This window comes from Acinetobacter colistiniresistens (assembly GCF_024582815.1).
Lineage (GTDB): Bacteria > Pseudomonadota > Gammaproteobacteria > Pseudomonadales > Moraxellaceae > Acinetobacter.
Genome location: NZ_CP102099.1, coordinates 2,651,184 through 2,708,854 on the forward strand (window position 1 = coordinate 2,651,184; position 57,671 = coordinate 2,708,854).

At 39.4% G+C, this 57,671-nt stretch carries 47 protein-coding genes, 3 pseudogenes and 1 other annotated feature (2 of these 51 cut by a window edge); of the genes and pseudogenes, 23 read left to right on the forward strand and 27 right to left on the reverse strand.

Annotation, left to right across the window (positions count from 1 at the left end; genetic code table 11):
* Positions 1 to 21 carry the 5' end (the start) of a GGDEF domain-containing protein gene (locus NQU59_RS12740; RefSeq protein WP_257063685.1) on the reverse strand. Its footprint begins 1,209 nt before the window's first position, so only the first 21 of its 1,230 coding nucleotides appear in the window; the start codon lies at positions 19 to 21; its stop codon lies beyond the left edge, outside the window.
* Between the two features lie 292 nt (positions 22 to 313).
* Here NQU59_RS12740 and NQU59_RS12745 point away from each other — a divergent pair, with 292 nt between their 5' ends.
* From NQU59_RS12745 to NQU59_RS12765, 5 genes are all read left to right on the forward strand, one after another.
* Positions 314 to 1,090, forward strand: a complete 777-nt coding sequence (locus NQU59_RS12745; RefSeq protein WP_043973436.1) for a TenA family transcriptional regulator — start codon at positions 314 to 316, stop codon at positions 1,088 to 1,090.
* Between the two features lie 203 nt (positions 1,091 to 1,293).
* Positions 1,294 to 2,685 carry an efflux RND transporter periplasmic adaptor subunit gene (locus tag NQU59_RS12750; RefSeq protein ID WP_257063686.1) on the forward strand — a complete coding sequence of 464 codons (1,392 nt, stop codon included), beginning with the start codon at positions 1,294 to 1,296 and terminating at the stop codon, positions 2,683 to 2,685.
* Positions 2,686 to 2,694: 9 nt separating this feature from the next.
* A complete protein-coding gene (locus NQU59_RS12755) occupies positions 2,695 to 5,856 on the forward strand; it encodes an MdtB/MuxB family multidrug efflux RND transporter permease subunit (RefSeq protein ID WP_257063688.1) in 3,162 nt (1,053 codons plus the stop codon).
* Positions 5,853 to 9,026 carry an efflux RND transporter permease subunit gene (locus NQU59_RS12760; protein ID WP_257063689.1) on the forward strand — a complete coding sequence of 1,058 codons (3,174 nt, stop codon included), beginning with the start codon at positions 5,853 to 5,855 and terminating at the stop codon, positions 9,024 to 9,026. The genes NQU59_RS12755 and NQU59_RS12760 overlap by 4 nt, the downstream gene beginning before the upstream one ends.
* Positions 9,027 to 9,042: 16 nt before the next feature.
* Complete coding sequence (locus NQU59_RS12765; protein ID WP_005241495.1) at positions 9,043 to 10,500, forward strand: efflux transporter outer membrane subunit; 1,458 nt, start codon at positions 9,043 to 9,045, stop codon at positions 10,498 to 10,500.
* Positions 10,501 to 10,517: 17 nt separating this feature from the next.
* Here the strand turns inward: NQU59_RS12765 and NQU59_RS12770 are convergent, their stop codons facing one another.
* Positions 10,518 to 11,219 carry an NAD(P)H-dependent oxidoreductase gene (locus NQU59_RS12770; protein ID WP_257063691.1) on the reverse strand — a complete coding sequence of 234 codons (702 nt, stop codon included), beginning with the start codon at positions 11,217 to 11,219 and terminating at the stop codon, positions 10,518 to 10,520.
* Between the two features lie 131 nt (positions 11,220 to 11,350).
* Between NQU59_RS12770 and NQU59_RS12775 the strand changes: the two genes are divergently transcribed.
* Complete coding sequence (locus NQU59_RS12775) at positions 11,351 to 12,376, forward strand: helix-turn-helix transcriptional regulator (RefSeq protein WP_096911136.1); 1,026 nt, start codon at positions 11,351 to 11,353, stop codon at positions 12,374 to 12,376.
* Between the two features lie 3 nt (positions 12,377 to 12,379).
* Here the strand turns inward: NQU59_RS12775 and NQU59_RS12780 are convergent, their stop codons facing one another.
* From NQU59_RS12780 to NQU59_RS12815, 8 genes are all read right to left on the reverse strand, one after another.
* Positions 12,380 to 13,324 carry a phosphatidate cytidylyltransferase gene (locus tag NQU59_RS12780; RefSeq protein ID WP_005241508.1) on the reverse strand — a complete coding sequence of 315 codons (945 nt, stop codon included), beginning with the start codon at positions 13,322 to 13,324 and terminating at the stop codon, positions 12,380 to 12,382.
* Complete coding sequence (locus NQU59_RS12785; protein WP_257063692.1) at positions 13,321 to 13,971, reverse strand: lysophospholipid acyltransferase family protein; 651 nt, start codon at positions 13,969 to 13,971, stop codon at positions 13,321 to 13,323. Before NQU59_RS12785 ends, NQU59_RS12780 begins: the two co-directional genes overlap by 4 nt.
* A gap of 7 nt (positions 13,972 to 13,978) precedes the next feature.
* Positions 13,979 to 14,401, reverse strand: coding sequence for a hypothetical protein (locus NQU59_RS12790; RefSeq protein WP_005241512.1), 423 nt, complete (start codon positions 14,399 to 14,401; stop codon positions 13,979 to 13,981).
* A complete protein-coding gene (locus NQU59_RS12795; protein ID WP_257063693.1) occupies positions 14,401 to 15,768 on the reverse strand; it encodes a phosphatase PAP2/dual specificity phosphatase family protein in 1,368 nt (455 codons plus the stop codon). The genes NQU59_RS12790 and NQU59_RS12795 overlap by 1 nt, the downstream gene beginning before the upstream one ends.
* 13 nt (positions 15,769 to 15,781) lie before the next feature.
* A complete protein-coding gene (locus NQU59_RS12800) occupies positions 15,782 to 17,530 on the reverse strand; it encodes a bifunctional alpha/beta hydrolase/class I SAM-dependent methyltransferase (protein WP_257063694.1) in 1,749 nt (582 codons plus the stop codon).
* A 10-nt stretch (positions 17,531 to 17,540) separates the two neighbouring features.
* Complete coding sequence (locus NQU59_RS12805) at positions 17,541 to 18,176, reverse strand: CDP-alcohol phosphatidyltransferase family protein (protein WP_257063695.1); 636 nt, start codon at positions 18,174 to 18,176, stop codon at positions 17,541 to 17,543.
* A gap of 365 nt (positions 18,177 to 18,541) precedes the next feature.
* Entirely contained in the window at positions 18,542 to 18,835 is a 294-nt protein-coding gene (locus tag NQU59_RS12810; RefSeq protein ID WP_257066268.1) for a hypothetical protein, read from the reverse strand.
* Positions 18,835 to 19,020, reverse strand: a complete 186-nt coding sequence (locus tag NQU59_RS12815) for a hypothetical protein (protein WP_257063696.1) — start codon at positions 19,018 to 19,020, stop codon at positions 18,835 to 18,837. Before NQU59_RS12815 ends, NQU59_RS12810 begins: the two co-directional genes overlap by 1 nt.
* 104 nt (positions 19,021 to 19,124) lie before the next feature.
* Between NQU59_RS12815 and NQU59_RS12820 the strand changes: the two genes are divergently transcribed.
* Together NQU59_RS12820 and NQU59_RS12825 are read left to right on the forward strand one after the other, a co-directional pair.
* Complete coding sequence (locus tag NQU59_RS12820) at positions 19,125 to 19,319, forward strand: hypothetical protein (RefSeq protein WP_257063697.1); 195 nt, start codon at positions 19,125 to 19,127, stop codon at positions 19,317 to 19,319.
* Positions 19,319 to 19,600 (forward strand): hypothetical protein, encoded by a 282-nt coding sequence (locus NQU59_RS12825; RefSeq protein ID WP_257063698.1) that lies wholly within the window; start codon positions 19,319 to 19,321, stop codon positions 19,598 to 19,600. The genes NQU59_RS12820 and NQU59_RS12825 overlap by 1 nt, the downstream gene beginning before the upstream one ends.
* A 317-nt stretch (positions 19,601 to 19,917) precedes the next feature.
* Here the strand turns inward: NQU59_RS12825 and NQU59_RS12830 are convergent, their stop codons facing one another.
* On the reverse strand, positions 19,918 to 20,343 hold the full coding sequence (locus NQU59_RS12830; RefSeq protein ID WP_306436572.1) for an SMI1/KNR4 family protein: 426 nt from the start codon (positions 20,341 to 20,343) through the stop codon (positions 19,918 to 19,920).
* A 387-nt stretch (positions 20,344 to 20,730) separates the two neighbouring features.
* Between NQU59_RS12830 and NQU59_RS18790 the strand changes: the two genes are divergently transcribed.
* From NQU59_RS18790 to NQU59_RS18800, 3 genes are all read left to right on the forward strand, one after another.
* Entirely contained in the window at positions 20,731 to 21,171 is a 441-nt protein-coding gene (locus tag NQU59_RS18790) for an AraC family transcriptional regulator ligand-binding domain-containing protein (protein ID WP_306436573.1), read from the forward strand.
* Positions 21,172 to 21,185: 14 nt separating this feature from the next.
* Positions 21,186 to 21,359 carry a hypothetical protein gene (locus NQU59_RS18795; protein WP_306436574.1) on the forward strand — a complete coding sequence of 58 codons (174 nt, stop codon included), beginning with the start codon at positions 21,186 to 21,188 and terminating at the stop codon, positions 21,357 to 21,359.
* A 317-nt stretch (positions 21,360 to 21,676) separates the two neighbouring features.
* Entirely contained in the window at positions 21,677 to 21,778 is a 102-nt protein-coding gene (locus NQU59_RS18800; RefSeq protein ID WP_306436588.1) for a hypothetical protein, read from the forward strand.
* A 29-nt stretch (positions 21,779 to 21,807) separates the two neighbouring features.
* Here NQU59_RS18800 and NQU59_RS12840 read toward each other — a convergent pair whose 3' ends face one another.
* A complete protein-coding gene (locus NQU59_RS12840; protein WP_257063699.1) occupies positions 21,808 to 22,743 on the reverse strand; it encodes a LysR family transcriptional regulator in 936 nt (311 codons plus the stop codon).
* A gap of 97 nt (positions 22,744 to 22,840) precedes the next feature.
* On the opposite strand from NQU59_RS12840, the gene NQU59_RS12845 reads away from it, so the two are divergent.
* The 3 genes from NQU59_RS12845 (at position 22,841) to NQU59_RS12855 (ending at position 26,802) form a co-directional block, all read left to right on the forward strand.
* Positions 22,841 to 24,043: an MFS transporter gene (locus tag NQU59_RS12845; protein WP_257063701.1), complete on the forward strand. Its 1,203-nt coding sequence runs from the start codon at positions 22,841 to 22,843 to the stop codon at positions 24,041 to 24,043.
* Positions 24,044 to 24,388: 345 nt separating this feature from the next.
* A complete protein-coding gene (locus NQU59_RS12850) occupies positions 24,389 to 25,678 on the forward strand; it encodes a serine hydrolase domain-containing protein (RefSeq protein WP_257063702.1) in 1,290 nt (429 codons plus the stop codon).
* Between the two features lie 203 nt (positions 25,679 to 25,881).
* Entirely contained in the window at positions 25,882 to 26,802 is a 921-nt protein-coding gene (locus NQU59_RS12855; protein WP_257063703.1) for a LysR family transcriptional regulator, read from the forward strand.
* Positions 26,803 to 26,848: 46 nt separating this feature from the next.
* On the opposite strand, the gene madM is transcribed toward NQU59_RS12855, so the two are convergent.
* The 10 genes and pseudogenes from madM to NQU59_RS12905 all read right to left on the reverse strand — a co-directional run.
* Complete coding sequence (madM, locus tag NQU59_RS12860) at positions 26,849 to 27,616, reverse strand: malonate transporter subunit MadM (RefSeq protein WP_257063705.1); 768 nt, start codon at positions 27,614 to 27,616, stop codon at positions 26,849 to 26,851.
* Positions 27,609 to 28,025, reverse strand: coding sequence for a malonate transporter subunit MadL (madL, locus tag NQU59_RS12865; RefSeq protein WP_005270369.1), 417 nt, complete (start codon positions 28,023 to 28,025; stop codon positions 27,609 to 27,611). Before madL ends, madM begins: the two co-directional genes overlap by 8 nt.
* Before the next feature lie 49 nt (positions 28,026 to 28,074).
* Entirely contained in the window at positions 28,075 to 29,004 is a 930-nt protein-coding gene (mdcH, locus tag NQU59_RS12870) for a malonate decarboxylase subunit epsilon (RefSeq protein ID WP_257063707.1), read from the reverse strand.
* Positions 29,001 to 29,609, reverse strand: coding sequence for a malonate decarboxylase holo-ACP synthase (locus tag NQU59_RS12875; protein ID WP_373462937.1), 609 nt, complete (start codon positions 29,607 to 29,609; stop codon positions 29,001 to 29,003). Before NQU59_RS12875 ends, mdcH begins: the two co-directional genes overlap by 4 nt.
* Before the next feature lie 2 nt (positions 29,610 to 29,611).
* On the reverse strand, positions 29,612 to 30,433 hold the full coding sequence (mdcE, locus tag NQU59_RS12880) for a biotin-independent malonate decarboxylase subunit gamma (RefSeq protein WP_257063709.1): 822 nt from the start codon (positions 30,431 to 30,433) through the stop codon (positions 29,612 to 29,614).
* Between the two features lie 2 nt (positions 30,434 to 30,435).
* Positions 30,436 to 31,287, reverse strand: coding sequence for a biotin-independent malonate decarboxylase subunit beta (locus NQU59_RS12885; RefSeq protein ID WP_257063710.1), 852 nt, complete (start codon positions 31,285 to 31,287; stop codon positions 30,436 to 30,438).
* The gene (locus tag NQU59_RS12890) at positions 31,280 to 31,582 is read right to left on the reverse strand and encodes a malonate decarboxylase subunit delta (protein WP_005270380.1); all 303 of its coding nucleotides are present in this window, start codon (positions 31,580 to 31,582) and stop codon (positions 31,280 to 31,282) included. The genes NQU59_RS12885 and NQU59_RS12890 overlap by 8 nt, the downstream gene beginning before the upstream one ends.
* Positions 31,583 to 31,593: 11 nt before the next feature.
* A complete protein-coding gene (locus NQU59_RS12895) occupies positions 31,594 to 32,469 on the reverse strand; it encodes a triphosphoribosyl-dephospho-CoA synthase (RefSeq protein ID WP_257063711.1) in 876 nt (291 codons plus the stop codon).
* Entirely contained in the window at positions 32,469 to 34,148 is a 1,680-nt protein-coding gene (gene mdcA, locus NQU59_RS12900; protein ID WP_257063712.1) for a malonate decarboxylase subunit alpha, read from the reverse strand. Before mdcA ends, NQU59_RS12895 begins: the two co-directional genes overlap by 1 nt.
* 1,046 nt (positions 34,149 to 35,194) lie before the next feature.
* Positions 35,195 to 35,510, reverse strand: a pseudogene (locus NQU59_RS12905) (phosphonoacetaldehyde hydrolase); the annotation flags it as partial.
* 88 nt (positions 35,511 to 35,598) lie between these two features.
* Here NQU59_RS12905 and NQU59_RS12910 point away from each other — a divergent pair.
* On the forward strand, positions 35,599 to 36,009 hold the full coding sequence (locus tag NQU59_RS12910; RefSeq protein WP_032865346.1) for a DUF4377 domain-containing protein: 411 nt from the start codon (positions 35,599 to 35,601) through the stop codon (positions 36,007 to 36,009).
* A 147-nt stretch (positions 36,010 to 36,156) separates the two neighbouring features.
* Here the strand turns inward: NQU59_RS12910 and NQU59_RS12915 are convergent, their stop codons facing one another.
* From NQU59_RS12915 to NQU59_RS12925, 3 genes and pseudogenes are all read right to left on the reverse strand, one after another.
* Positions 36,157 to 41,313 carry a DUF4011 domain-containing protein gene (locus NQU59_RS12915; RefSeq protein WP_257063713.1) on the reverse strand — a complete coding sequence of 1,719 codons (5,157 nt, stop codon included), beginning with the start codon at positions 41,311 to 41,313 and terminating at the stop codon, positions 36,157 to 36,159.
* Positions 41,314 to 41,485: 172 nt separating this feature from the next.
* Positions 41,486 to 42,820 carry a flavin monoamine oxidase family protein gene (locus NQU59_RS12920; RefSeq protein WP_257063714.1) on the reverse strand — a complete coding sequence of 445 codons (1,335 nt, stop codon included), beginning with the start codon at positions 42,818 to 42,820 and terminating at the stop codon, positions 41,486 to 41,488.
* 135 nt (positions 42,821 to 42,955) lie between these two features.
* Positions 42,956 to 43,150: pseudogene (locus NQU59_RS12925) on the reverse strand (transporter associated domain-containing protein); the annotation flags it as partial.
* A 46-nt stretch (positions 43,151 to 43,196) separates the two neighbouring features.
* On the opposite strand from NQU59_RS12925, the gene NQU59_RS12930 reads away from it, so the two are divergent.
* Positions 43,197 to 44,416, forward strand: a protein-coding gene (locus tag NQU59_RS12930; RefSeq protein WP_107114716.1) for an IS3 family transposase whose coding sequence is annotated in 2 segments (ribosomal slippage) — positions 43,197 to 43,473 and positions 43,473 to 44,416 — 1,221 coding nt in all. Because the reading frame shifts where the segments join, the coding sequence is not laid out codon by codon here.
* Positions 43,472 to 43,588 (forward strand) — a sequence feature (AL1L pseudoknot). (Overlaps the previous gene by 117 nt.)
* A gap of 37 nt (positions 44,417 to 44,453) precedes the next feature.
* Here the strand turns inward: NQU59_RS12930 and NQU59_RS12935 are convergent.
* Positions 44,454 to 45,794, reverse strand: a pseudogene (locus tag NQU59_RS12935) (TerC family protein); the annotation flags it as partial.
* 500 nt (positions 45,795 to 46,294) lie between these two features.
* Here NQU59_RS12935 and NQU59_RS12940 point away from each other — a divergent pair.
* A complete protein-coding gene (locus NQU59_RS12940; protein WP_257063715.1) occupies positions 46,295 to 46,726 on the forward strand; it encodes an SgcJ/EcaC family oxidoreductase in 432 nt (143 codons plus the stop codon).
* Between the two features lie 139 nt (positions 46,727 to 46,865).
* Here the strand turns inward: NQU59_RS12940 and NQU59_RS12945 are convergent, their stop codons facing one another.
* Positions 46,866 to 49,064, reverse strand: a complete 2,199-nt coding sequence (locus NQU59_RS12945; protein WP_257063716.1) for a TonB-dependent siderophore receptor — start codon at positions 49,062 to 49,064, stop codon at positions 46,866 to 46,868.
* A 314-nt stretch (positions 49,065 to 49,378) separates the two neighbouring features.
* Between NQU59_RS12945 and NQU59_RS12950 the strand changes: the two genes are divergently transcribed.
* The 6 genes from NQU59_RS12950 to NQU59_RS12975 all read left to right on the forward strand — a co-directional run.
* A complete protein-coding gene (locus NQU59_RS12950) occupies positions 49,379 to 49,969 on the forward strand; it encodes a hypothetical protein (protein ID WP_043970748.1) in 591 nt (196 codons plus the stop codon).
* Positions 49,970 to 50,250: 281 nt separating this feature from the next.
* On the forward strand, positions 50,251 to 52,482 hold the full coding sequence (locus tag NQU59_RS12955) for a TonB-dependent receptor (protein ID WP_257063717.1): 2,232 nt from the start codon (positions 50,251 to 50,253) through the stop codon (positions 52,480 to 52,482).
* Between the two features lie 463 nt (positions 52,483 to 52,945).
* The gene (locus NQU59_RS12960; protein ID WP_257063718.1) at positions 52,946 to 54,457 is read left to right on the forward strand and encodes a hypothetical protein; all 1,512 of its coding nucleotides are present in this window, start codon (positions 52,946 to 52,948) and stop codon (positions 54,455 to 54,457) included.
* 211 nt (positions 54,458 to 54,668) lie between these two features.
* Positions 54,669 to 55,529: a siderophore-interacting protein gene (locus tag NQU59_RS12965; protein ID WP_257063719.1), complete on the forward strand. Its 861-nt coding sequence runs from the start codon at positions 54,669 to 54,671 to the stop codon at positions 55,527 to 55,529.
* A 233-nt stretch (positions 55,530 to 55,762) separates the two neighbouring features.
* Positions 55,763 to 56,224: a DUF2946 family protein gene (locus NQU59_RS12970; RefSeq protein WP_005241586.1), complete on the forward strand. Its 462-nt coding sequence runs from the start codon at positions 55,763 to 55,765 to the stop codon at positions 56,222 to 56,224.
* Between the two features lie 146 nt (positions 56,225 to 56,370).
* Positions 56,371 to 57,671, forward strand: the 5' portion of a protein-coding gene (locus tag NQU59_RS12975) for a cytochrome ubiquinol oxidase subunit I (RefSeq protein WP_257063720.1). 142 nt of this gene lie beyond the right edge of the window; only the first 1,301 of its 1,443 coding nucleotides appear in the window; the start codon lies at positions 56,371 to 56,373; its stop codon lies beyond the right edge, outside the window.

Below are 57,671 nucleotides of genomic sequence, written 5' to 3' on the forward strand. Positions count from 1 at the left end.
ATTGGAAGCTTTCAACTTCATCTTATCTCTCACCACTCCCAAAATGTTGTTATAAATGTCAAAATAGGGATTATTTTTTAATACGTTACACTGATTTAAATAAAATGTGTATTAGATTATAAAAAATATTAATTTTTATATAAGGGTCATTGCCTAATATAATGATTCAAGTTTAAATTAGATTCAAGAAATAAAACTGTTACAAACTAAATCACAAACGATTGTATCTTTGCTGTATTAGGATACAATTTATAAAAAAGCAGCAATCATAGAATATGATTGGGTTAAGTCATACGAAATAGGATGCATCGCAATGACTGCTATGAATCAATATGGAACAAAATTAGAAATTACACCTCATTCGGGTTGGGCTCAACGATTTTGGGATGAATTATTACCTTCAAAGGAACGGGTAAGCAAACATCCTTTATTCTTAGACATGGCGAATGGTTCTTTAAGCCTTGAATGTTTTCGTTCGGCCTTATTGAATTTTTATCCTTTGGTCGCACATTTCCCTTCCTATATGGCAGGGTCTTTAGCGAAAGCAACCGCTTTTTCATTGGATGGTGTAACCGAGACCCGAGACTGGTTAATTCAAAATATCAAGGTTGAAGAGCGACATTTAAGCTGGTATCAGGACTGGGCGGGAGGCTTTGGCCTGACAGTTGAAATGCTAAATAATGTGAAGCCACCTGTGGCCATGAATGCAGTCAACCACTTTTTATGGGACGTTAATTTTCGGGGAAGTTTGGCCGAAGGCATTGCAGCCACGAATCTTGCGATTGAGTGGGCCACAGGAGACTGGACGATTCAGGTCTATAAAGGGATTCAAGCCTATACGCAACATCCTGAAGTAAACATCAATAAGCGGTCTTTAGCCTGGTTAAGAGCACATGCGCATTATGATGATCTGCATCCTTATGAAGCGATGGAGCTGATTAAACGTTTGTGTGATAAAGACCCTGAGCAGCAAAGAAAAGCTTTCTTAGCCGCAAAAGAAGGCTTGGAATATTATGAACTTGCCTTGGATGAATGCTATAAATTGCAGCATAAGAGTTTAGATTTCGAACCATGTTTTGCAGAAAAATGATCTAAAAAGTTGATCAAGAAAAGGTTTTTGGTCAACTAAATTTAAAAAAAATTATAACAGTAGCTTTAATTCGCCTGAGATGGCAGCGGCAGCTAATTTTTACATTAATCAAACATTTGGAGTGTAGTGTGCTTACATTTAAGCTTAAATTAACACTAAAAGAATATTTATAGTAGAACAAAATAAGAAGCACAGATACTTCTATGAATGAGACTTTAGAGCCAAACAAAATTACAAAAAATAGCCCAAAAACCAAGATGCTTATTAGCTATATCATCTTGTTTATTATTTTATTTTTTGTTGGGTGGGGGATTTGGCACCTGACTCATAAATCAGTTACATCCGCTGCAGAATCAACACACGGAAAAAGTGGAAAAAATAGAGGCGCGGGAGCAAATGGGGGTGCAATAGTTGTCGGTGTTACTAAAGTCCGCCAACAACAGGTACAACAAACAGTTCAGGCATTGGGAACGGTGACCTCGACCAATACAGTGGTGGTACATCCACTGATCAATGGCACATTGATGCAAGTCTATTTTAAAGAAGGCAGTCTTGTACAGAAAGGCCAGTTGTTAGCCTTGATTGATGATCGGGCACCCAAAGCAACGCTATTGCAAGCACAAGGGCAGTTACTCAAAGATCAGGCCTTATTGACCAATGCTAAACTGGATATGCAGCGTTACGCGCAATTGTGGCAACAAGATTCGATTGCAAAGCAGCAATACGACACACAAATTTCTTTGGTTAAACAATATGAGGGCGTTGTCAAAACTGATCAAGCAGCCGTTGCGAATGCTCAGCTCCAACTGAGTTATACACGCGTTGTTTCCCCTGTAGATGGACGAATCGGTTTAAGACAGGTAGATGTTGGCAATATGGTCAATACCTCGGATGCGAATGGTATTGCCAATATTACCCAGCTTAAAAACATCTCAGTGGTGTTTGCCGTGCCTGAACAATATCTAACCCAACTGATGCAGATTATGGATAATCCAGAACAGCATGTCGGAGTACAGGCTTGGGATCGTCAAAATACCCAAAAACTTGCTGATGGTCAGTTGGTTGCCCTTGATAATCAGGTCAATATCAATACTGGAACGATCAATATCAAAGCCAGTTTTGATAATCAGAATCAACATTTATTTCCAAACCAGTTTGTGAATGTTCGCATGAGTTTAGGCAATATTCCCAATGCAATCATTGTTCCGACAGTCGCTTTACAACTTGGTGCCAAAGGGTCTTTTGTCTATAAGGTTAATCCAGACCAAACGGTCAGTGCCGTAACGGTCCAGACTGGAGCGGTTGTAGATGACAATACGGTTATTACTGGTGGAACATTAAATGCCAATGATCTTGTCGTAACTGATGGAGTGGACAAGCTGAAGGATGGCGCAAAAATTAGTGTTGCCAATACGGTTGATCAAGGTAAAAGTATTCATTCATCAATTGGGAATGGGCAGCGGCACAATCCAGTAGCACAGGAAGCTACAGCTGAAACCAGTAACAATCCCGAAAGATCAAAACAATGGCAACACCACAGTAGTGGACAAGGAAACATGGTCATGACACCACCTTCTGCCCAAACTGCGCAGTAAGGAGTGTTCATGAATCCTTCTCGTTTATTTATTCAGCGACCTGTAGCGACTACACTGGTCATGGTCGCAATTTTTTTGTGTGGATTGGTATCGTGGAAGTTTTTACCTGTCGCTTCTTTGCCTGAAGTTGATTATCCAACCATCCAGGTGACGACGCTATATCCTGGCGCTAGCCCTGATGTAATTGCCTCAACCATTACCGCACCACTCGAACGTCAATTTGGACAGATGCCTGGTCTAAGCCAAATGTCGTCCACCAGTTCTAATGGTGCATCGGTCATTACACTACAATTTAATCTCAATTTAGCTTTGGATGTTGCTGAACAGGAAGTACAGGCAGCAATCAACGCCTCGAATAATTTATTACCTTCTGATTTACTCACACCACCAACCTATAGCAAGGTAAATCCTGCTGATAAGCCGATTATGACTATCGCAATCAGTTCCAAGGAAATGCCGATTACCAAGCTGGAAGATTTGGTCGATACCCGTTTAGCCCAGCAGCTTTCTCAAGTGAGTGGGGTTGGGTTGATTAGTGTGAGTGGAGGACAACGCCCCGCAGTCCGGTTAGAGGTAAACTCAGCCGCGTTGGCGAATATGGGCTTAACCTTGGAAGATGTTCGCACCGCAGTTACTGCTGCGAATGTGAATCAGGCAAAGGGCACGATTAGCGGCTCAGTACAGTCATCAACGATTGATGGGAATGACCAGTTACATACGGTGGATGACTATAAAAATCTGATTATTGCCTATAAAAATGGCGCACCGATTCGAATGTCTGATATTGCGTCAACCCTAGATTCAGCTGAGAATGTTCGCTTGGCGGCCTGGGTCGGACATAATAACAATGATGCGCCAACGCAGACCCCTGCAATTATTATCAATGTACAACGTCAACCGAATGCCAATGTGATTCAGGTGGCAAATCAGATTAAACAAATTTTGCCACAACTACAAAGCAGTTTTCCGCAATCGGCCAAAGTAGAAATCTTAAATGACAGTACCACCACAATTCAGGCTTCTCTTCAGGATGTCGAGTTTGAACTGATATTGGCAATGGTATTGGTCATCATTGTGGTGCTTTTATTTTTACGCAGTATTCGTGCAACTTTTATTCCCGCAGTTGCATTACCGCTCTCTTTGGTTGGCACCTTTGCTGTCATGTATTTAGTTGGATTTTCAGTCGATAATTTAAGTTTGATGGCACTTACGATTGCAACAGGTTTTGTGATTGACGATGCGATCGTGATGATCGAAAACATTTCCCGTTATATTGAACAGGGCGAGCCCCCAATGCAGGCCGCATTAAAAGGCTCGGAACAAATTGGTTTTACCATTATTTCCCTGACAATTTCGTTGATTGCAGTATTGATTCCATTGCTATTCATGGGCGACGTGGTCGGACGTTTATTCCGAGAATTTGCCGTTACCTTGGCCGTCTCTATTTTAATCTCTGCTTTTATTTCGCTGACTTTGACTCCGATGCTGTCTTCAAGGCTGCTCAAGCATATTCCAGAGACAGAGCAAGGACGTTTTTATCATGCGATGGGAGGTTTTTTTGACAAACTGATAGGAATGTACTCCACTGCATTACGATGGGTACTGGCACGTCAGGGATTATTCTTGGTGGTGACGATTGCCACTTTTGTGTTTACCGTAATGTTGTATGTTTTTATCCCCAAAGGTTTTTTCCCAGTACAAGATACAGGACAGATTATTGCCACGACAGAGGCTGACCAAACCATTTCCTTTCAAGCGATGAGTGTTAAGCAGCAGGAAGCCGCAAAAATCATCTTGCATGATCCCGCAGTGCAAAGTATTTCTTCATTTATTGGCATTGATGGAACCAATAGCGCTTTAAATACAGGTCGTATCTTGATTAATTTGAAAGATAAATCCGCACGACCAGATATTCAGACCGTGATGAGCGATTTACAACAACGTTTAAATCAGGCTCAAGGCATGACGGTCTACTTACAGCCTGCACAGGATCTGACCATTGACGCGAGGCAAAGTCGTACTCAATATCAATTTACCTTGCAATCGACCAGTACCAGTGACTTAGCGACATGGGTACCGAAATTGATGCATGCATTGGCACAGCGTCCCGAACTTAAGAATCTGGCCAGTGACTGGCAAGATAAAGGTTTGCAGGTTTATGTTGATATTAATCGAGATGCTGCTGCGCAGTATGGGGTGACTACGGCGGGTATCGACAACATTCTTTATAATGCATTTGGACAACGGTTAATTAGCACGATTTTCACCCAAACCAATCAATATCATGTGGTGCTTGGGTTATCTGGGCAAGATCAGGATGGGTTACAGGCATTACAGGATTTGTATATCCCTTCAAGTAATGGTGCACCTGTGCGTTTAAGCAATATTGCAACGATCCAGCCAAGAAGTACTTTGCTACAGGTCAATCATCTCGGGCAATTTCCAACAGCAACGGTTTCCTTTGACACTGCTACAGGTGTTTCTTTACAGCAAGCTGTTCAAGCGGTGAAAGATACCGAACAGCAGTTGCAGTTACCAAGCACCATGATGACTCAATTTCAGGGGGCAGCTTTAGCCTTCCAAGCTTCTTTGAGCAATACCGTTTGGTTAATTATTGCAGCGATTGTCGTGATGTACATCATCTTGGGCGTTCTCTATGAAAGCTTCATTCATCCACTCACCATCTTATCTACCTTACCCTCTGCAGGGATTGGTGCATTGTTAGCATTGGTACTTTCCAATAATGATCTTAACATTATTGCCATTATTGGGATTGTATTGCTTATCGGTATCGTCAAGAAAAATGCCATCATGATGATTGACTTTGCCTTGGAAGCAGAACGGCATCAAGGCTTGACCCCCATTGAATCAATTTATCAGGCCTGCTTATTGCGTTTTAGACCGATTTTGATGACTACCATGGCGGCTTTATTGGGTGCAGTCCCTTTGGTGATTGGTAGTGGCATGGGCGCAGAACTACGTCATCCGCTCGGGATTACCATGATCGGAGGCCTGATTCTCAGTCAGTTACTCACTTTATTTACCACGCCAGTGGTGTATTTAGCCTTTGATCATCTGGCACAACGAATAAAGGGGGATCATCGACCAGATAAGCATGCCAGTGAGTTACCACCTTATGAACACTTTAAGCCACAGGTGGATGACGTATGAGTATTTCAACGCCTTTCATTCGCCGTCCTGTGGCCACCACTTTACTTAGTATAGGCTTAGTGTTGCTGGGGGTACTGGCATTTAATATTTTGCCTGTGGCATCACTCCCACGAGTTGATTTTCCGACTATTTCTGTAACAGCCAAGCAAGCAGGTGCAAGTCCAGAGGTCATGGCGGCGACAGTTGCAACACCATTGGAACGTAATTTAGGACGTATTGCAGGGGTGAATGAAATTACCTCCTCAAGCTCGCTGGGGTCGACTCGGATTACATTGCAATTTGACCTGAATCGCGACATCAATGGCGCAGCACGTGATGTACAGGGAGCGATCAACGCCTCGCTTGCTTCATTGCCTTCGGGTCTACAAAACAACCCGACTTATCGCAAGGCCAATCCGGCCGATGCACCGGTCATGATTTTGGCGCTTACTTCAAAAACACTATCGCGTGGACAGATGTATGATGTTGCCGATACCATTTTAGGACAAAAACTCTTACAAATTGATGGTGTAGGAGACGTCAGTATTGGTGGTGCGGCGCAACCTGCGGTACGAATCGAGCTAAATCCAAGTCAGTTGGCGCATCATGGCATTGGATTAGACACGGTTCGCTCCGCAATTACCTCAACCAATGCCAATCGTCCAAAGGGGTTTGTCGAACAGAAAGATCAGCTTTGGGAAGTACAGGCTAATGATCAGGCTAAACAAGCCGCAGACTATATTCCATTGATTGTCAGTTATAAGAATGGTGCGGCTGTACGAATTTCCGATGTTGCAACAGTGAAAGACGCTGTACTCGATATTCGTAATGCAGGCTACTATGCGGATCAGCCTTCAGTTTTGATCATGGTATTTAAACAACCGAATGCCAATGTGATTGAGACGATTCAACGCATCAAGGATACTCTGCCAACATTACAGCAGGCCCTACCACCACAAATTGAAATCCACACCGCTGTTGACCGTAGCAAGACTATTCAAGCCTCGTTGAGGGAGATAGAACGGACTATTTTGATTGCAGTGATGCTGGTGATCATTGTGGTGTTTGTGTTTCTGAGAAATGGCCGTGCCACCCTAATTCCTGCAATTACGGTGCCGATCTCGCTGATTGGTACCTTTGCTCTGATGTATGCCTCTGGCTTCTCTCTGAATAATATTAGTTTAATGGCATTGACTATTGCGACAGGATTTGTAGTAGACGATACCATTGTGGTACTGGAAACGATTTCAAGACGAATGGAAGAAGGTCTGAGTCCGATGCAGGCCGCTATTACTGGCGCAAAAGAGGTCAGTTTTACGGTGGTATCCATGAGTATTTCTTTGATCGCGGTATTTGTGCCAATTCTATTGATGGGCGGTATTGTGGGACGGTTGTTCCATGAGTTTGCCATGACCTTGACCTACGCGATTTTAATTTCGATGGTGGTTTCACTGACCACCACACCGATGTTATGTGCATGGTGGCTGAAACAAAATCAGATTAAACAGCTTAAGTTCGATCAATCAACGGATAATCCCAGCACAGAGGTAATCACTGATAGTGAAGCGCTTTTGGTTGCATCAAATGATACGTATCTGAAACAACAAGGTCTATTTGGGCGGATAACCTTGCTTTATAAGCGAAGTCTAGCTGTAGCACTACAGTATAAAGCAATCACACTGATCATTTTTATTTTTACTATTGGGCTGAATATTTATTTATATATTGCAGTGCCCAAAGGCTTTTTTCCGCAACAGGATACTGGTGTGATGATGGGGTCTTTAGTCGCAGATCAAAATATTTCTTTTGATGCCATGAATCAGAAACTCAAAAACTACATTGCAGCGATTGCTAAAGATCCTGCTGTTGACCATGTCATGGGAACAGCAGGAGGTTCACAAATGAACCGTGCCAATTTATTTTTGGCGTTAAAACCTCTGAGTGAACGAAACGATACTCCTGATCAGATTATGGCTCGTTTACGTAAGTCATTGGGGCATGAAGCAGGAACCCGTTTTACCCTGAGACCAGTACAGGATATCAATGTGGGTGGGCGTTCAAGTGATGCCAGTTATCAATATACTTTACAGGGAGATGATCTCAATACACTACGAAGCTGGACACCTAAAATTCAGGCTGCATTGAATAAGCTTCCCGCTTTGACTGATGTTTCCAGTGATCAGGATGTGAAAGGGCTGGAAACAAAGTTGACTTTTGACCATGACAAAATGAAGTCGTTGGGGATTACTCAAGCTCAGGTGGATAGCACGTTAAATGATGCTTTTGGGCAAAGACAGGTCTCCACGATTTACAATCCGATGAATCAATATCATGTGGTGATGGAAGTTGCCCCTGAGTATGCCCGAACGGTCGAGGCGTTACGCGGCATCTATGTGCAAAATAGTGCAGGGAAATCTATTCCTTTATCTACTTTTAGTGCCTGGCAAGCTGCAAATACCTCACTGTCTGTTAACCATCAAGGATTATTTGCTGCCAGTACCATTACCTTTAACCTGAATGCAGGTTATTCGTTATCAGATGCGACTGATCAGATCAATCAGGCAATGAATGAATTACAAGTTCCCAGCTCGGTGCGTGGTGGATTCCAAGGTTCAGCCAAAGCGTTTCAATCTTCTTTAAGCTCAGAACCCTTGTTGATTTTGGCCGCCATTGTGGTGATTTATATTGTACTGGGGGTTTTATATGAAGATTTTGCCCATCCTTTAACGATTCTTTCGACATTACCCTCTGCGGGTTTAGGTGCCTTAATTGCATTGGTTTTATTTAAAATGGAATTTAGCGTGATTGCCTTGATTGGGATTTTACTACTGATCGGGATCGTTAAGAAAAATGCCATTATGATGATTGATGTGGCCTTGACCTTACAACGACAGCAGAAATTAACGCCTGAAACTGCAATTCTGGATGCTTCAGTACTACGCTTTCGTCCCATTATGATGACAACGCTTGCAGCTTTATTTGGAGCATTGCCTTTGGCCTTGGGTCGAGGGGATGGCGCTGAGTTACATGTTCCTTTGGGCGTATCAATCGTAGGCGGACTCATTATTAGCCAGATATTAACCTTATATAGTACCCCTGTGATGTATTTATATATCGATCAATTAAGTCGGTGGGGGAAACGCAGGTTTCAAAATTTATTCCCAGCTAAGCCATTAAGTTTGAAAAAATAAAAAAGAGGACAACCAGATGTATCAGTTTTTTTCATTACACAACCCAACCAAATCTTTTAAAACACTGAATTTTATTGCTTTGGGTTTAGTGGGGGTGTTATCAGGTTGTCAAATGATTAAGCCGGAACCAACAGCAAAAGTGAATGTTGGGACGCAGTTTTCTCAACCCTCACAATATGGCTTGGATGCTAAAAAATGGGAAACAGAAGGTTGGAAGATTGCGGTGCCAAGTGATAGTTTACCTAAAGGTGAATGGTGGCAAATTTTTCAGGACACGCAACTTAATCAGTTGGTAGACCAGCTCAATCGTGAAAATGCATCGATTGCACAATATGAAGCTCAATACCGTCAAGCGACGGCTTTGCTCAATCAAGCTAAAGCAGGTGCACGACCAACGATTACAGGCAATAGCGCTATAACCCGAGCTAAATCAGGTGATAGTGGTACGACAACAAACTATAACCTTGGTCTGAGTGCCAGTTGGGAACCTGACTTCTGGGGAAAAGTCCGTCAAAATATATTGGTCAATCAGGACAAAGCTCAGGCGAGTGAGGCTGAACTTAACTCGATTCGTCTCAGTATGCAGGCACAACTCACAAGTAGCTATTTGCAGTGGGTGGTACAAGGGTTTCAATTACAGTCTCAGCGAGAAAGTCTGGAAAACCTGCAGAAATCATTACAGCTAACACAAAACCAATATAAAGCAGGTATTGTTGCATCAACCACGGTTGATCAGGCACAAAGTCAATATCAAACTGCGCTCGCCAACTATACAGAGATGCAATTATCGCAAATACAATTACAGCACGCGATCGCCATGCTGATTGGACAACCTCAAGATCAGTTTCAATTGACGATGCCGAAAACATTACCCGTATTACCACAAATTCCAGTTGATCTACCTTCAAGTATTTTACAACGCCGTCCAGATGTAGCCGCAGCAGAAAGAACCATGGCAGCGGCAAACGCACAGGTTGGTGTCGCTAAACTGGCTTTCTTCCCTGATTTTAGCTTAGGTGGCAGCTTAGGATATAAAAGTAGCAAGTTAAGTGATTTATTTAATGCACCTAATTTTATCTGGTCCGTTGGACCAACACTTGCAGCAACGTTATTTGATGGAGGACTTCGTCACGCACAAACAGAGCAGGCAAAGGCCGCCTATGATGCAAGTGCTGCTTCCTATAAGCAAACAGTATTATCTGCCATCCAAAATGTTGAAGACAATATTGCTGCGCAATATTTGCTATCGAAAGAAGTTGCTCAGGAACAGCAGGGTTTAGCTGCGGCTACACGTGCCGAACGTAGTACCATGAATCAATATAAAGCAGGCATTGTTGGTTATTTAAATGTGCTGACGGCCCAAAATAGCCGTCTTTCTGCACAGAACAGTGTTTGGTCATTGATGAGTAAGCAATATCAAACGACTGTTAATTTAATCAGCTCAATGGGAGGAAGCTTTAAATCCAATGATTAATCATTGAGATCACAGCTTTATGGCAGTGGATTCATTCTATCGTCAAAATTTTCCAATAGTGCAAAGGCTAAGGGCTGTAGATCGTCTAAGCCTTGTAAGTATTGTTCGAAATCCACCAAAATCTTCTGTCGATCTTCCTGACTGATATAAGGAACATGATAGGCTATATATGGCGGGAGTACCTCAAAGCCAACGTAGGCAAGTGTACCACGTTGCAGAGGTGATAAATAATGCTCAAGAGGTCCATGTACAGCACCTTCACCAAACATATGTTCGCGGCCACCGAGTGTTAAACACAGCATGGCTTTTTTACCCAACATACCGCCATGGTTATAAAAGCGTTTGCCACCGTAAAATAGACCAGATACAAACACGCGATCAATCCAACCTTTTAAAATCGCGGGTACAGAAGTCCAGTACAAAGGAAAGCTTAGAATCACCAAATCTGCACGTTGAACTTTCTCAATTTCTGTCTGAATATCGGGTGCTAAATGATGCTGTTTAAATGCATGACGTTGTTCAAGTGCATAATTTAAATAATCAGCTTGGTTGAAAGAGGTGAAATCATCTTTTGACGCAACCGGATTAAAATTCATGGCATAGAGATCAGAAATCTCGACAGTATGACCTTGCTGTTCAAAAGTCTGCCGCGCGGTATCTTTAAGGGCTGCGTTAAATGATCGTGGTTCTGGATGCGCATGTACAATCAAAATATTCATAATAGGGTCACTTTCTCAGAGCCGTTTTTTAGATCAATCTACTATGCTTAAATTTATAAAAATGTCATAGTTCATTAAGCGCCAACATTTACCATTTCACGCCAAATGGGTTTTGACTGAATGGAGCAAATATGAATCCAGAATTACCAGGTACTTATGTCAATCTATTGGTTGATGTCATACAGAAATGGGGTGTCTCTTCGGAACAACTTTTGGCTGGAACTGGAATTTCCACACAGACGCTGAATGCACCATTTTGGTATGTCGACTTTCATATTTTTAACCATTTATTAGAAAAAGCTGCTTTATTGACAGGTGAGCCTGCAATTTGCATCTATCTTGCTGAAGAGATGAAAGTCTCTTGCTATGGGCATGTCGGGATTGCAGCAACAGCTGCAGAGAACTTGGAAGAGGCAATAAAAATTCTGGAACAATTTATTGGTTTACATTGTTCCGTTTTTCTACCCAAGTTACGAATAGAAGCCGAAATGGCTTATTTATATTTCCAACAACCTTCACCAAAATTTAAACTGCATCGATATGGACTGATGTTTTTAATTTTGGGTTTTTCACAAATTTTGGAAAACTTGGCTCAGCAGAAACTTGAAATTCATTTTCAGTTGCAGCAGGAAAAACCTGATTTTTATAAAAATATTAAAAAGTTTAATGATTTAAATATTTATTTTGACTGTGATAAGGATTGTTTAAGCTTTAAAAAAAAGTGGTTGTCTTTACCATTAAAGACAGCAGATACTTTATTGGCACGATTAAGTAAACAACAGTGTGAACAAGATGCGTATAAACTTGCACAAAAAAGGAATCAAAAGGGTCGTGTGGACTCAAAAGTCAGAGCATTACTATATAACGAGCATGATGGCTTCCTATCCTTAAAACAGGTCGCTGAAAAATTGCATCTCTCAGAACGAACCTTACAGCGCCAATTAAGCAGCAAACAAACTTCTTTTCAAATCCTTGTTGCTGAAGTCCGCCGTAAACAAGCTGAACAGCTGTTAAAGCAATCTAAGCTTTCGATTGAGCAAATTGCGGAACGTTTGGGCTATGCTGATATTTCACATTTTTCACGGGCATTTAAGAAATGGACCAATGTGACACCTAAGTTCTATCGAGAAGTCAGCATTGGCCATTCTTCGTTTTAGGGGTTAACTCCACCAATAGCGTAGAATATGGAAGAAGATTGGTGCAGAGAAGCAGATGGAGTCGATGCGATCTAACATACCACCATGACCTTGAATGAGTTGCCCCCAATCTTTTACACCACGGTCACGTTTGATTGCAGACATGACCAGTCCACCGAAGAAACCAAAGATACAGACAATCAATCCAATCAGTGCGGCTTGCCAATAATTAAATGGGGTCAATGATGACATGAGTACGCCCAGCGCCGTTGCCAAAATGATGCCACCTAGCAATCCTTCTACGGTTTTTGAAGGGGATAGGGTTGGCGCGACTTTATGTTTGCCGAATAGTTTACCGCATACATATTGCAGTACATCTGAGGCTTGAACCACCATAATCAGCCAAATCGCCAACCAGATCTTTTCCCCCTTAAATTGGGGTAAATCTAGGTTTAACAGAGCAGGAACATGGGAAATACAGAATACACTGACCATCAAACCCCATTGAATTTTGGCGCTGCGTTCTAAAAAGTGTGTGGTATCTTCCAGCTTTAAACTGGCAATTGGAATGAGTAAAAATACATACAGCGGAATGAAAATCGAAAATAACCCATACCAATTGGTGTAGACCAAATAATATTGATAGGGAATAACAAAGTAGAACGCGATCAGCAAAGGCAGGTAGTCGCCACGCCGTGTCGGTAATAAACTAATAAATTCACGCAATGCAAAAAATGAAATAAGCCCAAACAGCACAATAAAAGCGGTTTTTCCCAATAGAATGGCGGCTGCTAATACAATCAGCATGATCCACCACGCATTGATACGGGCATTTAAGTTATCAATCACTGGAGATGGCGTTGCTCCTGCTTTTTGTTTCAGGATAAAGCCAATACTTGAGGCAATCACTAAAATCACAGCGAAGATGCCAAACAGTAGATAAGTTTGTTGCAGATTATCTAAACTCATTGATTCTCGGCCTCTTTTAATTTTAATAATTGCTGCTGAGCATGATGTAGAAACTGTTCTTTATCTGCGAATTGATCTAAAGCTAAAGGTTCACCAAAAATAACAGTAGAAAGTAGAGGTAAAGGAATAAATGCACCTTTGGGCATCACCCGTTTTAAATTAGAAATCCAAACGGGAACAACTTCAACTTCAGGAAACTGTTGACTGAGGTAATACAGACCACTTTTAAATTCAAGTAACTCAATATCGTCATTTAAGTTCCGTGTTCCTTCAGGAAAGAAAATAATCGAATAGCCTTCCGCCAAGACATCTTTCACTGGTTGTAAGGGATCGTGTTGATCGCTACGATTACGTTGAATGGTGACGCCCGAAAAGGTGTCTTGAATTAAGAAACGTCTAAATCCATCTTTTAACCAATAATCGGACGCTGCGATTGGGCGTGTTTGTCGGCGTATATGAATGGGCAAGGAAGACCATAATAAAATGAAATCGATATGACTATTATGGTTGGCATAGTAGATCCGCTGTTTAAGTTCAGGCTCACAGCCAACCCATAAACTTCTTGCACCTGTTAATAACCTTGCACCACGACGGGTGAGGAAAGCAATAAAACGGGCAAAGGATTGTGTGATTATATTTTTTTTCATTCAATCTTCATCTATGCGCTAATTTATAAAACAGTATGATGAATACCACATATTGTACCAAGACAATAGCGATCTGTATTTTGAGTAATCTCAAACATCCCTTGAAGCGTACCAACCAATCACGGCCAGCTTTATTTGCAGGCATCAATTTTAAGTCTAACAGTGCTTGGTCAAGTTGTTGAGTCAGGTTTTCTGCATCATCAGATTGGTCAACCATATGCTGCAACAAACCTCGATCAAGCTCAATTCGAATAAATAAATAATGATGAATTATCAATAGCCCTGTAACAAGTAAAAGAGGCATCAGGATCTGCATTTTCGAAAATAAAGATAAGGTAATAATTGACAAAACAAAGACCAAATAGCCTGACTTTAAAATACTCTGACTCTGCTTTAACAGGCGCGTTACCACAACAAAATTCATTTTCATTATTGCATCTCCTGAGTGAGTAGCATTTGGAAATGTTTAATTTCAGCAATATGTGTCTCACTCAAAACAATCCAGGGACGACATCGTTGGATTAAGGCAATGGCTTCTTCAACATCAGTGGCATGATTCTGCTGTAACAACCAGGCAATCAATACACTACAGCTACGCGAATAGCCAAGCGCACAGAAGATTAGAACTTTTTGTGGTTGATTGTTTTGTCGTAAAGGCTGAATCAAACGATCGAATTGTTCTGCAGCTACCAGTAGTTGCTTAGTTTGGATAGGGATTAAATCGAGTGTGCTAAATTTTTCATAGTGTTGTACCTGCTGATTTACCGCTAACTCAGCACAGCAATCAAATAAAGCATCATATTGTTTGCTATGTTCAGCAGATGGAATACGACCCAGATAGAGATCCACGCCGTTTAAGTTCAGAATCAGGGAGTCTTCAGGGTGTCGATAAGTCCATAATCGACTATTTAGCCTTGCCACTAGAAAATAAGGGGCAAACAGTAAGTACGCAGCAACCGTCATTCGGCCATTCTGTTGTTTTTGAAAAAAGTGCGGTCGAACCGTGAAATAAGCCAATGCAATTAGCAATAGACTGATGGCTGGATATAACATCCATAGCCAAGTGCCTTTAAATAAGAATACAGGTATCAGACACAGTAAGGCGCCTATCAGATAAAAACAGCCTAATTTTAAATGTTTGCGGGTACGTTGCTGTAATGGATCTTTTTGATAAGGTGCTTTGACTGTGAGTGGAAACAGCCATAAACATAGCGCACCTGCCAGTAAACCCAATGGAATATCAATAAAATGATGCTGCCATGTGGTTAAAACAGAGAGTCCGATCAGGAACGACCAAATATGAACCAGCCAACGGTAGCTTGGCTTGATGTGTCGACGATAAAAATCCCACAAAATCACCAAAAGTACGATATGTAAGGAGGGTGCTTGGTTAAAAGGTTTATCAAAACCCATCAACACATCAAACCAGAGTCCAAAGAAACCATCTAACTCAGCCCGTTCAAAACTAAACTTGAGTGGATAGATGATAAAGCAGCTAATGGAAATAAGCTGGGCAAAAAATAGCCTAAGTGAATGTTGTTTTAATTCAAATTTATTCCAGCACAATAGCAAAGATAGACCATAAAAAAGATCAATCGACCAATAAGGCACAATGGTCCATGCCCAAAGTGGAATGTGGTGTTCCCAAGCGAAAACGATACTTGGAACATTCGTTAAACTGGATGCATACTGATTTGCAAAACCATAGGTTAAAAAGAAAAAGGGGGCTAAAAAGACTAAACAGAGTAGCCCCCATTTCCATGTACCCAGTTGACGATCTAAGATATTATTTTGCATAAAAAGTCTTTATTTAAATTTTTTGGGCAACCGAAACTGTAAAAATTCCAAATTCATCAATGTATTGATCCACTTTTTTAAAGCCGGCCTGTTCAACCAGTGCATCCATTTCGGCTTGTGAGCGTAACCGCATTACCCAAGCGTCACCTTGACGGTGTGAGGTTAAAGCACGCGCAATAAATTCTTGTTGTGGGTGCCAAATTTGTCCTGTGTAAATCAGGAAACCACCTTGTAACATAGCTTGATGGATCCCTGAGAGTGATTGTCTTAATAAATCATTATCACTAAACAGCTCATAAAGCCCAGATACAATGACCAAATTTGGCTTTGGTTTAACTTTGGCCAATGACGGCGTGTCAAAGGCATCACCGAGTTCAAATTGGGCGATATTGTCCAGTTTTCGTTCTTGGATCAATGCGCTACCTGAATCAACATTTAATTGACTATAATCTCTTAATAAGACGGATTTCGGTGGTGTTGGTAGTTGGCTCACCGCATCTAAAATATAGCGACCATGACCCGCGGCGATATCTAGGATGCGAATGTCTTTGCGTTGCTTATTTAGAACTTGTGCATATTTCGCAAATAGCTGCTCGATATGCTGTTTACGCACACGGATGCCACGCCAACCAATTGCATTTAAATACTGTTGATCAATGATATTACCGAGAATGTTTTTGCTTTCACCTTGATTTCGATAGACAAAATCTAGCGTACTACCAGAGTCATAACCAGTATCTTCACCAATTCTAAGACCGCGGGAAAATTTGCTGCCGAGTTTTAAATTCCGTTTGGTTAAATTCCAGAACAGATTCTTGATTGAAGAAGCGGGAAGTGGACTACTCAATTGTTCAGCAGTTGCACAGCTTGAACCAATTTTATCGGCATTGAGTACATCTGGCGCCTGATAATCTTCAGCAAAGCTTTGTAAGATAAAACGACGAATTTTTTCGATTGCAATATGACGATCTTTTTCACCTAAAGTATCGTGATAAAAACCCTCTAGAACATGAAATTCTTTACGTGGATGAGGAAGTTTTTCGTAGAATTGTCGTTGTGGCTTACGGAACACCACAAAATCAGAGCCAGAGCATAAAACCTGAGTGGGCACAAAGATATTTTGTGCATCATTGACGATACGCTCAGAGGCAGCATATAAACCCAAAAGCATTCGTACAGAAATGGCTTTGGCAATTTGTGGATCTGTATCATAGGTTTTTGCACGCTCAACATCATGCGTCAGCATTTTGGCTTTTACATAACTGGTAATAAAGAAATTACCTTTAAGTTTGCTGAGAACCGTTAAACCTGTTTTCGCAAATGGGACATAAAGTTTAATATCAAATGCGGGTGAAGCTAGACATAAAGCTCTGATTTTTGGTGCATAATCATGAACCCAAGTTGCTGCTAAAACTGCGCCAACGCTTTGACCAATCACAGCAATATTGCTTGATGTAATGTTATACGTAGATTCAATATGTTGCACAAAATATTGAATATCTTTTACACATGCAGAGAAACTTGGCGCATCACCACGTAAACCAGGTGACTCTCCATGTCCGCGTGCGTCCCATGCAAAGAAATCAAATTCTGGTAGATTAAGCTCATTGACCAAATGTGCCATACGGCCAGAATGTTCATGTCCACGATGGAATAAAATAATTGCCTTTTTTATGTCTTGTTCTGTAGCCGCTGGCCAATGTTGATAGGCTAATTGGGTATCATCATGGCTAGTAAATATATGTTTTTGTGAGCTTTGCATCTGATTTTCCTTAAAGTTGAATACTATTTTTAATACGGTTATAAATTGTCAAAACCAATAGTGCTGCAATAAAAACAAGCAGTCCATTACAGATGTAAATGATTGAATTTGTGTAGTTATTTTGAATTAAATATGGGCTAAAACTGACACATACTGCAATTAAACTAAACCAAAATGCACGATCACTTTTGCCCATGGGACCATCATAACGACGTTCCTGACCAATTAAAGGTGCCATAACGCCAGCATATTCACTCAGAATTGCCAGAAATACGACCAAACCTAATAAATAGGAATTAATAGAGGCTAAGCCTAAAAAACATAGATAAAGCGCTGAATCTGAGATGACATCGCAAATTTCATTTAAATATGCGCCAAGTTTTGATTGTTGATTGAATTCACGCGCGAGCATGCCATCAATTGCATTAAAACCCATACGAAGCAACATCCATACAGGCAATAGTAAAAATAGGATTAAAGGTTGTTGGTAAAGATGCAGGCTATAAAGTGCGATTGCTAAGGCTACAGAAATGAACATGGCTAAGAGCGTAACTTGATTCGCTGTGATTTTTTTAGAATAAAGCCATTGTACAAATGGGCGAAGTAAATTCTGAAATGCTGGTTTTAATTGATAAATCGAAGGCATTGTTATTGGTATAAACACATTTATATAGTGAAAGCATTGTGTTTAATATTTGAGTGCATGTCAACATAGATACAGATTTGAGGGAAATTGAGTATTATAAAAGTCATTACATATCAAATTATTAATATTGTATTATTTCGCATAATGTATATTATGTTAAATAAAGGATTCAAAGAACGGCACGCTACTCACTACTGGTTGATCGTGCCGCGTTTGACTAAATTTAATTAAGCTAGAGAACCTAGTTAATCAAACCTAGTCAAACGTCCTTTAAGTAACATAACAAATATTATGCAAAATCAGGACACATTCATCTTAACCAGCATTGTCTAGACCCAAGTTACTCACCTACCTTTAACCGCATATTATAAATGGGGGTTGCTCGAGCTGAATTTGTGAGGCTTTCCTTTGTGTTTTCTTTGTTTTTGATTGTTTTTTTGAACAGGTTTTTCTTCATAGCGAATTTGAGCAGCATCTACTCTGTTTGACCATGATTTTTGTTGTTCTTGGGTAATGAGATTTAATTCAAAGTAAGACTTGATAAAGATACGCATCTTGTTCAAATCTGATTGAAGTGCTTTCTGTGAGATCGGCTTTTTATTCTCAAATTTAGAGATACGTTGTTCCAGAGAATCAACCAGCTTCTGTATATGTTCCATTAGCACTCACCCCCTAAGAATTCCAATATTTCAGCGTTTGATTTTTTATAAGTATCTAAATACGCATCGATTATTGCAGGAACACATGCCTCTAAACAAGCATTTCCATGTTCAGAAACAATTCTTGCCACCTCATCAAAGGCAGCCTGTATGAATTCTTGTCGATCCCGAAAAATTATATTCATTGTAATAAATCACAAATTATATTTAGCGTGAAAAATAACATCTAACAAGTTATAACGAAATATGTCATAAAATATAAATCACAAAACACAGGATTTACAGCACCATGGCAACGACAATCAGACTTAGAGATGAAGAGGAAGAAATGCTAAAAGAAGTAGCATTAGAAATGATGATCGAGAAAAAAATAAGAATAAAAGAATCCGATGTAATACATACACTTATAAGAAAGCATCTAAAAGATATAAAAACAGCAGATGTAATGAAATACAGAACAGAAATCTTAGGGAAAGATGACTAATGAGAGGATTAATCACAGGTGTATTGTTAGCAATAACAAGCACCTATGCCCTTGCGGATCAAGAAAAATACGTAAAATATAGGCTGATATATTCAAAAAATATGGAAATGACAATCGCATCTATCCCATTGGAATATAAGAATATTAACGAAGCAGAAAAACCAAAAGTAGAAGAAAAATGCTTCCTAGAAATCAGAAGTGAAGAAGCTAAAAAACTTTTCAAAAAAATCACTGGAAACCAGAATAAGAAGTTTATCTATATCTGCAATATAGATCTGTAAGTCACTGAAATCGCATAATATCCTATTATGTTAAATAAAATAACACCTGTTTTTAAATCAAATCCTGTAAACATCTTGAAAACATAACCAAAATACAGCTGGATAGACTATAACTAAGCTATCATTATTATTTGCTAAATTTCCTACTACTTAATTCAACTAAAAAATAAGTAGTAGAAAAATAAAAATTAGAGCAAACGACCTGTAATATTCTCCATAATTTGCTCTTCAGTCATATTGAAATCTATATATTTTCCATTTTTGTCGAAGTTCTTACATAATATTTCAATTGATCTAGAAGTAGTGTTTGAGTTTTTCTACACATCTATTTTCATCTTCATAATATCCCCAAATATAATCATCACGATCATTCGTGAATAAATAATAGAAAAAGTTAATTCATTTTCTGAATAAAGATAAAAAATTTTATTTTCTACAGGGTCTTTGCTACCAGGACATGATATGTAGTTTTCATCATTTCGCTCGTTAATTTGAAAATTTTCAAAATTTACATCCCCCCATCTATGATCATACATGGGAAAATCATCTCCCCACAGCAACCCTCCAGAGCATTTTCCCATTTGCAATAAAAATTCTCTAAATTGCCCTGTAATCTCTAAATTACATTTTTCTGAAATTAAAGCTAATTCTTGCTCTGTATAGCCTTTGATCAACTCAGGAAAGTATGGGATCTTAGTACCTTCTTCTCGGCAATTTGCAAGTTCTTTAACAAAATTTATCATCTTTTCATACCCAGCCTAAAACATTACATTTTAACATTACTCAATTATTTCTTAGTAGATCCATGAAACAAAGTTAAATCCACGAATGATAAATCTTTAGTAAAGCCTGTAGAACTAGTAAAAACACACCCTCTAAATGGGCATAAATAATAAAAAATTAATTTTATTTAAATTTTCATTATTTTTATTTACATATAAAACAATTAATTAATATTTAAAAATTGAACAAAAACTAATTTTCAATTTAAATTTGAAACTAATTCAATATTTCAAGCGATTATCTATCCAACTAAAATAACTAGAATACATAAATTTTGAAAAATCCAAACCAGTTGGCTTTTTTGATTGTTAATGGCACTTTTTTAGTATGAATAATTGGTTAAAAATATGGAAAAACAGAAGCTTAGTGTACATGTAAATTATTTACATATACTTATTGATACTGTTGCAGAGTTTAACATTTCAAAAACTGATTTCATTCGAACTTGTCAAGTTCCGCATTCGCTTTTAGATGATGTAACCCATTCAGAAAATATAAAATTTTCTGAATGGGTTAAAATCATTTCCCGCCTTTTAGACTTTGCACCAGATAAAGGAATTGGTTATAAATTTGGCCTAAATTGCCAAGTGACCTCACATGGTGCATTGGGTTTTGCAATGATCTCAAATAATACTCTAGCAAATGCTATTATCGACTTGCAAAAATATGCCAGTATGCGACTTCATAAGATGGAACTCAAACTTTTCAAAAAAAAGGATAAAATCGCGATTTCCTTCTTACCTCTCTATAATTTACCCAAGGAAATTAAAGTTGAAAAAGAGAGTTAATTAATAAATTTTTCATGGAAGCAGCATTAGTCAATGTGACAAAGAACCTACAGGCTGTAACTGATTTTGAAATTACAGGTATTAATATCGATGTTGAATGGGAAATAAAAAACTATCATCATTTTTTTGAAAAAGATTGCCAAGATTTAATTTTAACAAAGAACAGAATCAAATTATTTTTGATTTAAAATGCTTGGACTTTCCACTAAAGTTTAGCTTTGAAAATGCCTATCAAATTGCACTTAATCTTCTAAAAGAAGAAAGTATGTACGCCTCAAGCAAAGACAATAAAATTACTTCATTGGTTAATAAAAATTTAGTCTTAATCCCACATAAGGGATTTCCAACTCTATCTGAGACAGCAAAAAAATAAATATTTCACAACGTGCATTAAAAGGAAATTAGAGCTTGAAAATACATGCTATACATCTTTGATTCAAAATAAAAACTATTAATTGCAAAGAAACTCATCTCAGCAAATAAAAGCTTACAAGAAATTTCAGATATTTTAGGTTATAGCAATGCAAGTTCCTTTACTCGTGCTTTTGTCGGCTGGACTGGTAAAAATCCCAGTAAGTTTATAAAAGAGAGTAATACCTTCTTTTAAATTATTGCGGTAAAGCAACAAGAATTATTTTAAGGATGAGGCAATTGTCGTAAGGCGTTTGCTTCTAGATTTTCAAATTTTTTAATCAAAAAATCTAGAAAAGCCCGCATTCTCGGTGCGATATATTTATTCTTGTGCATTACCGCATAGATCCCTGCTTCGTTACGAATATACTTGGTCAAAATCAATTCTAAAGTGCCTTTACGGACTTCAGACGTTATATCCCAAATCGTTTTTCGTGTGATACCATGTCCTGCAATCGCCCACATTTTTGCCTGTACACTGTCATTGGTTTCCCAAGCTTCATCCATTTTGACTAAAAACTTTGTATCTTGTTGGTTAGAACTAAAATAGTATTCATTTAACGGTCCACTCTCAGTAACCAGAACAATGAACTTATGATGAATCAAATCTTCTGGTGTTTTAGGGATTCCATTTTTTTTCAAATACTCAGGGGATGCACATAAAACTCGCCAGTTCGGCGCTAAAAAACGTGCAACCAAAAGATCGTTATCAGGAAGGCCAAACCTGATAGCAATATCTACATTATCCTGAATCAAATTTGAATTTGAATCAGTCAAAGTCAATGAAATATTCAAATCACTGTGCAGTAAGCTAAATTCCTCTATCCACGGACTAAGTAAATTTCGGCCTAGGTCGACTGAAGCAGAAATTCTGAGCTTTCCTTTCACTGTTGCTTGTTTATCTAATAAAGCAACTTCAGCATCATTAATTGCTTGCAATGCAATTTTTGAATATCTTAAAAAAACTTGTCCTTCATCTGTTAAACGTAAGCTTCTTGTCGTTCGATCAAATAACTTGCTTTGTAGAGTCGCTTCTAATTTTATTAATCGAGCACTGGCAGCAGCTGGGGAAATTCCTAATTTTCTTCCTGCAGCAGATAAACTTTTTAATTCTGTTGCTTCGACAAAGAGTCGCATATCACCTAAACGATCAGTAGCCATTTTACATTTAAATTTGAAAGTTACTTAATAATTAATGACATTATCAAATTAAACTTAATCAATCAAACTACAATAAATAATTTATTGTATCGTTTGTATGAAGCAAAGTTTTGAATCAAGTTCCCCTGATCGGTTTACTGTAGAACAACCAGATAAGCTCCCATTGGGACAACTGTTATGCTTAACTCTCGCGAGTTTTCTGGCAACCGCAAATGAAACCATTCCTGCAGGTCTATTGAATCAGATCGCTAACGGTTTTATGACCAATGAAGCTTGGGCAGGCCAAACTGTGACTTTCTGTGCTCTTGGTGCTGGTATTTCAGCCATTCCATTGACGATCTTCACAAAGCGCTATCAACAGCGTAGCCTGTTGCTGGTCGCACTCATCACATTTGCTTTTTGCAACCTGCTGACTGCACTTTCTTCAAGTTTTCTTTTTGTTTTATTTTTACGGTTCGTGATCGGTTTAGCCACCGGTCTAGCTTGGAGTATTCTTGCTACCTATGCGCGTAGTATGGCTCCTCCAAATTTACAAGGCCGTGCCTTAGCAATAGCGATGTTTGGAATTCCTTTGGCTTTAGCTTTAGGCGTTCCTTTAAGCGCCTGGTTAAGCCATTTTATGGGTTGGCGTTTTATCTTTGATATCTTATCGCTTATTGCAACAGTACTCGCGGCTTGGATCCTTTTCAAAATACCAAACTATTCTAAAGAAACAAATCAGCAGCGTATTCCGTTAAAACATGTCATTCAGATCACTGGAGTACGCCCAATCCTCTTTATTGTAATGGCCTGGATTCTTTCGCATTATTTACTTTATACCTATATTACCCCACTACTTTCCTATCTTGGTTTAACCTCTCAAATAGATGTGATTCTTCTAATTTTTGGTCTTGCAACTCTAGTTGGAATATGGATTGTTGGGATTTTTGTGGATCAGTTCTTAAAAAGACTCTTTTTTATGAACTTAGGCAGCTTTTTGTTGATCTCAATTTTACTCAGTCTTAATTTTACTCATCTTGGTTTTAATCTTTTTATCTGTTTAACGATTCTCTGGGGCTTAAGCTTTAGTGGTGCACCAACGCTCCTGCAAACTTTATTGGCCAATGCAGCCAAAGAAAATGCAGATATTGCTCAATCCTTATTGGTTACCGTTTTTAATTTATCATTTGCTTTTAGCGGCATTCTAGGAGGTATTTTATTAGAAACAGTGGGTGTTCAATATTTTTCTATTGTTATCGCCTTAATATTATCAATTACAATGATCATCACTTTCAAATATCAAAAGCATATTTTCATATAAATTATAGACTGGCGCTTTTGTTCGACTCAAAATAAAGCGACAAATATAAAAATCAAGAATATAAAAAATAAATATTAAATAAATATATATTATTTTTTAATCCTTATTAAAAGCAGCATTAGCTTGAGGTTAATGTTGGCAAAAACAGTTTATTGATTAAGAATAAAAATAATAATATTTTAATGAAATTCGCACAAAGTAAAGGAGCAATTTTATTAACTTTTAATTTTTAAATGTTTTGTTAATAGGGAAATTTTCACCAGTTTACTTAATTCTAATGGCTGTTTAAAAGCTAAATTAAAGTAGCTATTGGAATAATAGAAAATATTATCAAGGAACTTAAATATGAAATCAATGAAGTTAGGAATGATTTTTGGAGCATTACTTATTTCTCAGGGTACTTTGGCTCAATATGATTGTAAAAGCTTAGGTATGACAGAATGTCCCTCTCCTATGGATACGAAATTGCCATCGGCCCATGATATGCTCACGTGGTCACCGAGTGACAGAGTTGTCGGTTTTCGAAACACATATCGTTTATACGATGGCAGTGTGTTTAGACCAGATCCCAAAAATATTCTTCCGCTTCAAAACAGTAGTATTCAAATCACAGATAAGGATATTAGCTATACTGTTCATAACAAAAACTATCATTTAAATGATTACTTAAAAAGTCAGAATGCAACTGGATTAATTGTGCTTAAAGATGGAAAAGTTGTTCTTGAATATTATGGTCAAGGCAATACGCCAACCACATTATGGACTTCTCGTTCTATTGGTAAGTCAGTTGTTTCAACTTTAGTCGGTATTGCAATTAAGCAAGGAAAAATTCATTCGGTCGATGATCCAATCATCAAATATCTTCCTGATTTAAAAGGCACTGCTTGGCAAAATGTGACCTTAAAACAAATCTTACAGCATGCTTCTGGGGTGGAATGGAATGAAGACTATGCTGACCCGAACTCCGATTTTGCACACATGACCTATTGCGAAGCACAAGCTAACCCTAATGACTGCGTTTATAAACTTGTTAAGAATGTAAAGGCAAAATATAAACCTGGCGAAGTCTGGTCTTATAACACTGGTGGTGCATGGCTGGTGGGTAAAGTACTCGAAGCCGCAACTGGACAGAATATTGCACATTATTTGCAAGAAAACATCTGGAAAAAAGTGGGCATGGAGCGTGAAGGTGTCTGGCATTCTTATCAACGTAATGTCACGGATATGGGAGGTCATGGTTTTAATGCGACACTCAGAGATTATGCGCGATTTGCCCTCTTTGTATCAAAAGAAGGGAGATTGGCAAATGGAGAAAAAATGTTACCAGACCATTGGTTAAATGATTTAAGCCATTGGACTACTGCCAAGAACTCTGTAACGCCAGACTATCCAAAAGGACAATATGGTTATCAATGGTGGAATTACCATCCAACTTCTGGCGCTCCACTCCATTCTAAAAACATGGATGCAACCTTCTGGGGCCGTGGAATTTTTGGTCAACGCATGGCCATTAATCCGAAAAACAATATTATTATGATGCAGTGGAGCACTTGGGATTCTGCTCGACCTTCAGCAGAAATTGAAAACGAAAATGCATTATTCTTTAATGCTGTAAGTAACTATTTAACCAAATAAATAGACTTTCATCGCAAGGCAATATTACACATAAAGTCGCTGTTGCCTTGCGGCATTTTCTTTTTCAATTGAGACCTCCAAAATGCTTTCAATAACGTTCTTTTTTGTTTGGTTTAATAAATCTCTATAAAAATACAATCGTCATACTTAACATAAAAAATTCCCTATATAATTGTTTTCATTATTTTAATTTAGTTTCGGCAATGAAAATAGAAGAAGAATTGACACTCAAAAAAATCCAAATTTTTTTGGCTTTTATGCGTCATGGAAATTTGTCTAAAGCTGCAGATGAGATGCAAATCAGTAATGTTAGTGTACATAAAGCATTACATTCTTTAGAGAGCGCTTTAGGATGTCCTCTATTTAAAAATGAAGGCCGCAATCTGATTCCATTGAAAAGTGCCTATGTATTGCAAGAGCATTCTCAGAAACTGATTCAAGATATGATCGTCACGGTGAATAAAACCCGTGAAGCCGCTGGCTTTGCTGCAAAAATATTGCATTTAGGTTCACTTTACTCACTCACTGTCAATACAATTCCCAATGTCATCAGTGGTTTAAAATTAAGACGAGGTGAGTTAGATATCCAACTTCTGCTAAGTTCCAATTTAGATTTAGTCAAGAAGCTAAAATCAACAGAGTTAGATGCCATTATTGTTGCGCTTAATGATACGACTGATGATTCAGATTTTGAAACGCTTCCCATGTTTCAAGATACGATTTACTTAGCCGTAAATAAAAACTCCCCATTGGCTTTAATGGATGAAGTTGATCTAACAACCTTGAAAGATGAAAAGTTTTTAACGCTTTCTAAAGGTTTTGCGACACGTAATGATTCAGATGTTTTGTTCGAAAAAGCATGCATTGACCCCAAAGTATTTTTACAAGTCAGTGATATTTTTACTTTGGTCAGCATGGTGAGTACAGGTGTTGGGCTTGCCTTATTGCCAGGTCGTATTTCAACGATTTATGAAAGTTCAGTTAAACTCATCCCCTTAAAAAAGCCCTTCCAAATTAAACAAGAAATTGGTCTGGTCTTCTTAAAAAGTAAAGAACGTGATCCAAACCTACTTGCCTTAATTGCTGAATGTCGTATGTTTTCCAAACGATTCTTAGAGAAATAAAAAAGCCCCTTCATGATTTATCAAGGGGCTGTGAAAAAGTGCAGAATTAATTACCCAACAGGGCTTTTACTGAAAAAAACAAGATTGTTGGACCCATTAAGCAACCTAGACCTGTATGGAATGTTGCTGTTAAAGCGCCATAAGGCACTAAACGGCGATCTGTTGCTGCCAAACCCGCCGATACGCCACTCACAGTTCCGGCTAGCCCACCAAAAATCATTGCTGAACGTGGATTATCAAGCCCCATAAATTTTGCTGTCATTGGAGTAGATACCATGACACAAATTGCTTTGACCAAACCCGTTGCAATGGAGAGTGCAATAACTTCCGAACTTGCTCCCACAGCAGCACCTGTAACAGGTCCAACAATATAGGTAACAGCTCCCGCTCCAATTGTTGTAATACTTGCGGCATCACGATAACCAAAGATCCAAGCAAAGATACAGCCAACAATGAAGGGTAGTATGGTACCTAAAAGTAACGAGAATGCACCGATAAACCCAGCCTTTTTGGCCTCAGTTGCTTGAACCTCAAATGCAGTTGCGACAATTGTAAAATCACGCAACATTGCACCGCCCATCAAGCCAATACCAGAAAATAAGGCAATATCCGTAATGCCCTTTTCACCACCAGTCACGGTTCCACCTACCCATGCCAGTCCCAATCCGATAATAATTGCGATTGCTGAGGCATGCACACGCCCATTGGTCAAATATTTGGATAGTTTGGTGGATAACCACATTATTAAGGCAATCAGTGCAAATGCCGTGACTAAACCTAAATGTGTTAAATCTTTTAATAACATCTCAACCATGAGCTTTGCCTCCTACACTTGTCAACGTACTTATTTCTTCTTTAGGTAAAGGGGTTCCTTTTTTATAACGACTCAATGCGGCAATGGTGACAGTACATACGGCCACAGAAAAAATGGCGGCTAAAACTGCCATATGTCCACTGGTAATCGCAGAAACAACATTCTGTTGTGCTGCCATAGCCACGACGACAGGGATATACATCATGCCCCAAAAGACCACACCTTTTTCTGTATCTACATGCATCAAACCACGTTTATCCATCCATAAACGGATACAAATGAGCAAGATCATTGCAATACCAACGCCGCCAACATTCGACGGCACACCTAACAGAACACCTAAAGCATCACCAATAATGACGCCTACCAGCGTACATAAGGCAAGCAAACCAACGCCATATATAATCATTTTCAATTTCCTCTATCCATTGAGTAACTTCATTTATTTCTGATTCTGTTTATGCAAAATTACGTTGCTTTTGCATTTCAATAACCAAATTTTCTAATCTGGTATTTTGAAAAGATAAAACCGTTCCTTCTTTAAATACTTTCCGTGCCAAACCTGTCAGTGTGGTACCTGGCAAAGCTTCTATCTGTAATCGAACACCTCGCTCCCACGCCGCCTGAACGGTGCTTTCCCAATCGATGGTTCGGCTCATATTAAAAACAAGATCATCAATAATTTGTTCAGGTGTGCTGAGCAAACGTGCTGATGTTCCACTTAAATATCTGATACTAGGTTGATTTAACTGAATATCCTCCGCCAAACTAGCCAATTGTCTGGCTTGTTTTTCCAATAAACAGCAGTGTGATGGCACACTGACCTCTAATCTTTTGGTGATTGCCCCAGATTGTGTTGCAAGCGTTTGAACCTGCTGCATTGCAAGATCTGAACCTGAGATCACGGTCTGGTTTGGTGCATTAAAATTGGCAACAAAAATATCTGAACAATGTTCATGAATTTTTGAAACCCACTGTTCAACTTTAGATGAGTCCGAGCCAAGAATTGCCATCATGCCAAAGCCTTTCGGATAGGCTTGTTGCATCAACTCAGCACGCTGTGCCACCAAAGTCAGGCCATCTTCAAAAGTAATGACATCTGCGGCTGTAGCGGCTGCCCATGCACCAATCGATAAACCCGCAACATAATCTGGTTTGAGACCTTGTTCTTTCAGCAATACCGAACAAATCACGCCAGTCATATACAAACAGAGCTGAACGGAATATGTCGATTGCAAAGCTTCCTTTTGGTCAAGCAATAGAACATCTTGATGCAGTAGATCCGATGCCTGTTCTAAATATTCCCTCACCAGCGAATGTTGAGGTAAATCATGCAACATATTCACTTTTTGAGAGCCTTGTCCTGGATAGACCCAGATTGAACTCATACTTTTTCCTTTTCACACCAAGGATTTTTGACTAAAACTGCTTTGTCATTCCGTTTTAGCAACACCTCTCCTGTCGTCCTTGCCCATTCTTTTAATGCAACACCACCTAAAGGTGTCTGCAATTGCACATCAATCTTGATTCCTAAATGTTCTAGCGCAATTAACATGCTGTGTGCATCAGCTTTTGAGAGCATTTGCACTGTCCGAATCAATACGTCAACATCACTGTTTTCCGTCACAGTTTTCAAGCCTGTTGCCAGTTCATAGCCTACGCTACCGGCATACCCCCATGGCAGATCAAAGCCCTGTATGGTTTGGTGAATAGCTTGCAGTTTGTATTGTAAATGTGGGAATAAAGCCAAATCCTTTGTAATCAAACTTTCTGGACTGACTTTTTTAACAATTGCCTCAACAGGCATTTCAGTGGCAAAGCGCAAATTCCGTTGTTCACCTCGAATACCCACTGCAACCATATGCATTTTAGTAACTGCCCGTCTGACTACAACAGGCTTTTGTTCAAATAGCACTTTAATGGCCCAATCTGGTACGTTCTTAGGTAACATGTGTGGGGTCATCCCCCACAATAAATCGTGGGCCTGCCACATCTTTATGTCCATTGCTCACGTAATTGTTCACGTACCTGTTTTGAGGCCCGGCGATTTTCACCATTGAGACGATGTTTTAAATTCACCACACCTTGCTGTTGAACCTCTTGGATTGCCTCTAATACTGCATTTTTCACAGTACTTACATCTGCCAAGGTCGGCTGCTCAGCATCTTCAACCTGAAGCACACCAGATAACAAACCTAAAGTGCTATAGCTTTCAATATCATAGGCCATCGGTGGAATTTCGGCTGCCAGCGCCTCTAGTTCTTCCACCGTTCTAAGCGTGACACGAGCAGCAGACTCTTTCCCCATTGCATGTACCATGACTCCTTGGTCTTTAAGGGCCAAAATACGATTCGCTTGATAACCATGTGCTAAAAAGGCACCAGACATCGACTTACCCACTAACAAGCTAATAACAGGATGACCGGCTAAACGAGCTGTGACATAACGGTCGACAGCAGCTGCAAGCGCCTGATGAATCCCAAGTACTTCTTCTCGACGCCCATAAGCCTGACTTGGCACATCAACAATACATAAAATGCTGCGTTTCTCTGATTGGTTTTGATCGGCCTGAATAACTTCATCAATTGCTTGTGCCAGTGACCATCCTTCTAATAAACCAACCTCACCCTGTCGTGCACGTGGATAAGCATTATGTTCATCTGTAACAATGGCAAAAACGCGAACGGCCAGACCAGCCCATTGACCATCTGCAATCAATAAAGAGTCAATCTTGGTTTCGATTAAATCAAATTGTTGAGTTAAGGCATTAAACCAGTTCCGTCCTCGTGAGGAAGCTTGAACAACTGCTGTATTCATCTTTAAGCCCCTTTTCCTTGATATAATGCTTGAACTTCAGTAGGTAAAATTTGTGTCGTCGTATCAACCTGTTGCAGCTTTGATAAATAAAAAGCTGCATTACTGCTACGATGAACTGGGGGTTTACCTTGTGAAATACATTGCATAATTTGCTGTTGAATCAGTTGACGATCATCTTCAACATAAAAATCAACCAGACCACTAGCAAACCGTTGTGCTCCACCAGTGATACTCCAGATAAAAGGACGATCTTTGGCATCGTATTCTTGGACACCTGCCTCCTGTTCAATCACTTGAGGCCCATTTAAGCCCAGACGACCTTCTTGCGTCATAATCAAATAACTGCATAGCCCAGCTGCAATTGACATGCCTCCAAAACAGCCCACACTTCCTGCAATCACGCCAATAACAGGTTGATATTGTCTCAGTTCAACAATGGCCGATTGAATTTCAGCAATCGCGGCTAAGCCCAAGTTCGCCTCTTGCAAACGGACACCACCTGTTTCCAGCAGTAAAATGGCCGTAGTCGGGATACCATTTAGGTTGTCTTCAATGGCCAGTTCTAATGCACCTGCAATCTTGGCACCACCCACTTCACCGAGACTTCCCCCTTGGAAGATCCCTTCGATTGAAATGATGACCACAGGGTGTTGCTGAATTGTCCCTTTAATCACCACCACACCATCATCCGCTTGAGGAACAATATTTTGTTTCGCTAACCAAGGTGACATCATTCGTGCAAATGGATCTAATAATTCACGAAAGCTTCCAGCATCGAGAAAAGATTTCGCTCGTTCGCGTGCTCCAAGCTCAATAAAGCTCTGTTTATTCAATAATTGTTTGAGATTAGTCACCTGTCACCTCCTCTAACGCCTGTTCCAGTCTTAAACGAACTACGCCTGGAGTTGCACCAAAATCATGAATATCGATGTTGACAGCGGGCGGGCGCTGAAATGAAAAAACTCGTTCAAACAGATTTTTCCAGCGTTGCTGACTGCCGTCGACTGATGTAACCACCTTGATTGTTGTGGTTTGGCCTAATAGGTTCGGTTCCATCAGAATTTCAAGATCACCAGATCCCACACACCCAACTAGGGCTGATTTTTTGGGAATCTCTCCTGCCGTAAATTCAAAAGTTAATGTTTCCATCGTTATCTTCCCTAAGATGATTTCCAGTGATGTTTTTCTATGCTATCGAGGAACAAGAGCGTGGCTAGCAAATCTGCTGCACCACCTGCAGAAGCTCGAATTGTCAATAAGTCCTGTTCGAGTTGTGACAAGCGTTGCTGTCCTTGCGCTGTTGAACAGCCTCCGAGTGCCAAAACATGTTGAGCACCTACCTGCATTTTATGTAAACCCTCTAATCCAGCTCGATGAATCACACAGGTATCTGTGAGTTGCCCCATCATTGCCAAAAGTGCATCTAAACGGGCTAAAGATTCAGGTATTCCACGCACCCGACTACGGTGTAGTTGAGCTAAGCCATATTGGGTTATAACAGGGAAGCCTTGCTGTGCCTGTTGCTTTGCCCCATTGACTCCAAATTTTTGCCTCGCTTGCTGCCCATGTGTATGCAGTTGTTTTGGCACGAACTGGTCTTCAATGCGTGCCAACTCACTGGCAGTTTTGCACAACCCTTCAACAGTGCATCTTTGCTGATTTAAAAGTGTTAATGCGGCAGATGTCACGACTAGGCCAATTGACCAAATCGCACCACGATGTGTATTCACTCCCTGAGTGACTTGCAACATACGATGCTCGCCGTATCGGCCAAGCTGCCCTATATCTTCTCTCAGTGCAGTACAAACATCTCCATGCAGTTCAGCAGCTTCTGCCATCGCTTTAAACATTGGAAATAAGCACTGGGCAGAAAGTTCCATTAACTCAAGGCTTAAATCATCATGTGCACCGCTTCCACGTTGATCAACCAAAGCCGGTTTTGGAGTTAAATTGACTTCATCAATTAAGGCTTGCACGGCCATATCTGCCAGAAACTCTGCTGTGTTAAAGCCCGTTGTCTTTAAGAGTGCGTTCATTACCAACTCCTAAATTTTGCAGGAGGCTGATAAAGGCCATCCGACCACGTTACAAGATCCGCAATATTTTTGGCTGCTAATAATTCACGCGTTGCGTCAGTACGGCGGATTCCTAAATCTTCAGGGAAAACCACCAAACCTTCTTGGCGTAATTGCTCTGTTTTTTTCGGATCATGATTTAGGCCAATATCGGTAACACCCGCCACAGCAGCAATCATTGCCTGACGTTCTTCCAAGCTCCGCGCTTTATAGAGGTAGGCAATTCCTTCCTCGGTTAAAAGGTGAGTCACATCATCGCCATAAATCATAATCGGTGCCAAAGGCATCCCCGCTTTTTTTGCGACATCCACCGCATCAAGTCTGTCTACAAATGTTGGTTTTCCACCTTCCTGAAAAGTTTCAACCATTTGTACAACTAATTTTTTCCCACGAGCTAAATAAGTGTCAGTTTCATTCTGACTTTCGATCCGCATATCCAGCCAAGCAGGTGTTGCATGCCTGCGGCCACGTGGATCATGTCCCATATTCGGGGCTCCACCAAATCCCGCTAAACGGCCCTTGGTTACGGTTGAGGAATGACCACTCCCATCCACTTGTAAGGTTGCACCAATAAACAGATCGACCGCATATTGACCTGCCAGCTGACACATCATGCGATTCGAACGTAAGGAACCATCGCGACCTGTAAAAAAAATATCTGGTCGCGCCGCGATGTATTTTTCCATCCCCAGTTCAGTACCAAAGCAATGCACACTTTCAACCCAACCCGTTTCAATGGCAGGGATCAAAGTTGGATGTGGATTCAAAGTCCAATTGCGGCAAATTTTGCCTTTTAAACCTAATGATTCGCCATAAGTTGGCAAAATTAATTCAATCGCTGCTGTGTTAAAGCCAATCCCATGATTGAGTGATTGCACTTGATGACGTTCATAAATGCCACGTATCGCCATCATGGCCATTAAAACGTGAACAGGTTTGATGTGCTTGGGATCACGTGTAAACAAAGGTTCGATATAAAAAGGCTTATCTGCGACGACGACAAAATCAACCCAAGATGCAGGAATATCAACGCGTGGAAGATCCTGTACGTCATCAACAAGCTCATTCACTTGTACAATGACAATGCCATCACTGAAAGCAGCGGGCTCAATTAATGCAGGTGAATCCTCTGTACTTGGGCCTGTATAAATATTGCCATGACGGTCTGCCATAAACCCTGCTGAAAGGACAACATTGGGAATTAGGTCAACCAACAAACGTGAATACAGTTCGATATAGGTATGAATCGCGCCAATCTCAAGTAATCCATCCTCGAGTAGTTGGCTAATGCGTAAACTTTGTGTACCTGCAAAGGAAAAATCAAGTTTACGTGCAATGCCTTTTTCAAACAGATCTAGATGTTCAGGACGTCCAATGCTTGGCATAATCATATGTAAATCATGAAGCATTTTGGGATTTACTTGTGCAAGCGCACGGGATAGAAAGTCAGCTTGTTTTTGATTGTTTCCTTCAAGAACGACCTTATCACCTGAGCTAATCAATGTTTCCAAAACTTGAATAATATTCTGTCTAGGAATGACCACACCATCAGTATGTTTACGCGCCTGTTCTAATTTCAATTGTTTCGCATGTCGACGTTTTGTCCATAGATTTGCTTTGTTCTGAACACAACCTTCCATGTGCTTTTCCTTGGTAACGATGACTTGACTTACCTTATAAAAAGCTTTTTCTGGATTTGGATCAATCAACTTACAGAAGAGACTATTAACCTCAAGTTAATGAAATTTTATTTTAAAATACATCTAATTTTTACAATAAAATGAATAGCTTATTTTATAAAAACCAAAGAGTTTTTATTTTTATGGCAAAACTCCCATGCTAAAAAGATAAAACGTACGTTTTATTTTCAGATATTCTTCTGTATTGATTAAAAAACCGTTTTATAGATTGCTATTTTCTTTTAGCATAAAATCAATAAAAACCTCCAGTTTTAAAGGCTGAGAATCTAAGCAAGATAGAGCGGAAAAAAATGACACGTACTGCGGCTATGCTCCCCACCAATACCTCTTTTAATGATCCTGTTCTCAATTCTTCTGCTACGGTAAAACGATAGACTTGCATTAAACCCAGTCCAGTTTGATCAAGGTTAATGTCGACAAGAAATCATCTTTACAGGTTATTGGTCCTTTTGCCTCAACCGATCTCACTTGTTCTGTATCATTTATAACCAAGGTGCTAGCTAGCGTGTACTCGGCATTTCAAACTGAATACATTCATGTGATCTTAACTGCACTTCGGTAGGCATCCTGATCTGAATCCAAATGATCAGCTCGTATTATTAGTTTCATCCCGATCTTCAACATTGTTTCCTGTTAGTAAACAATGAACTGAAGGAATGTCAAAAGTCAGTAAATTTATTCATGTTATATTGGCTAACACTTGATTAAGAAAGAAATACTCCTCGACTCAAGTAAGTGAGGTACGCAATAAATAAAGGAGGTCGAATATTAAAAACCGATTGCAGAAGCTATGCTGCAATTTAGCATTTAAATCTCTAGTTAAAGAATGAATGATCCCTCTTGAATCAGCGCAAAAAAGAGACTCTTTAACTAGAGCTTAAAGCTATCTGAAGCATATTAATTTTAAAATGAATCAATCAAATCATTTTGAAATTCACTATTATTTACACTATTTCCCGAATGAATTAAGGTGGATCGTCTTTTATTCAAAGATGTTTAATATCTTCAGGTAAGTCCGTAATTAATACCTCACTATCAACCACGTAACGTGTACTAGAAAAATTCATTTTGCATAAGCTTTATCTTTCAACCCCTGTTGCTGTTTAACTGATAATGCATGCCATTCTTCGAAACTGAAACCTGCCTCATTGCCGCTAATTGCAACACTGACTCTCTGGCAGCCAGCATTAAGCCTGCTTTAATACCAACCACGATGTCATCTACTTTAACCACTGTTTTAATATTGGATAGCTCCAGCTCAATCAGATTTTTCCAGGACATTTCCGAATATGGGCGCCCATGAAAACACTTATTTTTTAACAATATATTACTTCATCATTTATTTAAGTCTTATATGATCAAGTCTTCAACATGAAAATTGCAGATTAAAATGAAAAAATTTTTATATATTACAGTACTGGCTTTAGCATTAGTTGCATGTTCTAAAGAAGCAAACAAGTCTACAGAAACTCAGGCTGCAACTGAAGACAAAACCGTTGTCGCACAAACTCCAAATAGAATCTCATATCTTGAAATTTCCCCTAAAACCGTAAAATGTGATGCTGGGGCGGCTCAACTTGATTGCTTGCAAGTAAAAAAAGTCGAATATAAAGATGGGAAAAAAACCTATTTGAGTCAAGATTGGGAAAACTTCTACACTGAAATTGAAGGATTTAATCACAACAATAATGAGCAGGTTTTCATCAAAGTAAAAGAATTTGATATTCCGAATCCACCTGCAGATGGATCAAGCATTCGCTATGTGCTTGACGAAGTTATCGAGCAAACTCCAAGTAAATAGAATGGATAGAAAAATCCTATCTGATAATACGGGGATTTTTCTTATGAAGATCTCATACCTTGATTTAAAAATGCATTCATGAGCTTGCATATTGTTATTGCTGTTCTATCCCCTGTCTTTTTGTGACATAAAGACAGGGGATTATCGTTAGGCAACTGATTGTGATGCTTTTAACTCCAGCAATAATTTATTCAGACTTTCCATATTTTGTTCTGGTTCTAACCACCAATCTACAGTCCAAACGGATAAAACTTGCCAACCTAATCCATTTAATATCATTGGTCTGAGCTGATCTCGATCTCTTGCAGTCGCTGCTTTGGCATAGTTTTCACCATCGACAAGAATACCCGCAATATAACAGCCCGAATTTAGATCATCTTTTATCGCTAAGTCTACACAGCTATCACCTTGACCGATCTCTATATCGACATTCCAACCGCGTTTTTCCAACATGGTTTGTAAATATTGTACAAGTTCTTTTTTAGCTTGCTTTTTCGCTTGATCGACATAATTCAGGTGTAATTGACCACTTCTGGCAAATATTAAAAAGTCTTTTAAATCCCGAACACCTTCGCTATTGGTACGTGCTAAATTAATTTCTTCTGGATTTAGGGCAGAAAAAACATGTAAACCTTGCCGTGCACGAGTAATCGCAACGTTTAGGCGGCGTTGTCCACCTTGCCGATTCAGTGCACCAAAATTCATTGATAAACGACCATTCTGATCTTTAGCATATGTAATTGAAAAAACAATAATATCTCGCTCATCGCCTTGTACATTTTCCAAGTTTTTCACGAATAAGGGTTCAATACCTGCTTTACTTAAACTTTCTAGTTCAGGCTGATGTGACAGTTCATTATCCAGCAAGTCCTCGATCAGTTTCTGTTGAGTCATATTGAAAGTTACAACCCCCAAGGTCAAAGGATTCTCTTGTCCTAACTGTGACTGTAAATGCTGAATAATGAACTCTACAATCGCTTTTGCTTCATTGCTGTTGGTTCTTGTATCCCCTTTATCGTAAACACCCTCAACCATATGTAATTTTACAGCAGTATCCTTGGCAACTGGCGCAGGGAAAGTAAATAACCCCCCTTTGTAATACTTTTGATTACTGAATTGAATCAGGCTTTCATAACGGCTACGATAATGCCAGTTTAAAGCCAGCTCAGGCAGTTGGGCAGCAAGACATTCATCCAGAATACTTTCCAAGTCTTCAGTAACTTCTTCATCAACCTCTTCTTCAGAATCACCTTTACCAAAGAAACTTGTTGGTGGCATTTGCTTATTATCTCCCACCACAATCGACTGCTTACCTCTGGCCAATGCACCAATCGCATCCCATACTGGAATCTGGGAGGCTTCATCAAAAATCACCACATCAAATTTTGCCTCTGTATCCAGATATTGAGCAACAGATAAAGGGCTCATTAATAAACATGGCTTTAAACCGACCAAGACATCTGGAATTTGACGCATCAATTCGCGAACAGGAATATGACGGCGTTTTTTGCCTAATTCTTTGTTTAATACTGTCCATTGCGCTTTATATAGATTCTGCTCAGTAAAAATATGATTCCATCGATGGATAATTTCCTGACTTGCAGCAAGCTGATGCTGTTTATCTTGCTGAGCAAAAGATTTTACCTTTTGCTCATGTTGTTGACTGTTGAACTGATTGAGTTCCGGATGCTGGCTAAATTGATGGGTAATCCAGTGTCTCGCTATATTGATATTTAGGCGCTTTAATGCCTCATCCAACGCGAATGGAGCCTGTAGCAGCTCAAAGGCCAATGGTTTTAAACCATTTTTAACCAATTGCTCTTTCATTGCTTGCCAATTTAACCAATGTCTCCAAGCTGAAACGTGATGCTGTAATTGCTGTTGTCTTTCAAGAATCTCTTCAAAATTAATATTTTGATATTCAGTGATTAGACCATCTTTTTGCAGTGCATGATCATTGAGCAATTGACTGAATGAAGTTTTCACATCCGTTATATTTTGTATGAGCGCATCCAAATCATGATTCTGACTAAATGCTAAAGCTTTGAATAAGGTTGATTGATTCGTGCTGGTTGCTGCCATAATCTGCATAATCTCTTGCCACTGATTATGCATCTTTTCAAAACTTTGCCATGCACTGTCTTCACCCTGCCAGTAACCACCAAGTTTAGCTGCTAACTGATTTTCACACTCAGTAAATTGATGTTGTTGGCGCTGAATATTCTGTAAAATTGGCAAGTCATGTGCAACGGCCGACGTTGTCGGGCGTTGTGCTGAAATTTGGTAGGTTTTAACCAGATTTCTCAACTGGAACTTCGCAAACCATGAAAATGGAAAAATTTTTGCTTCCGCTTCGCGCCATTTAAATGCAATTTGATTTAAGTCGACTTGATATATTTGAGGCTGATATTGTCCAATCAACTCGGCACGTTGTTGTTTAAGATCTTGAGCCAACTGTTGTGCATGCGTAATAGTTCTTAAATCAATGTCCTTCATCAGCGCTAATAATTTTAAATCTGTTTGCTGGACAAGAACAGATAAGGCCTTAAAAATTGAAACATCTTGTTCAACCTGACCCAGATTGTGCTTTTTATCAAATTCAAAAACATCTTGCCAAGCAGAAATGGACTTTTGCAAATTCTGTATTTGTACTATCAGTTGGTCTTGTAATCGTTGATATTGTTCCTGCCACGCTAAACTCCAAATTGGTTCGGATAGACCTTCTGCAAAACCATTTAAGACATTTTTAGCATTTTCATTTACTAGCTGACGTAAGCTCACCGCCTGTGTCACAGTCTCATTCAGTAACTCGCGTTTCTGAGCTGTCAGGGTGGCAATATTGAGATCAGGAAAACGTAATTGAGGCGTTTCCCGATAGCGGAGTTCATCACTCATTGCAGCGTACAGACTCCAGCCAATTGCATGTGTTGTATGAAGATTTTTTACATGCTGATTCAGTTCATCACGAGTGTGGACTAATTGATCTGAAAGTTTCTGCCATTCTGTTTTTTGGGGTTGAGTAGTTAAAAAATAAGGATCATTGTTTTTCTGAGCCCGTTCTCTCAGTTGATCCAGCACCTCCATTTTTTGTGCTTTAGAGGAGTGTAGTTGCAAACACAATTCGCTTAAGCCAATTTGTGTCAGGCGACGATAGACGACTTCTAATGCCGCCATTTTTTCAGAAACGAATAATACCGATTTACCATCAGCCAAACACTGCGAAACCATATTGGTAATGGTCTGTGACTTACCTGTACCTGGAGGGCCTGACAATACAAAAGTACGTCCCAAAGCGGCGGACATGACTGCGGCTAACTGCGAAGAATCAGATGATAAGGGTGTAAATAATTGTTGGGGTTGATATTTCTCATCTAGCTGAGTTGGTTGTGGAAACTCATCTTGTTTAATAAACGGTTCGCGTGGAGATTCAATCAGATGGTTAACTACAGCCTGATTTTTTAGCTGATCCATTCTTGAAGATAAATCAAGCCACATTAAATATTTTGAGAATGAGAACTGGCCAATAGCAGCCTCTGCTTTTACTTCCCAGCCTGCAATATTAACAATCGCCTTACGAACAATATGTAATATCTGATTGACATCCACACCAGACTCATCAGTCGGTAAAGGGTTTAAACCCGCAATATCTAACTCAAAATCCTGTCTTAACAATTGTAATAATGTGGAGTTAAAACGCGGCTCATCATCATATATAAACAGCCGATAACCGGTTTTAGCTGTCTCACGGGTGATTTGCACCGGGATTAGCAGCAGCGGTGCTTTAAAGGTGCGTTTCGAACGTTCTGATTCTTTCCACTCTAAAAAGCCAATTGCAAGAAATAATGTATTCGCACCACCTTCTTCCAAAGCAGTCCGTGAAGCACGATAGACTTCAATCAACCGCTTTTCCAATAAAGGTGTTTCAAGTGGACTAAATAATAATTTTCTAGACAGGCTTTCATCGACATATTGGTCGATATGCTGGCTTTCATTGTCGCGCTGAACATCTTTAAGCGAAATACTTTCAGTGCTCTTAAATAAAAAGCCTTCCTGATTCGCCAACGCATCTTCCAGTTTGCTTAAGGTAAGTTCAGAGCACTGTAAGGGAATACTGTAACGATTATCTTTAAAGTTTAAGAGCTTATTGCGAAGACTTAAATCCAATAAACGACGTAGCCAACGGTCAACTCGCGTAGTTTTATTTTCAATGGGACGTTTAATATCGTAAACAGGAATAGATGCAGATGCCCATTCTATCTCAGTTTCATCTAGATGATTTCTCTTCTCCAAATAAGCAGCAATTGGTTTAATACCACGTAATCGAGACTGCCGCACATCAATTGCAAGATAGAATTCATTTTGGCGGGATTCATCCTTAATGTATTGTTTCGCTGTTTCAAGTGCCGAAATAAATTTTGCTTGTTGTGTGATGAGCGTCGTTTCTATAAAAACAATCTCACCTAAATCGTAACGCTTTCTTAAAAGCTGAATATCATCAATGATTAAATCAGCATTGGGCGTTTCATTTAACCAGACCCCAAGATATGCATGTCGCTCTTCAATAATAACCAGAGTATCTAAACCAATCTGTTCCGCCAAGGCACTTAACAACAATGTGGAGTCTAAACAGCATGCTAGTTTTTCTTCAAAAACTTGTTTTGCCAAACGGACGCGTTGCCCTGCTTTTACAAAACTTGCAGGGCTTACAATGTAATGAATCTGTTGCTGTAATAACGACTCCCAGAGGGCATTCAACTGAGATAAAACAGCATCCCGATCTCGCTCCAGATAACCAGTTAATGAACCTGATTGCTTGTTTTTTAGAATTTCACTGGCTTTAACCAGAACGGGGCTGAGGGCTGCTGCATTGGGTTGCGAAAAACTGGCCAACAATTCAATTGGCTGACGTTCCCCACCCCATGTATCAATGGTCAACAGATCAATCTCTACCTGTTGTTCTGCTAGTACCTCGCCTTTTTCATTTAGCCAAACGGCTTCGATACGCCCCTTTATATTTTCAGGTAACTCTTGCAATAACTTGATATCAAAAACTAATTTTGGCTTATCAAGTGCCAAAACTTGATTAGCCGCCAGATTTGCAATATGAATGGTGTATGCTTTGAAATATTCTGGATTAGAACGCAGAATGACTTTTGAATCGGTAATATTGTCTATAGATGAGATTAAGATTTGTCTGATTAGAGGGACTGAATTTTGCTGTAAAACAAAATTTAAAGCTGAAGTGCAATCAACTTGTAATGAATATTTAGAACCAAGTTGTTGTTTACTTTCAACTTCTGACATTATTTTCCCCTTATCGATTTTATAGGATCTAATTAAAGACATGCTTAAAAATTAAAGTCACAATATTAAATGATTTATCTCATATTTAAAAATTAAACCTGATATTGAACAAATAAAGCTTATACATATAAAAACAGCCTATTCATGGTCGGCTGTTTTTTATCACTTCAAGCTATTTGGTGTATTTTTGAATCGCTTCGCTTACTTCTAGACCAGAATGATAAGCACCATGTACCGTTCCGGCTCCAAATGAAGCCAAATGTTCGCCTGCAAAAAATACTTTGTTCTGGATAGGTTGCTTAAGTATTTCAATCTGATCTGACGTCTGCCCAACAGAATGATAACTAAAAGAGCCTTCTGAAAATTGATCTTTCCCCCATTCAGTCTTAAATATCTGTATTGGTTGAGGAATTTCATCAAAAATGAGTGCTAAAGATACTTTAATGTTGTGCCAAACCTCTTCACAACTTGTATCTTCAAGCCAAGTTGCAGATGCACCACCGAATAAAAATAATAATGTTGGCTGATGATAAAGTTCACTCACATCTAAAAAGTTGAGCCAACCATGCTGGTTATGAATATAGATGTTTTTGCTTTGGTCATATTGTGCCGATTTCCAAAAATTTTGATCAAAACTCACAAAAAGTTTATTAAACGTGCCAAATCCTAAATGGTTAATGACCTGCTTTTTTTCTTGAGATAAATCTGGAAAAAATTGGAGACGCTGCTTTTTAAGCACGCCCAATGGCACAGTAACAATGACCTGACTTGCACAGAAGCATTCGGCATTTTCAGTAAAAATTTGAATTGTATCTTGAGTATAGTCAATCTGTTGAACAACTTTGTTGGTCAATACCGTAATGTTTCTAGACAAGAATTCGATTACCTGTATATAACCTTGAGGAAAAATAACTTCATCTCCAGGGTAATACCCTTCATTTTTCCAAAATTCAGCAGATAAATGCGCTAAATCACTTGCACAAGGGTCTTCCGCTAATAGATTAAAAAAATCAAACAGCATTTTTTTCAGTTTTATCACTGCTTGTTCATCGAGATCAAACTGCGTGTTTATATACAGCAAAAATTCTTCTTCATTCATCCACAGTTGTAAGGCTGCTAATGCATGAGGATAGTGCTCATGTGGATCAATTTCTTTAAACCGATTCAACAAATAGTCCAGACTTGTTTCAAAAATTAATTTTTCTTCTGAATTAAAGGGTTGCTGTTTACCTTGGTAGTAAATGGACTGATCATAATTAAATACGGTAGTTTGAATCTGATTATGCTGAACAATGTTCCAGATTGGATTATTTTCAATCCCATGAATCCATGAAGCACCAAGATCATAACACTCGTGCTTAATTTCTTGACTAAAAATGCGACCGCCCAATCTATCTCTGGCTTCTAAAACCAGTACCTTTTTCCCCATCTTTTTCAGTTCACGCGCAGCTGTCAGGCCTGCTACACCAGCGCCAATTATAATAATAGGCTCTTGACTTGTATTCATTGGAAAATCACCTTTAGCGCACTTAAAGAAATGATTAAGGCCGCATTGAAATGAAAAAAGCAGCATGTATGTCACATGCTACTTCTGGTATTCAACTACAGTCTTAATATTAATCTAATGCTTTTATTAAATTAACTAGTTAAAATTAATGATTACCGTTTTAATCCGATTACCATCCATCTCGGTCACTTCAAAGTTTAAGCCTTGATAATCGATAACTGTGCCAGCGTCAACGATCCCATCCCGCTTATCTAAAATAAGTCCAGACACGGTAATGTATCCTGTTTCATCATCAATTAAATCTACCCCGAGCTGTAACTCGAGTTTGAACCGTACCGGGTTTGTCGGAGACTCAATATTCTGAGAGACTATTCCGATGAAAAAACCAAACTATACCCCCGAAATTAGAGAAAGAGCGGTTCAATTACTAATTGAATCTGAAAAAGATTATCCATCGAATTGGGCAGCAGTTTCCGCAATTGCTCCTAAAATTGGCTGTACTCCTGAAACACTTCGTGTTTGGTATCAAAAATACTTAGATCAACAAAATCCCGCCAAAGTACAACAGGTATCTGACCAAGAAAAAATGAAGCAAATGGAACGTGAAATTAAAGAATTAAAACGTGCCAATGAAATTCTACGTAAAGCAGCCGCTTTTTTCGCCCAGGCGGAGCTCGACCGCCCACACAAATAATGGTGGATTTTATCCATAACAATAAGGCGTTATATGGTGTTGAAGCGATTTGTAGAATTTTACCGATTGCAGCTTCGACCTATTATCGGGCTTTAGATTTCGTTGATAACCCAGAACATCGAGCGAAACGTGCTCTGCATGATTTACATCATGCAGAGCAAATCAAACGTATTTGGAAAGAAAGTTCAGGTCGATATGGTGTACGTAAAGTTTGGCAAAAATTGAAACGTGAGGGTTATGTTATTGCACGTTGTACAGTTGCTCGATTGATGCAAAAGCTAGGTATACAAGGTGTTTGGCGTGGTAAGAATAAACAAACCACCCGTAGCCGAGATGATCAAAAACGAGCAGATGATTTAGTGAAACGGAATTTTAGTGCTGATCGACCTGACCAATTATGGGTCAGTGACTTTACGTATATTCAAACACATTCAGGCTGGGTCTATACCGCCTTTATTATTGATGTGTTCTCACGAGCAATTGTTGGATGGAAAGTATCTACACGGATGAATACAGATATGGTGCTCGATGCATTGGAGCAAGCATTGCACGATCGAGGCATGCCAAAGAATGTGATTCATCATTCCGATAGAGGTGTTCAATATCTTTCTATTCGCTATACCAATCGTTTAGATGCTGCAAATTTACGAGCATCAGTCGGTACGACAGGTGATTCATACGATAATGCTCTGGCTGAAACGGTGAATGGCTTATACAAAACAGAGGTGATTGAATATTTAAAAGCAGATTGGCAAGGTTTAGCAGATGTACAACTTGCGACACTAAACTGGGTAGATTGGTTCAATAAAAAGCGTGTACACAGTGCACTGGGTTATGTATCGCCTTTTGAGTTTGAAGCAATGTACTATGATAAGATTAACCCGTTAGGTCAGGTGGCCTAACTTAAATAAAAAAGTCTCCGACAAACCCGGTACGGTTCAGTTGATACAAATCTAAGGTGCCGGATGCTTTCCACGTTGTTTCCCCCACCTTGATCAATTCAAGCTGCTCATCTGCATCGGGAAACTCACCTGCAATTGCTTCAAAAACATCCAAAGGGGAAATTAAGCCCTGTACATTGCCAAATTCATCATTGACTAAAACCAATGAACCTTTCGATGTACGTAATGTATTGATGACATCAATGACTTTCATCTTTTCAAAAATAAAAATCGGTCGCTGTGCTTTGATCAGAGATTTTAATTCTGCTTCATCATCCAATACATCCAAAATTTCTTTTGCACGAACGACACTTAACACCTTATCTAAGCTGCCACGGCATACTGGAAATAAGCTATGCGGGACAGATAAAATTTGCTCGCGTATTTTTGCTGGAGTTTCATTGATATTGATCCAAGAAATTTGGCTGCGTGGTGTCATGATCGATGCAACAGATCGTTCTGCCAGCATTAAGACGCCTCCAATCATATAACGTTCTTGGTCAACAAAGGTGTCTTGTGCTTCTGCATGCTGCAAATGACTTGTTGTGGTCGTTTCTGATTTCCCACCCATCAACCTTAAAATCGTATCTGCAGTACGATGACGTAATGGAATCTTAGATTCATGCTTTGATCTATTCCGTTGTGTGAATTGATTGAATGCTTCAATAACAATCGCAACACCAATACCTGAGTAGATATAACCTTTAGGAATATGGAAACCAAAACCTTCGGCAATCAAACTAATCCCGATTAACAATAAGAAACTTAAGCAAAGAACAATCACCGTTGGATGTCGATTGACAAAGCTGGTCAATGGTTTCGAGGCAAGCAGCATCACAAGCATTGCCACGACCATTGCGACCATCATGACATAGATATTATCCACCATACCAATTGCTGTAATGACGGAATCTAATGAGAATACAGCGTCCAGAACAACGATTTGTGCCACAACTGCCGTGAAGCTTGCATAAACAACATTGGTTGTAATTTTGACTTCAGGTTTACCTTCCATTCGCTCATGTAATTCACTGACTGCTTTATACAGTAAGAATAAGCCACCAAATAAAAGAATCAGATCACGACCTGAAAAAGACCAGTCGAAAATAAAAATAAGTGGTTTTGTTAAGGTGACTAACCAAGAGATGGCGAACAATAGACCTAAACGCATAACCAAAGCGAGAGATAAACCAATGACTCTGGCCTTATCCCGTTGGGAAGGAGGAAGTTTATCTGCCAAAATGGCAATAAAGACGAGATTATCAATCCCTAAAACAATCTCTAAAACGATCAGAGTAAGCAAACCTACCCAAATCCCAGGATCTAATAAAAATTCCATTATTTACTCCCTAAACAAAAATAAGGAGTCATGAAACTGTACTTTAAGATCTTCCCAGGCGAAGGATCCATATATATTGACCTTTTCTACAATAGTTGCCTTGATTATGCCTAAGTTTTAAATGCTAAGTTTATATTTTTAAAAAAATTAAAAAACATAAATGAAGTTTAAAAAGCAATAAATATCAGATTGATATGTTTAATAAGACGTTATAGAACTTGGCATAAAATATTGAATTAGAATAATTACTTACAAAATTATCTAGTGCTCGGATTTGAAATGACGCTCGATCATCAACGCCACTTACTATTTGTTCAACGGTTAGAAATCTATATTTAAGCCATTCGAGCAGCACAAATGCGTAGTGAAATATGTACAGCTGATGCCAAGGAAATCAAAAATGTTCTGCTCTGTGGTATTCTTGAATACGCTTGGGGAAATCCAAAGAGCTTAAAAGAAATGACTATCTGTGTGCTCATCCTTGGATTGAGGTAAGAACTATGCTTGCTAAAACATCAACGCCTGAACAAATTCCACACTTATTCCAAATGGCTTGGAATGAACATGACATGGCTGCTTTTGCTTCATTGTTTTGTGAAGATGCCAGTTTTGTCAACCGCTTTGGACACTATGTAAAAGGTGTTGATGAAATCATTGCCATGCACGCTCCAATCCATGCAACGATATATCGTGACTCTACCCTTCAAAATGAAATCATAGAGCTAAACTCTATCTCAAATGAGGTTACCCTCATCCATTTCTGGAGTCGTTTAAGTGCAGGTCTTGCACATCCGGCTGGACCGCATCAGGTAGATACCCTGATTCTTTGCGTACTCACCAAACAAAATGACGCATGGTTTATCCGTGCTTTAGAGAATGTAACGCTCACTAATCCGCGAACTGGACAAACCATTTTAAGAGATCACATCTAATCTAAATTACATTTTCAAATGTGATTTATTTGAATGAAACATTTGCCTCATTTAGGTTATATATATTGAATGATAAGTATTAGATCAGAACAAATAGCCACCTTTATTGGTGGCTATTTAGATATGAAATTTTTAAGAATTAGAAGTTAAAGGTCCATGCCAACTGCGCTGTACGCGGTGCTCCAAGGAATAGATAATCATCTCCAAAGAAACTCCCTGCATCTCGCCAGTATTTTTTATTCAACACATTATCAACATTAAAACGAAGTGTATTGTCATAACCATAAGCACGGAAATTATAAGCAGTACCGAGGTTAAATACGGTATAGCCAGAAACTTTGGCTGTCGCCGTTTTATTGGCATATTTACTGCTGCTGTACTGCATACCTGCCAATAAACGTAATCCATCCATTTGCGGAACTTGATACGATAGATAATTGGCAAAGCGAACCGTTGGTACATTCTGGGTTTGATGCCCTTGGTATTCAGCAACGTCTAGGTCTTTTAAACGTGAACGGGTAAGTGCCAAGCTTGATGTTATATCAAGATTTTGCCCCAGCCGTCCCTGTACACCGAGTTCCAGACCGATATTATGCTGTTGACCTTCGCTAACATAATAATTGTCTGCGTTGGTATATTGATGATCCTGTTTTAAATCAAACAATGCCGCCGTAAAAAGTACATCTTGCCATTGCTGTTTAATCCCCAATTCATACTGTGTTGAATGTACCGGCGCTAAAGTTGCAAAAGCATTTCCCGCGATCCCTTTTTCTGGATTTCCTGTAGCAAACCATGGCGCTTGTCCGCCATCACTTAGACCTTTGGCATATGAGGCATATACATGGGTATGTTCCCACGGCTGATACATCAACGCCAATTGCGGTAAAAAACGATTAAAATTGGTATCACGAATATTGTTGCCATCTACATCATAAGCATCTTCATTTAGATGTAGTAGTTTCCCACCCGCAAGAACTGACCACTCTTTATTAAAATCAATATGATCGAGTAAGGTTATTGCTGTTTGCTGGCTTCTTAATGATGTATAACGATTACCTAAAGTTGCATTAGATGGCGTAAAGGTCACACTATCGGTATATATGTTTCCTGTTCCAATTAACTCATTCATCGCATTGTGCTGAGCATGGCGTTTATAACTGTGTGATAATTCTAAATTGAGTGTATGTTGCCAAGTTGCAGTGTTGAATTTACCACTTAATCCTGTCTTAAACTGATTGGTTAAATAGCTATCATCTGGGTTGCGGAAATCATAGATATCATAATTGCCGTGTTGATCAAAGCTATTCCCTAATCCTGTGGTTTGACATATTTCGCTATCACAACCCCAAGCAAATGAAGAATAATCATCGACCACGACACGGCTTTGAGAGGCACTCAGATTCGCAGTCCAGCTGTCATTCACTTGATAAATATATTTTAAACCCGTGTTAAGACTTTCACTGGTGATTGGGGTACTCCAGCTTTGATAACCCAATAAACGATCCCAATCCACGCCAGTAGGCACAGTTTTACCATCCAGTAATTGATAGCCAGGCACTGATCGTTGGCGTTGGCGCTGTGATTCAAGATCAAATTCAAGCTTTGAACGATCTGAGATTTTCCAATCCAAAGCTACAGAACCAAATAAACGCTGACCGTTAGCATGCTCAACATTTGGATGAAGCTCTTCTTTCGCCACATTCACCCGATAACCAAATTGCTGATCTGGTCCAGTTAGACCACCAATGTCCGTTGCAATACGATTACCGCCGCGACTATCAACTTCAACCGTAATAGACTGGATATCTTTTGGTCGCTTGGTCACATAGTTCACCACACCACCTGGTGTAGACATCCCACTTTGAATGGCACTGATGCCTTTTAATATTTCAACTTGTTCTTTATTTTCAAGTGCAACGTTCTGCTCGCCGCGTAATAAATTACCATTCAGTAAATAACTTGATCCCAAGTTAAGGGCAAAACCACGCATCATAACATTTGGATAATAGCCAATTGGCGCATAACCATCGCCAACCGCTGCATCATTTTTCACAACATCTGTCAGGGTTTTGGCATGTTGGTCAGCAATGCGTATAGCTGTCACGGTGCTAATCGATGCAGGAATTTCCGCAAGCGTTTGCTGAGTAAAGCCTGATAAATTGACTTTAGGCTGATAATAGCCCTCTTCCCCTGTTTGTGCTTTAACCGTAATTGTGGCCAGACGGGCTGTATCACCTTCGGTTTCACCATATACGATTCCAGAGCTGAGGCTTAGATAAGAAAATGAACCTACAGCCAGTAATGCTTTTTGTAAACGAGAAAATGGATACGTTTTCACAGTTGTTGTCTAACCCCAAAAGAGAATGATACAGCTTAAACTTTGCGGGCATGAGTATTCACAATTTTCTCAGATTGAACAAGCATGTTTTTCAATATATCTATTTTAATTAAGGTTGAAATTCACTGGTGGTCGTATTGAAGCAACATTCAAGTGAAAATACGGAATCTGCTGTGGCATCACATATTGACCAAAGGATAAAACCAGCATATAAAAAGTTAAGCTTGCTGCTCATTTAAGCAATTCAGAACTTTTTACAAGCTTTTAAACATGAATAAACAGTGGAAATAATTGATCCAATTCAGAGCATATAAATGATTAAAACTAGTCAAATTTATCCATCCCTGATGGTTACAACACTTTTAGTTCTGAGCTCGACTGCCTGTTTGGCAAAAAATTTAACACTTTTACTTGATCAAAATAATGAACAATCATCGATTCAAATTACTGCTACTGAATTTATTGAAAAGAACAGCATAAAAACAATTGCAAATAAGCGTTATCAATATTTTTCTGTTAAGAAAGCAGATGGAATGATCTATGAGGCTTATATCGTCCCATGTGCACCTGACTATTTAGTAAATCTAGATAAAAATGAAGCTAAGACGCTTCAGCAATGTACAGATCAAGTCATCAATGCAGTCGATGAATTAATGCACCAAACCAAAAATTCACTTCTGCATTTCAGCGGCACACAATATGTTTATGATGGATACGAAGACTCCAGCCAATATCACTACTATTCTTTTTTTAATGTAAAAAATTACTCTAGATCAAATGATGGTAAGCGACCGCTGCTTGGGGTGATCTATCGCTGTAAAGTCAAAGCATCAGCAAAGGCATTAAAGCCTTTTATCGAACAAGCCAAAAACAGTTGTGCCAATACCATGATTGAAGCCTCATAGCATTGGATGATCAAGGCTGGCTACGATTTTTCATATTTACAACTGCTCAAGATCATCAAAGGCTCCACACATCGACCCCATTAAAACCATCATATAGATGCTTATAAACCAAACTAACAATAAATCGAATGTGCTGTTAAATTTTGAAGTATTTCACTTTATCAAATTAATGTCCTCGTAGGCTGAATTTATTCCAATTCCATATTGTGAATAACAATCATTCTCAAATATACTTCAGATCAATTTAAAAGCAATCTCAGGGTGAGATCAAAGGACATAAGATGAAAAAAGATAGTATGTTTTTTAATAGGAAAAATGACGTAAGAAATATCATTCCCCTTTTATCGATTAGTGGATTCATCTTCTTCTCAAATTCATCCTTTGCGGCCTCTACAACCGAAGTAATAAATCCAGAAAAAAGTTCAGAAGTGCTTCCTACCATTACAGTTACTGCCTCGCGCGCAGATGAGTTATCTTCTTCGGCTAAACAAGTCACCAAGCTCGATGAAAAACAAATCGAGCTGTTAAAAAATGCCTCATCAGGCAACATTGCGACAGTATTAGCCAAAGTCGTTCCAGGATTATCGGATTCGAGTCGCACAATTACAGATTATGGACAAACATTACGTGGTCGTAATGCCTTGATCTTGGTCGATGGCGTTCCGATGAATTTAACACGAGATACCTCAAGAGGACTTTCGGCAATTGATCCAGAAAGTATTAGCAGTATCGAAGTCATCCGTGGCAGTAATGCCATTTATGGCAGTGGTGCATCTGGTGGAACTATTTCAATTACCACCAAAGCCGCAGGTGGTGAGCCAACAGCAAAAACAGTCATTGGACTGCAAACAGGCTTAACGAATCTTCGTTCCGATGCCTTAAGCAGTGACATTCATCAATATTTCTCTGGAAGCCTAAATAACTTCGACTATGCGCTCGATTTTGGTTATCAACGGATTGGCAGCCCATACGATGCACGTGGAAGACGGGTTGCACCTGAACCAAGTCAAGGCGACCTGTTTGATGCAGATGCCTATAGTATTGGTGGTAAACTTGGCTATCATCTTGATGACAATCAGTATCTACAATTTGCAGCAAATTATTATAATGCGGAACAGGATTCAGACTATGCCTCTGATCCAAGCGTTGCTCAGCTCCCTGCGGGTACTGTACCAGCCAAGGCAATCAAAGGTCTGAAATTAAAAGACCAGAATAAAAATGAAAATCAGATCTACAATTTAACCTATACCCATAAAGACTTTTTCGGCAATAAAGTCGATGCACAAATCTATTATCGTGACTTTTTTACCCGCTTCGCGCCATTTGATGCGCGTAAAGTCGCGACACGCGGTGGACAAGTTGATCAGGTCTATCAAGAGAATAATGTGCTTGGCAGCCGCTTAACCGTCAATACGCCACTTGAGTTCTTAGGTGATACCTCACTGGTTTGGGGCGGAGATTTTAGCCGCGAAAAAAGTGAAATGCCTTTAGATACCTTTGACCCTAAAATTTACGACCAATCCGGTGGACTCGAGTTTGTTAAAACTGGCAAACTGATCTATCTCCCTGAATTAACTACTCAAAGTATCGGTGGATTTGCTCAATTGAAACATCGTTTCAATGAGCAATGGTCAGCAGAAATAGGTACACGTTATGAAGACAGTTATGCCAAGATTGATCGTTTCGTCCCTTTATCCCAATTAGGTAAAACAGACCCTTATACGGTCAAAGGCGGTAAAGTAAAAGCAGATGCATGGCTCTACAATGCCAATGTCACCTTTGCCCCAACTGATGAACACTCTATCTATGCATCTTTTAATCAAGGTTTCCAACTCCCCGATGTCGGTATTGTGATACGTAATGCTACTGCAGGCTTTAACCTCGCATCATCGTTCTTAGAGCCTGTAAAAGTGGATAACTACGAGTTAGGCTGGAATGGTCATTTTAATAACTTTAGCTCTAGTCTTGCAGTGTTCCACTCCACTTCAGATCTGGGTGGTGTGCAATCCTTTAATAATGGTTTGATACTCACTCGAACCAAAGAAAAAGTGACGGGTGTTGAAGCAACACTTGATTATCTTGAAGATGCCAAAGTGTGGGGAGCTGGCGGTAGTGTGACTTGGATGAAAGGCCGCGAAACGCCACAAAATACCAATACCGAACAAGATATGACGGGTTACCGTATTCCACCGCTAAAAGTCACAGGCTATATTTCATATAGTCCTACAGATACTTGGACCAACCGTATTCAAGCGACCTATTTTGGCTCAGAAGATTATCGCTTGAATGGTGTAAATAGTTTTGGTCGCTATGATGTCAAATCATATACAACAGCAGACTTACTGAGTAGCTTTGCACTAAATAAGAAAGATACCATGACCATCGGTATCGAAAATATGTTTAACCGCCAATACTATCCACTCTATAGCCAACTTATGAGAAACAGCAACAATACCAGCCACTTAGTCGCAAATGGTGTGACACTGAAAGTTTCTTATAGCCATAAGTGGTAATTTAAAAAGTAATAGTCGCTTAGCGCGGCTATTACTTAATTCTATAAGCGCTTCAAATTTCCCTTTTTGTTCAGTTATTGTGCCCTAATAATAGCAAAACCATTCAATACTATGATGTATCCATCGTGATCAAAGGTATGATTCATTCAGGACAGTGTCTTGCTCGTTCAACTAGAGAGCCAGCTGCCTATCTAAATGATTTAAGTCTATATAAAGTAATATTTTACCTATTCTAACCAAGATCAAAAAATCTTAAAAATTAATATAATGAATTGTATTTAATAAATTTATTAATAAATATTTTCCTTTTAACTCAAATAACAGCTGTTTAAAAAATCTTAAAAATTGCCTTCTTTTCGCTATTTTTAATTTCTTTTTCACCTTATGCTGAAAGATTAAATGGATGAAGCAAAAAGTCACACTGCTTTTTGAATTTTTGCATTCAATAGATTGGAGCAATAAGTTGAGTAATAAATTACAGTCTAAAAATGCTGGAATACAATTCCCCATTCAATCTGGTAAAAAAACACCGAGTACGACAGATACTGCAAAACAGATTTTATATGCAGCCCTTCACAGTGTTAATTCTCCCTATACATCCCAACTCAAAACCGAGAAAAATTGGAGAAAGCAATATCCATTTTATTTTCAAGAACTTGTCAAAGTTGGAATTAGCTCTATCCATCACCCACTGTTGATTGCGCAACATGGACTTGAAGCAGCTCAAGACCTGTTTATTTTTAATCGGGCTGGTCATGAAACAACATTAGCACAAGCAATGACGCAGATTGATGAGCAACCTTTTGATACTTACATTCTCAAAGGTACTGGCACTGCAGAGATTGAGCCTTGGTCTATTCCTTTTGAAGGAAAAAAACTACAAGGACAGGCATTATTAGCGCAAATTGATCGTTGGGAACAACAACAAATCATTGAACCAAGTCATGCAAAAGCGTTACGTCTACTTCAGGCTCATCCTGAATGGTTTGATTTATCTACACGGACGATGGTGCTTTTTGGTGCAGCATCAGAGGCAGGGCCGCTCAGTTGGCTTGCAAAATGGCGCGCCAATATTGTCGCCATTGATTTACCAAATCCTAAAATCTGGGAAAAGATCACTCAAACCGTTCAACACGGCAATGCCACTTTAATTGCACCACAACAGACGTTAGCCCATCAGGAAAAACAGCTTGGTGCAAACTTACTGACTCAAACACCAGAAATTGCCAATTGGCTCAAAACATTTAAAGGGCCTTTAGATCTTGCTGGTATTGCCTATCTGGATGGTGAAAAACATGTTCGTGTTTCTATTGCCATGATTAGCATTATGGAACAAGTGAGCCAGAAAAAACCGGATAGCAGCATTATGTTTATGCTGACCCCAACCGATATCTATGCAATTCCAAAGTCTGTGGTTCATTCGATTCAACAGAAAACACAACAGCGCCCAGTATTAGAAAAATTACTGACCAAATCAATTCACAATGTTTCGTTGAGCAACTTTTTTAAACCGAATCTTGAACAACTGATTGCTTCAGATAATGGGCAACAGTACGGTATCTCGGATTGTATGGTCATTGAACAAGGTCCGAACTATGCACTTGCCAAACGAATGCAACAGTGGTTTGCAATCCAAACCCGTGCACGTGGTCAAAAAACTGTAATCAATATCGCACCTTCGACCACGACACACTCTGTGGTTAAGAATCCAATCCTGAAAGCAGCTTTTGCGGGTGCTGATTTATTTAAAGTTGAAACCTTTAGTCCTGAAACCACCAATGCCATTATGGCTGCACTCTGGGTTCATGATCTGAATAATCCCGACAGTGCAACAAATCCTGAAAAGCAACTAGCACACCCACTTGAGCTAATCATGGAAAATGCTAATCATGGTGGTTTATGGCATGTTCCTTATTTAGCGAGAACAGCTTTGCCATTTGCAGCAGCCTACGGTTGGATCCGAAATAAGTTCTAACCCATCTTTTCTTTTAATGGGACTAGTCGTTTTACAAAGCACTGGTTCCTATTCTTTTTTGACTAAAGTTTCAGCGTTTCCCTGTTTCCCTTCTATCAATCAGTTGATGGTGTAGCAAACGCTCGAGAGCATTTTAACACCAATTTGTAAATGATTATCATTAGCGCATATAATCGGTGAAATTTCACGAATAACGATGAGCATATTGAAAATGACCCAACAAGAAACAATCTCAGATGCTAAAAAACTGCTTAAACAAAATGATCATATGAGGACTTTGGAACAAATTGAGCTGACGATCACCGCGATTTCTAGACCATTTCCAAGTATTCTAAGATTACGAGGTAAAATTGATACTCTCCAACCCGATATGTGGGAAAAACCAAATCTTGCTGTTCGTATCGGGGTTGCTCAAGACGCTGAGCAGAGCTTAATCACTCGTGTTTATACCATTCGCTCATTTGATCCTGACCGACATGAAGTTGAAATTGACCTCATTGAACACGAAGATGAAAGTCCAGCAATGCAATGGATACACTCTGCTAAGGTAGGAACCAAAACCCAATTGATTGGACCAAGACCTCATTTTGTTCCTGACTTTAATACAAAAAAGCATATTGTTATGTTTGCTGATGAGACCGCACTTCCTGCGCTTTATTCTATCCTTCAATTTTGGCCAGAAGACATCCATGCCGATATTTTTATAGAGAGCAATGAGCCGAATATCCTTGAATACTTGCCAAAGCATAGTCAAGTACACATGCATTTACTTCTTCGCAAACATCAAGATCAAGCTGGAAAAATGGGGCTGTTGCTTAAAGCAGCTTATCAATTTAGAGAAACAGACAATATTGCTGTTTGGGCTGCATGTGAACGAAATGAAGCCAGAGCGATTCGTCAATTCTTTGTAGAAGAAAAGCCTCTTGCGAAAAAAGATGTTCAAGTCACAGGCTATTGGAATGTTGGTCTTTCAAGCAGTATTTTAGATGAAGTGCGATATAAATATTATCAAAAACATATCAATGCTGGAAAAACTTTAGAAAGCTTTGATGATTTAGATATGCCCGTGTAATTAGATGCATTACCAATTTAGAAAAAATAGATCAGTATAGATGCTGATCTATTTTTCTTCGCGGTCAGAACTTCATTTTTATACAATGGATAGCCCGAAACGCTATTGGCTTTATCATCTGGTAAAAAACCTTTTTTATTATGAAGAAAAAGTTAATTATTCCCTTTAAAAAAGAAATTTCTTTGTTATAGTATTTATCCAGTGATTTCCAGAAAGAGATCAATCGGGTGTTGATGATTGGAAGGTTGCTAGGCTTCTATGCAATCTTTTTACAAATCGCTGTATTCTTACAGCCATTACTGCCAGAGAAATATCAAGTTTCTCCAGTATGTGAAACTATTGCCCAAGTTTTATTACAAGACCATTCTTCTTCATTCCATAGCCATCATACAACAGATCAGCAGCATGTGTTTATCTCACCACATGATATGGAACATCAACAGCACTCCTTTTCAGCTGAAGTAACAACACGAGCGAACCATCACCACCATCATGATGCCAACCATCAGTGTCAATACTGTGTGGTATACAGCCATGTACTACCTCTACCTGATATTGATCTGCGACACATCCTGATCAGGATTCAAGTTCGGTTTCTTGCCTTTATTGAAAACTATTTCCATGTTTTCTTTCAGCTTCAGCAACTCTTTCTCACCCCTCAAGGTCGAGCACCTCCACTCTTAATCTCATTCTGACTTGAAGCTCAAAACTTTTTGGTTTTGAAAAACTTATATTTTCAAGAGATTAGAGTAATGTTTTGTTTTTTAAATCATACCTGTAAATTGGTAGGAACATCTGTAGCTATACCTTTAGCTCATCAGTTACAAGATGAGGTGTGGTCATGACTTTAGGTTTTACCGCACTCGAACTGGCACGTATACAATTTGCCTTTACCGTTTCTTTCCATATTATTTTCCCAGCTATCTCCATCGGATTGGCCAGCTTTTTAGCGGTTTTAGAATGGCGTTGGCTACGTACCAAAGATCCGATTTATAAAGATCTGTTTAAGTACTGGATCAAAATTTTTGCAGTTGCTTTTGGTATGGGCGTTGTTTCAGGCGTGGTCATGAGTTACCAGTTTGGGACCAACTGGAGCGAGTTTTCCCGTGTTGCAGGGAGTGTTACAGGCCCATTACTCACTTATGAAGTATTGAGTGCCTTCTTCTTGGAAGCAGGTTTCCTCGGCATCATGTTGTTTGGTTGGGGACGCGTTAGTCCCAAAGCGCATTTCTTTGCCACCTTGATGGTTGCGATCGGCACCTGTATTTCCATGTTCTGGATTTTGTCCTCCAACAGTTGGATGCAAACCCCTCAAGGCTTTGCCATTGAAAACGGGATTATTGTGCCAACCGATTGGTGGGCCATTGTGTTCAATCCCTCTTTCCCGTATCGACTGGTACATATGGCGATTGCTGCTTTTATGGTTGCGGCACTACTCGTTGCTGCAACAGCGGCTTGGCATTTACTCAAAGGCCGTCGTGATGCCTTGGTCAAGACCTCATTCTCGATGGCAATGTGGCTTATTCTTGTATTAGCCCCTTTGCAAGTTTTTGTTGGAGATGCCCATGGCTTAAATACTTTAGAGCATCAACCTGCAAAACTTGCAGCAATGGAGGGTCATTGGGAGACCAACTATGATGAAGGTATGCCGCTGTACTTATTTGGCGTTCCAGATATGCAAGAAGAACGTACCAAATATGCTGTTGCAATTCCAAACCTAGGCAGCCTGATTTTAACCCATTCTATGGATGGGACTGTCAAAGGTTTAAAAGACTTTGCCCCTGAAGACCGACCAAACTCGACCATTGTATTCTGGAGTTTCCGTGTCATGGTGGGTTTAGGCATGTTAATGCTGTTACTTGCCTTTACTGGTGCTTGGCTCAGAAAAACTGGAAAGCTGTTTGAAAGCAAATGGTTTCATCGCTTTGCTTTAGTCATGGGCCCATCCGGATTTATCGCCGTACTGGCAGGTTGGTTTACCACGGAAGTGGGCCGTCAACCTTGGGTGGTGTATGGGGTAATGCGGACCAAAGATGCCCTTTCTCCTGTTTCAGCTGAACAAGTCGGTCTGACCTTGATTATTTTTGTGGTTGTGTACTGTGTTGTGTTTGGTATCGGGATCTACTACATGCTGAAACTGAT

Excerpts from the sequence above, each read along its gene's own strand:
- NQU59_RS12745 (WP_043973436.1), top strand. The coding sequence starts at position 314 with ATGACTGCTATGAATCAATATGGAACAAAATTAGAAATTACACCTCAT.
- NQU59_RS12750 (WP_257063686.1), top strand. The coding sequence starts at position 1,294 with ATGAATGAGACTTTAGAGCCAAACAAAATTACAAAAAATAGCCCAAAA.
- NQU59_RS12755 (WP_257063688.1), top strand. The coding sequence starts at position 2,695 with ATGAATCCTTCTCGTTTATTTATTCAGCGACCTGTAGCGACTACACTG.
- NQU59_RS12760 (WP_257063689.1), top strand. The coding sequence starts at position 5,853 with ATGAGTATTTCAACGCCTTTCATTCGCCGTCCTGTGGCCACCACTTTA.
- NQU59_RS12765 (WP_005241495.1), top strand. The coding sequence starts at position 9,043 with ATGTATCAGTTTTTTTCATTACACAACCCAACCAAATCTTTTAAAACA.
- NQU59_RS12770 (WP_257063691.1), bottom strand. The coding sequence starts at position 11,219 with ATGAATATTTTGATTGTACATGCGCATCCAGAACCACGATCATTTAAC.
- NQU59_RS12775 (WP_096911136.1), top strand. The coding sequence starts at position 11,351 with ATGAATCCAGAATTACCAGGTACTTATGTCAATCTATTGGTTGATGTC.
- NQU59_RS12780 (WP_005241508.1), bottom strand. The coding sequence starts at position 13,324 with ATGAGTTTAGATAATCTGCAACAAACTTATCTACTGTTTGGCATCTTC.
- NQU59_RS12785 (WP_257063692.1), bottom strand. The coding sequence starts at position 13,971 with ATGAAAAAAAATATAATCACACAATCCTTTGCCCGTTTTATTGCTTTC.
- NQU59_RS12790 (WP_005241512.1), bottom strand. The coding sequence starts at position 14,401 with ATGAAAATGAATTTTGTTGTGGTAACGCGCCTGTTAAAGCAGAGTCAG.
- NQU59_RS12795 (WP_257063693.1), bottom strand. The coding sequence starts at position 15,768 with ATGCAAAATAATATCTTAGATCGTCAACTGGGTACATGGAAATGGGGG.
- NQU59_RS12800 (WP_257063694.1), bottom strand. The coding sequence starts at position 17,530 with ATGCAAAGCTCACAAAAACATATATTTACTAGCCATGATGATACCCAA.
- NQU59_RS12805 (WP_257063695.1), bottom strand. The coding sequence starts at position 18,176 with ATGCCTTCGATTTATCAATTAAAACCAGCATTTCAGAATTTACTTCGC.
- NQU59_RS12810 (WP_257066268.1), bottom strand. The coding sequence starts at position 18,835 with ATGGAACATATACAGAAGCTGGTTGATTCTCTGGAACAACGTATCTCT.
- NQU59_RS12815 (WP_257063696.1), bottom strand. The coding sequence starts at position 19,020 with ATGAATATAATTTTTCGGGATCGACAAGAATTCATACAGGCTGCCTTT.
- NQU59_RS12820 (WP_257063697.1), top strand. The coding sequence starts at position 19,125 with ATGGCAACGACAATCAGACTTAGAGATGAAGAGGAAGAAATGCTAAAA.
- NQU59_RS12825 (WP_257063698.1), top strand. The coding sequence starts at position 19,319 with ATGAGAGGATTAATCACAGGTGTATTGTTAGCAATAACAAGCACCTAT.
- NQU59_RS12830 (WP_306436572.1), bottom strand. The coding sequence starts at position 20,343 with ATGATAAATTTTGTTAAAGAACTTGCAAATTGCCGAGAAGAAGGTACT.
- NQU59_RS18790 (WP_306436573.1), top strand. The coding sequence starts at position 20,731 with ATGGAAAAACAGAAGCTTAGTGTACATGTAAATTATTTACATATACTT.
- NQU59_RS18795 (WP_306436574.1), top strand. The coding sequence starts at position 21,186 with ATGGAAGCAGCATTAGTCAATGTGACAAAGAACCTACAGGCTGTAACT.
- NQU59_RS12840 (WP_257063699.1), bottom strand. The coding sequence starts at position 22,743 with ATGGCTACTGATCGTTTAGGTGATATGCGACTCTTTGTCGAAGCAACA.
- NQU59_RS12845 (WP_257063701.1), top strand. The coding sequence starts at position 22,841 with ATGAAGCAAAGTTTTGAATCAAGTTCCCCTGATCGGTTTACTGTAGAA.
- NQU59_RS12850 (WP_257063702.1), top strand. The coding sequence starts at position 24,389 with ATGAAATCAATGAAGTTAGGAATGATTTTTGGAGCATTACTTATTTCT.
- NQU59_RS12855 (WP_257063703.1), top strand. The coding sequence starts at position 25,882 with ATGAAAATAGAAGAAGAATTGACACTCAAAAAAATCCAAATTTTTTTG.
- madM (WP_257063705.1), bottom strand. The coding sequence starts at position 27,616 with ATGGTTGAGATGTTATTAAAAGATTTAACACATTTAGGTTTAGTCACG.
- madL (WP_005270369.1), bottom strand. The coding sequence starts at position 28,025 with ATGATTATATATGGCGTTGGTTTGCTTGCCTTATGTACGCTGGTAGGC.
- mdcH (WP_257063707.1), bottom strand. The coding sequence starts at position 29,004 with ATGAGTTCAATCTGGGTCTATCCAGGACAAGGCTCTCAAAAAGTGAAT.
- NQU59_RS12875 (WP_373462937.1), bottom strand. The coding sequence starts at position 29,609 with ATGTGGCAGGCCCACGATTTATTGTGGGGGATGACCCCACACATGTTA.
- mdcE (WP_257063709.1), bottom strand. The coding sequence starts at position 30,433 with ATGAATACAGCAGTTGTTCAAGCTTCCTCACGAGGACGGAACTGGTTT.
- NQU59_RS12890 (WP_005270380.1), bottom strand. The coding sequence starts at position 31,582 with ATGGAAACATTAACTTTTGAATTTACGGCAGGAGAGATTCCCAAAAAA.
- NQU59_RS12895 (WP_257063711.1), bottom strand. The coding sequence starts at position 32,469 with ATGAACGCACTCTTAAAGACAACGGGCTTTAACACAGCAGAGTTTCTG.
- mdcA (WP_257063712.1), bottom strand. The coding sequence starts at position 34,148 with ATGGAAGGTTGTGTTCAGAACAAAGCAAATCTATGGACAAAACGTCGA.
- NQU59_RS12910 (WP_032865346.1), top strand. The coding sequence starts at position 35,599 with ATGAAAAAATTTTTATATATTACAGTACTGGCTTTAGCATTAGTTGCA.
- NQU59_RS12915 (WP_257063713.1), bottom strand. The coding sequence starts at position 41,313 with ATGTCAGAAGTTGAAAGTAAACAACAACTTGGTTCTAAATATTCATTA.
- NQU59_RS12920 (WP_257063714.1), bottom strand. The coding sequence starts at position 42,820 with ATGAATACAAGTCAAGAGCCTATTATTATAATTGGCGCTGGTGTAGCA.
- NQU59_RS12940 (WP_257063715.1), top strand. The coding sequence starts at position 46,295 with ATGCTTGCTAAAACATCAACGCCTGAACAAATTCCACACTTATTCCAA.
- NQU59_RS12950 (WP_043970748.1), top strand. The coding sequence starts at position 49,379 with ATGATTAAAACTAGTCAAATTTATCCATCCCTGATGGTTACAACACTT.
- NQU59_RS12955 (WP_257063717.1), top strand. The coding sequence starts at position 50,251 with ATGAAAAAAGATAGTATGTTTTTTAATAGGAAAAATGACGTAAGAAAT.
- NQU59_RS12965 (WP_257063719.1), top strand. The coding sequence starts at position 54,669 with ATGACCCAACAAGAAACAATCTCAGATGCTAAAAAACTGCTTAAACAA.
- NQU59_RS12970 (WP_005241586.1), top strand. The coding sequence starts at position 55,763 with ATGATTGGAAGGTTGCTAGGCTTCTATGCAATCTTTTTACAAATCGCT.